At 45.8% G+C, this 56174-nt stretch carries 42 protein-coding genes and 1 tRNA gene; 28 read left to right on the top strand and 15 right to left on the bottom strand.

All coding sequences use genetic code 11. The features are described from left to right. The 7 genes from JHU38_RS06465 to rodA form a co-directional block, all read left to right on the top strand. The coding region (locus JHU38_RS06465) for a sigma-70 family RNA polymerase sigma factor (RefSeq protein ID WP_207859330.1) at nt 1-548 on the top strand (548 nt) is incomplete at its 5' end. A gap of 297 nt (nt 549-845) precedes the next feature. Then, nucleotides 846-1439: an IMP cyclohydrolase gene (locus JHU38_RS06460; protein ID WP_107581190.1), complete on the top strand. Its 594-nt coding sequence runs from the start codon at nt 846-848 to the stop codon at nt 1437-1439. Nucleotides 1440-1486: 47 nt separating this feature from the next. After that, complete coding sequence (locus JHU38_RS06455) at nt 1487-2509, top strand: rod shape-determining protein (RefSeq protein ID WP_107581191.1); 1023 nt, start codon at nt 1487-1489, stop codon at nt 2507-2509. Nucleotides 2510-2518: 9 nt separating this feature from the next. Then, a complete protein-coding gene (gene mreC / locus JHU38_RS06450) occupies nt 2519-3382 on the top strand; it encodes a rod shape-determining protein MreC (protein WP_107581192.1) in 864 nt (287 codons plus the stop codon). A gap of 3 nt (nt 3383-3385) precedes the next feature. After that, on the top strand, nt 3386-3886 hold the full coding sequence (mreD, locus tag JHU38_RS06445) for a rod shape-determining protein MreD (protein WP_107581193.1): 501 nt from the start codon (nt 3386-3388) through the stop codon (nt 3884-3886). Then, nucleotides 3883-5733, top strand: a complete 1851-nt coding sequence (gene mrdA, locus JHU38_RS06440) for a penicillin-binding protein 2 (protein WP_107581194.1) — start codon at nt 3883-3885, stop codon at nt 5731-5733. Before mreD ends, mrdA begins: the two co-directional genes overlap by 4 nt. Continuing rightward, complete coding sequence (rodA, locus tag JHU38_RS06435; protein ID WP_107581195.1) at nt 5714-7183, top strand: rod shape-determining protein RodA; 1470 nt, start codon at nt 5714-5716, stop codon at nt 7181-7183. Before mrdA ends, rodA begins: the two co-directional genes overlap by 20 nt. A gap of 136 nt (nt 7184-7319) precedes the next feature. On the opposite strand, the gene JHU38_RS06430 is transcribed toward rodA, so the two are convergent. From JHU38_RS06430 to JHU38_RS06420, 3 genes are all read right to left on the bottom strand, one after another. Continuing rightward, nucleotides 7320-7787: a gliding motility lipoprotein GldH gene (locus JHU38_RS06430; RefSeq protein WP_107581196.1), complete on the bottom strand. Its 468-nt coding sequence runs from the start codon at nt 7785-7787 to the stop codon at nt 7320-7322. Nucleotides 7788-7790: 3 nt separating this feature from the next. Then, nucleotides 7791-8993, bottom strand: a complete 1203-nt coding sequence (locus JHU38_RS06425) for a PSP1 domain-containing protein (protein ID WP_107581197.1) — start codon at nt 8991-8993, stop codon at nt 7791-7793. 120 nt (nt 8994-9113) lie between these two features. Continuing rightward, complete coding sequence (locus JHU38_RS06420; RefSeq protein WP_107581198.1) at nt 9114-10265, bottom strand: DNA polymerase III subunit; 1152 nt, start codon at nt 10263-10265, stop codon at nt 9114-9116. A 1194-nt stretch (nt 10266-11459) separates the two neighbouring features. Here JHU38_RS06420 and JHU38_RS06415 point away from each other — a divergent pair. Both JHU38_RS06415 and JHU38_RS06410 read left to right on the top strand, forming a co-directional pair. Continuing rightward, nucleotides 11460-12080 carry a porin family protein gene (locus JHU38_RS06415; protein ID WP_107581199.1) on the top strand — a complete coding sequence of 207 codons (621 nt, stop codon included), beginning with the start codon at nt 11460-11462 and terminating at the stop codon, nt 12078-12080. A 222-nt stretch (nt 12081-12302) separates the two neighbouring features. After that, on the top strand, nt 12303-12971 hold the full coding sequence (locus tag JHU38_RS06410; RefSeq protein ID WP_107581200.1) for a DUF4476 domain-containing protein: 669 nt from the start codon (nt 12303-12305) through the stop codon (nt 12969-12971). Nucleotides 12972-12990: 19 nt separating this feature from the next. Here the strand turns inward: JHU38_RS06410 and JHU38_RS06405 are convergent, their stop codons facing one another. Then, on the bottom strand, nt 12991-15207 hold the full coding sequence (locus JHU38_RS06405) for a DUF4838 domain-containing protein (RefSeq protein ID WP_107581201.1): 2217 nt from the start codon (nt 15205-15207) through the stop codon (nt 12991-12993). Nucleotides 15208-15369: 162 nt separating this feature from the next. Between JHU38_RS06405 and JHU38_RS06400 the strand changes: the two genes are divergently transcribed. Next, nucleotides 15370-17163, top strand: coding sequence for a hypothetical protein (locus JHU38_RS06400; RefSeq protein ID WP_107581202.1), 1794 nt, complete (start codon nt 15370-15372; stop codon nt 17161-17163). An 80-nt stretch (nt 17164-17243) separates the two neighbouring features. Here the strand turns inward: JHU38_RS06400 and nrdG are convergent, their stop codons facing one another. The 3 genes from nrdG to JHU38_RS06385 all read right to left on the bottom strand — a co-directional run bounded on the left by nrdG (nt 17244) and on the right by JHU38_RS06385 (nt 20827). Then, a complete protein-coding gene (gene nrdG, locus JHU38_RS06395) occupies nt 17244-17750 on the bottom strand; it encodes an anaerobic ribonucleoside-triphosphate reductase activating protein (protein ID WP_107581203.1) in 507 nt (168 codons plus the stop codon). 10 nt (nt 17751-17760) lie between these two features. Further along, nucleotides 17761-19986 (bottom strand): anaerobic ribonucleoside triphosphate reductase, encoded by a 2226-nt coding sequence (locus JHU38_RS06390; protein ID WP_107581204.1) that lies wholly within the window; start codon nt 19984-19986, stop codon nt 17761-17763. Nucleotides 19987-20350: 364 nt separating this feature from the next. After that, nucleotides 20351-20827, bottom strand: coding sequence for an outer membrane beta-barrel protein (locus tag JHU38_RS06385; protein ID WP_232369861.1), 477 nt, complete (start codon nt 20825-20827; stop codon nt 20351-20353). A 674-nt stretch (nt 20828-21501) separates the two neighbouring features. Here JHU38_RS06385 and JHU38_RS06380 point away from each other — a divergent pair. Continuing rightward, on the top strand, nt 21502-22734 hold the full coding sequence (locus JHU38_RS06380; protein ID WP_107581205.1) for an anaerobic sulfatase-maturation protein: 1233 nt from the start codon (nt 21502-21504) through the stop codon (nt 22732-22734). A 142-nt stretch (nt 22735-22876) separates the two neighbouring features. Here the strand turns inward: JHU38_RS06380 and JHU38_RS06375 are convergent, their stop codons facing one another. The 3 genes from JHU38_RS06375 to JHU38_RS06365 all read right to left on the bottom strand — a co-directional run bounded on the left by JHU38_RS06375 (nt 22877) and on the right by JHU38_RS06365 (nt 28276). Beyond that, on the bottom strand, nt 22877-23440 hold the full coding sequence (locus JHU38_RS06375; protein ID WP_107581206.1) for an Ig-like domain-containing protein: 564 nt from the start codon (nt 23438-23440) through the stop codon (nt 22877-22879). A 472-nt stretch (nt 23441-23912) separates the two neighbouring features. Continuing rightward, nucleotides 23913-23986: transfer RNA gene (locus tag JHU38_RS06370), tRNA-Met, on the bottom strand. 240 nt (nt 23987-24226) lie between these two features. Further along, the gene (locus JHU38_RS06365) at nt 24227-28276 is read right to left on the bottom strand and encodes a hybrid sensor histidine kinase/response regulator transcription factor (RefSeq protein ID WP_232369860.1); all 4050 of its coding nucleotides are present in this window, start codon (nt 28274-28276) and stop codon (nt 24227-24229) included. A 656-nt stretch (nt 28277-28932) separates the two neighbouring features. On the opposite strand from JHU38_RS06365, the gene JHU38_RS06360 reads away from it, so the two are divergent. The 15 genes from JHU38_RS06360 to JHU38_RS06290 all read left to right on the top strand — a co-directional run bounded on the left by JHU38_RS06360 (nt 28933) and on the right by JHU38_RS06290 (nt 51009). After that, the gene (locus JHU38_RS06360; protein ID WP_107581207.1) at nt 28933-32100 is read left to right on the top strand and encodes a SusC/RagA family TonB-linked outer membrane protein; all 3168 of its coding nucleotides are present in this window, start codon (nt 28933-28935) and stop codon (nt 32098-32100) included. 15 nt (nt 32101-32115) lie between these two features. After that, on the top strand, nt 32116-33735 hold the full coding sequence (locus JHU38_RS06355; RefSeq protein WP_107582305.1) for a SusD/RagB family nutrient-binding outer membrane lipoprotein: 1620 nt from the start codon (nt 32116-32118) through the stop codon (nt 33733-33735). A gap of 65 nt (nt 33736-33800) precedes the next feature. Continuing rightward, nucleotides 33801-34187, top strand: a complete 387-nt coding sequence (locus JHU38_RS06350) for a hypothetical protein (RefSeq protein WP_107582306.1) — start codon at nt 33801-33803, stop codon at nt 34185-34187. A 25-nt stretch (nt 34188-34212) separates the two neighbouring features. Beyond that, complete coding sequence (locus JHU38_RS06345) at nt 34213-36438, top strand: cellulase family glycosylhydrolase (protein ID WP_107581208.1); 2226 nt, start codon at nt 34213-34215, stop codon at nt 36436-36438. Nucleotides 36439-36452: 14 nt separating this feature from the next. Continuing rightward, nucleotides 36453-38756: a glycoside hydrolase family 3 N-terminal domain-containing protein gene (locus JHU38_RS06340; protein WP_107581209.1), complete on the top strand. Its 2304-nt coding sequence runs from the start codon at nt 36453-36455 to the stop codon at nt 38754-38756. A gap of 766 nt (nt 38757-39522) precedes the next feature. Beyond that, on the top strand, nt 39523-41424 hold the full coding sequence (locus JHU38_RS06335) for an LptF/LptG family permease (RefSeq protein ID WP_107581210.1): 1902 nt from the start codon (nt 39523-39525) through the stop codon (nt 41422-41424). 7 nt (nt 41425-41431) lie between these two features. Then, complete coding sequence (locus JHU38_RS06330; RefSeq protein ID WP_107581211.1) at nt 41432-42640, top strand: bifunctional 3,4-dihydroxy-2-butanone-4-phosphate synthase/GTP cyclohydrolase II; 1209 nt, start codon at nt 41432-41434, stop codon at nt 42638-42640. Between the two features lie 170 nt (nt 42641-42810). Next, the gene (locus tag JHU38_RS06325; RefSeq protein ID WP_107581212.1) at nt 42811-44004 is read left to right on the top strand and encodes a pyridoxal phosphate-dependent aminotransferase; all 1194 of its coding nucleotides are present in this window, start codon (nt 42811-42813) and stop codon (nt 44002-44004) included. Nucleotides 44005-44217: 213 nt separating this feature from the next. Continuing rightward, nucleotides 44218-45039 (top strand): MotA/TolQ/ExbB proton channel family protein, encoded by an 822-nt coding sequence (locus JHU38_RS06320; protein WP_107581213.1) that lies wholly within the window; start codon nt 44218-44220, stop codon nt 45037-45039. Nucleotides 45040-45070: 31 nt separating this feature from the next. Further along, nucleotides 45071-45691: an ExbD/TolR family protein gene (locus tag JHU38_RS06315; RefSeq protein WP_107581214.1), complete on the top strand. Its 621-nt coding sequence runs from the start codon at nt 45071-45073 to the stop codon at nt 45689-45691. Between the two features lie 2 nt (nt 45692-45693). Next, complete coding sequence (locus JHU38_RS06310) at nt 45694-46347, top strand: ExbD/TolR family protein (protein ID WP_107581215.1); 654 nt, start codon at nt 45694-45696, stop codon at nt 46345-46347. A 44-nt stretch (nt 46348-46391) separates the two neighbouring features. Then, nucleotides 46392-47225: an energy transducer TonB gene (locus JHU38_RS06305; protein WP_107581216.1), complete on the top strand. Its 834-nt coding sequence runs from the start codon at nt 46392-46394 to the stop codon at nt 47223-47225. A 10-nt stretch (nt 47226-47235) separates the two neighbouring features. After that, a complete protein-coding gene (locus JHU38_RS06300) occupies nt 47236-48198 on the top strand; it encodes a PstS family phosphate ABC transporter substrate-binding protein (RefSeq protein WP_107581217.1) in 963 nt (320 codons plus the stop codon). 119 nt (nt 48199-48317) lie between these two features. Further along, the gene (locus JHU38_RS06295) at nt 48318-49736 is read left to right on the top strand and encodes a tetratricopeptide repeat protein (RefSeq protein WP_107581218.1); all 1419 of its coding nucleotides are present in this window, start codon (nt 48318-48320) and stop codon (nt 49734-49736) included. Nucleotides 49737-49926: 190 nt separating this feature from the next. Continuing rightward, nucleotides 49927-51009 (top strand): DUF4932 domain-containing protein, encoded by a 1083-nt coding sequence (locus tag JHU38_RS06290; protein ID WP_107581219.1) that lies wholly within the window; start codon nt 49927-49929, stop codon nt 51007-51009. A gap of 95 nt (nt 51010-51104) precedes the next feature. Here the strand turns inward: JHU38_RS06290 and JHU38_RS12385 are convergent, their stop codons facing one another. After that, nucleotides 51105-51851: a response regulator transcription factor gene (locus JHU38_RS12385; RefSeq protein ID WP_232369859.1), complete on the bottom strand. Its 747-nt coding sequence runs from the start codon at nt 51849-51851 to the stop codon at nt 51105-51107. A 127-nt stretch (nt 51852-51978) separates the two neighbouring features. Here JHU38_RS12385 and JHU38_RS06275 point away from each other — a divergent pair, with 127 nt between their 5' ends. Continuing rightward, a complete protein-coding gene (locus tag JHU38_RS06275; protein ID WP_158267268.1) occupies nt 51979-52149 on the top strand; it encodes a hypothetical protein in 171 nt (56 codons plus the stop codon). A gap of 350 nt (nt 52150-52499) precedes the next feature. On the opposite strand, the gene JHU38_RS06270 is transcribed toward JHU38_RS06275, so the two are convergent. Further along, nucleotides 52500-52670: a hypothetical protein gene (locus JHU38_RS06270; protein WP_158267269.1), complete on the bottom strand. Its 171-nt coding sequence runs from the start codon at nt 52668-52670 to the stop codon at nt 52500-52502. 427 nt (nt 52671-53097) lie between these two features. Continuing rightward, complete coding sequence (locus JHU38_RS06265) at nt 53098-53265, bottom strand: DUF362 domain-containing protein (protein ID WP_107582308.1); 168 nt, start codon at nt 53263-53265, stop codon at nt 53098-53100. A 267-nt stretch (nt 53266-53532) separates the two neighbouring features. Between JHU38_RS06265 and porT the strand changes: the two genes are divergently transcribed. Continuing rightward, nucleotides 53533-54273, top strand: coding sequence for a type IX secretion/gliding motility protein PorT/SprT (gene porT / locus JHU38_RS06260; protein WP_107581220.1), 741 nt, complete (start codon nt 53533-53535; stop codon nt 54271-54273). Nucleotides 54274-54286: 13 nt separating this feature from the next. Here porT and JHU38_RS06255 read toward each other — a convergent pair whose 3' ends face one another. Both JHU38_RS06255 and JHU38_RS06250 read right to left on the bottom strand, forming a co-directional pair. Further along, nucleotides 54287-55120, bottom strand: coding sequence for a bifunctional metallophosphatase/5'-nucleotidase (locus JHU38_RS06255; RefSeq protein WP_107581221.1), 834 nt, complete (start codon nt 55118-55120; stop codon nt 54287-54289). 31 nt (nt 55121-55151) lie between these two features. Then, complete coding sequence (locus tag JHU38_RS06250; protein WP_107581222.1) at nt 55152-55919, bottom strand: 5'-nucleotidase C-terminal domain-containing protein; 768 nt, start codon at nt 55917-55919, stop codon at nt 55152-55154. Nucleotides 55920-56174: the final 255 nt, after the last annotated feature.

Here is a 56174-nt window from a genome sequence, read left to right as displayed (position 1 = left end):
CCGTTTGGTGGATTCGCCAAAGCATTCTGCAAGCAATCGCCGAACAAAGCCGCATCGTCAGGCTGCCTCTGAATCAGGTTGGTTCGCTCAATAAAATCAATCGAGAAATCAATAAGTTCGAACAAGAGTTTCAACGCAAGCCCTCATTGACCGAACTTTCCAACGCGACGAACATTGAAGAAGAGAAAATAGATCAGAGTCTGATGGCCGACAGCCACCATGTCAGCATTGACGCGCCGTTTCAGGACGGTGAGGATAATAGCATGGTAGACATCATGGCTTCGGGGGATGACACGCGAACTGATAAACAGGTTGACCACGAATCAATGGCTTTGGAACTTGAAAGCGTATTAAAGAAAGTGCTGAAGGACCGTGAGATAACCATCATCCGTGAGTGCTTCGGTATTGGTTGTCACGAAAAAGGTCTCGAGGAAATAGGCGACCAATTAGGACTCACCCGCGAACGCGTGCGCCAGATTCGTGAGAAGAGCATTGCCAAGCTCCGCGACAGTGGCTACGCCCGTATCCTTATGAAATATTTAGGCTAAATAACCGCTTTTCAAAAGCAATCTTTTTGGCTCGTAAAGGCAGTCCTTTCGGCTGCTTGAAGGATTGCTTTTGAAAACACGTTGCTCCCTTACTAAAATCTCATCACCGAAACAACGCATACGAACAGTTGTTCGCATGTAGCGCAACCGCATCTTAACGGCTGATTAACAGGAACAAACATGCCCATGACAACTGCCTATCCAAGCGGCCGTCTTTAATCTTAAAAAACGTAAATAGACTGACATATTACGCTATTTTTCGTATTTTTGCAATCTCAACATATAACGGTACAGAATATGGCTGGAACAAAACAAATAAAGACCGCGCTTATCTCGGTCTTTCATAAAGACGGTTTGGACAAATTGCTCGCCAAACTTGATCAGGAAGGTGTCAAATTCTTAAGTACTGGAGGCACCCGGCAATTCATCGAATCTCTCGGCTATAAATGTCAGAAAGTGGAAGACGTAACGACTTACCCCTCTATTCTCGGCGGCCGTGTGAAGACCTTGCACCCCAAGATTTTCGGTGGAATTCTGGCCCGTCGCGACAATGAAGGCGACCAAGAACAGATGAAGCAATACGAGATTCCGGTCATCGACCTTGTTATCGTAGACCTCTACCCGTTTGAACAGACTGTGGCCGGTGGCGCTTCGGACGCCGACATCATCGAAAAAATCGACATCGGTGGTATTTCTCTCATCCGTGCCGGTGCCAAGAACTTCAAGGATGTGGTTATTATTCCCAGCAAGGCTGAATATGACGTGTTGCTCGACATCTTGAATAAGAAGGGTGCCAACACCGAGCTGGAGGAACGCAAGTTGTTTGCCGAGCGTGCTTTCGGCGTCAGCAGCCACTACGACACAGCCATCCACAACTGGTTTGCCAAATAAAAGCAAACCTTTTTAAAATTTAAATCGTATAAAACAAACTATAATAAATGGGATTTTTTTCGTTTATACAAGAAATAGCAATGGATCTTGGTACGGCCAACACCATCATTATAAGCAATGACAAGATCGTAGTGGACGAACCGTCTGTTGTTGCCCTCGACCGCCGCACTGACAAGATGATCGCGGTGGGACAGAAGGCTAAAATGATGTATGAGAAAACGCACGACAACATTCGTACGATCCGCCCGTTGCGTGACGGCGTGATTGCCGATTTCACTGCCTGTGAGCAGATGATGCGTGGCCTCATCAAAATGGTTCATACCGGAAGTCGTATCTATTCACCGTCATTGAGAATGGTGATCGGCGTACCGTCAGGCAGTACCGAAGTTGAGCTGCGTGCCGTTCGTGACAGCGCTGAGCATGCAGACGGACGCGATGTCTATCTGATTTTCGAGCCTATGGCAGCAGCCATCGGTATCGGTATTGACGTGGAGGCTCCCGAAGGCAACATGATTGTTGACATCGGTGGCGGCAGCACCGAAATTGCGGTTATCTCGCTGGGTGGCATTGTCAGCAATAATTCCATCCGCATAGCCGGCGATGACCTCACGGCCGACATTCAGGAATACATGAGTCGCCAGCACAACGTGAAAGTCAGTGAGCGTATGGCAGAGCGAATCAAGATTCACGTAGGTTCGGCACTGACCGACTTAGGCGAAGAAGGCCCCGAAGACTACATCGTTCACGGTCCTAACCGTATCACGGCACTGCCGATGGAGGTTCCGGTCTGCTATCAGGAGATAGCCCATTGTCTTGACAAGACCGTTGCGAAGATTGAGAACGCCGTTCTGAGCGCGCTGGAGAATACGCCCCCTGAACTTTATGCCGACATCGTAAAGAATGGCATTTATCTTTCGGGTGGCGGCGCATTGCTCCGCGGTCTCGACAAGCGTCTCACCGATAAGATCAATATTCCGTTCCACATTGCCGAAGACCCATTGCACAGCGTGGCTAAAGGTGCCGGCATCGCATTGAAGAACGTAGACCGTTTCTCTTTCTTGATGAGATAAACAGAATTCATGAAGAATCTTTTAGATTTCTTAGCAAGATACAACCACTGGTTGCTTTTTATTATACTGGAAGTTGCAAGCTTTGTCTTGCTCTTCCAGTTTAATAATTATCAGGGTAGTGTATGGTTTACATCGGCCAACGCTGTCTCGGGAAAGGTATTCGAGATAAGCTCACACATAGAGCAGTTCTTCGCGCTGACCAAAGTTAACCAAGAGCTGACGCAAAGAAATCTACAATTGGAACAACAGGTTCAGACACTTACTAATACGCTGCAACAACGCGCCAGCGACTCTATACTACTGAAAAGCCGACAGTTTCAACCGCTGGCCAATTACCGTTTGATTCCGGCCAAGGTCGTCAGCAACACCGTGAATCGACGTGATAATTTCATAACGATTGACAAGGGCGCCCAGGATGGTATTAAGAAAGATATGGGAGTTGTGAGCGGCAACGGTGTCGTGGGCATTGTCTATCTGGTCTCCGACCACTATTCCATCATTCTACCGGTACTGAATTCGCAGTCGAACATCAGTTGTACCATCAGGGGACGCGGCTATTTCGGCTACCTTCACTGGACAGGTGGCGCCATCCATCTGGCCTATGTCGACGACATTCCACGCCACGCGCATTTCAAACTTTACGACCAAGTAGTTACGAGCGGCTACTCATCGGTCTTTCCACCGGGTGTCATCGTCGGAAAGATTCTACACGTCTACAATTCAAGCGACGGTCTCTCCTACCGTCTTAATGTGAAACTCTCTACTGATTTTGCCAACTTGCGGGACGTCTGCGTTATCGACAACACGGCCATGGCCGAACGAATCCGAATCATGCAGGCCGCAACCGACTCCATCAAGGAAAGGGAAGAATAACAAATGAATAATACTGTTACAAGACGAATCTTACTGTTTGTACTTCTGATTCTCGTACAAGTACTGATCTTGAATCATATCCATCTCTTTGGCTATGCCACTCCCCTGCTGTATGTAGCGTTTGTTCTGAAAACCAGAAGAAACTTTCCGCGCTGGGCCATTTTGCTCATCAGTTTCACTTTGGGCGCTATCATCGACCTATTTTCCAACACAACGGGCGTTGCCATGGGTTCCCTCACGCTGATCGGTCTCATCCAACCGCCTCTGCTGGAGATATTTGTGCCCCGCGACAGCGCCGAAGACCTGGAGCCAAGCATGAAGACACTGGGTGTCAACAAGTTCATATTCTTCACTATACTGATTGTATTCATCTTTTGCCTGTGCTTCTTCACGCTCGAAACGTTCAACTTCTTCAATTGGATTAAGTGGCTCGAATGTGTCGGCGGCTCTACCGTGTTTACTGTAGTTCTTATTCTGGTGCTTGAGAATATGCGCAAAAGATGAAAGACTACAATCTCGAAAACAGGCGATTCATCATCGGTGGCATAGCGTTTACAATTGTAACTGTTTATATCATCCGCCTTTTCATGCTTCAGCTTCTGAGCGACGACTATAAGAAGAATGCCGACAGTAATGCTTTCCTGAAGAAAATAGAATACCCTTCAAGAGGTATCATCAATGATCGGAATGGAGAACTGCTGGTCTATAACCAGCCGGCCTACGACATTATGGTCGTGATGAACGAGGCGAAAGACAAAATCGACACAACAGAATTTTGCCAGGCACTGGGAATCACGAAAGAATTCTTCATCAAAAGAATAGAAACCATCAAGGACAGGAGTCTTAACCCGGGCTATTCCCGGTTTACGCAGCAACTGTTCATGAGCCAACTATCGGACAAAGAGTCCAGTGTGTTTCAGGAAAAGATATTCCGTTTTCCGGGATTCTATGTGCAGAAGCGCAGCATACGCCAGTATATGTACCCATACGCGGCACATGTTTTAGGCGACGTAGGTGAGGTCTCGCCCGGTGATATCGAGGAAGATACCTATTATCAACCTGGCGACTACATCGGAAAATTGGGTGTAGAGCGCTATTACGAAAAAGTATTACGCGGCGAGAAGGGTGTGCAGGTACTCTTGCGCGACGCCCACGGACGCATTCAGGGCAAATACCTGAACGGCCGTTACGACAAGCGCCCCAGCGCGGGAAAAGACCTTACGCTAAGTATCGATATCAAGCTGCAGGCCCTCGGTGAGCGACTGCTCGAAGGAAAGATTGGAAGCATCGTAGCAATAGAACCTTCCACGGGCGAAGTACTGTGCATGGTGTCGTCTCCCACCTATAATCCGCGCAAGTTGGTGGGCCGTAAACGTGGCAAAATGCACAAATATCTGGCCCGGAACGTATGGAAGCCACTACTGAACCGCAGCATTATGGGACAATATCCGCCGGGGTCCACCTTCAAGACTACGCAAGCGCTGACCTATATGACCGAAGGAATCATCACGCCACACACCATGTTTCAATGCCATCACGGCTTTTATTACCGTGGACTTCACGTGGGATGCCACGGCCACGTGTCACCTCTCAACTTGGTCGAAGCCATCAGCACGTCGTGCAACGCCTATTTCTGCTGGGGACTTTATTACATGATGGGCAACCGACGGAAATATCCTAACGTGGGGATAGCCATGGATACCTGGCGCGACTACATGGTAAGCATGGGCTTTGGGTACAAACTCGGTATTGATCTCTCTGGTGAAAAGAGGGGCCTTATACCTAACGCACAATTCTATAACAAGACCTACAAAGGTTCATGGAACGGCCTGACAGTCATCAGTATTTCCATCGGACAGGGTGAAGTCAACCTCACGCCGCTGCAAATCGCCAACCTCGGCGCGACCATAGCCAACCGCGGTTACTACTACGTGCCCCATGTGGTGAGGAAAGTACAGGCCGAACCGCTCGACACGACCTTCACCCGCCGGCACTATACCAAAGCCAATCGCCGTGCCTACGATTATGTGGTAGCCGGAATGCGGTCGTCTGTGCTGAAAGGCACCTGCAAACATCTCGGTCATCTGGACTTTCCCGTATGCGGAAAAACGGGAACCGCGCAGAACCGGGGGCAGGACCATTCCGTATTTATGGGCTTCGCGCCGATGGACAATCCCAAAATCGCCATCGCTGTCTACGTGGAAAACGGCGGATTCGGTGCCGATTTCGCCGTACCGATAGCCGGCGTACTCTTTGAACAGTATATAAAAGGTAAATTATCGCCTGCGGCCGCGAAGGAAGCCGAGGCCTTACAACACAGGAGAATAGCCTATGGCTCACACAACAGATAAACAACCCAGCGTTCTTCGCTCACTCGACTGGTGGACGATAGGGCTCTATTTGGCGCTGTTAGCCTTCGGATGGATCAGTGTCTGCGGTGCCAGCTACACCTATGGCGATACCGATATCTTCAGCTTCTCTACCCGATCGGGCATGCAGATCATCTGGATGGGAACGTCTATATGCCTTGGTTTCATTCTTCTGATGATGGACGACCGCTTCTATGACACGTTTGCCTATCTCATCTATGCGGCCTTGCTCCTACTGCTTTTCCTCACCATATTCAATCCCCACGAGATTAAAGGCTCACGATCGTGGCTGGTTTTAGGGCCGCTGCGCCTGCAACCGGCCGAGTTTGCCAAGTTTGCCACAGCGCTGGCCGTGGCTAAATTCATGAGCAGCTATGGTTTCAACATTCATTACTGGAAGCATTTTGCGGCCGCTACGGCCATCGTTGTTCTGCCCATGCTGTTCATCGTGGCGCAAAAAGAAACCGGATCGGCTTTGGTTTATCTGTCGTTCTTCCTCATGTTCTACCGCGAGGGAATGCCCGGCAGCGTCTTATTCACCGGCGTCGCAATGGTTTTCTATTTCGTTGTGGGCATACGGTTTGAAGATGTCATGCTGCTCGAAACACCAACATCTATCGGCAAGTTTGTCGTACTGCTGCTCGTACAGATCTTTTCGGGCATAATGGTCCATGTATATTGTGGCAGCAAGAAACAAACCCGTCTCATCCTTAGCGCCTGCTTGGGCGTGACAACCGTCTTCTTGCTGTTTTCCATCTATGTCATTCCATTTGACATCGTATGGATTCAGCTTATTCTCTGTGTACTGCTGATAGGCTATCTGCTCTATCATTGGCTGCGATCAAGCCTCACTCCCTACCTTTATATTCTGCTGTTCACGTTGGGTTCCATCGCGTTTTTCTACTCGGCCGACTACGTTCTCAACAATGTGATGGAACCGCATCAGCGCGTTCGCATCAACGTATTGCTGGGATTGGATGAAGACTTGTCAGGCGCGGGCTATAATGTGCACCAGAGTGAAATTGCCATCGGGTCGGGAGGATTGCGGGGCAAAGGCTTTCTGAATGGCACACAGACCAAATTGAAATTCGTACCCGAACAGGATACAGACTTCATTTTCTGTACAGTTGGCGAAGAAGAAGGCTTCTTAGGGTCGGCCGGCGTGTTGATTTTATTTTTGCTATTAATACTTCGGCTCATTCATTTGGCTGAGCGACAACCATTCAAGTTTGGTCGGATTTATGGCTACTGTGTGCTGAGTATCTTCCTCTTTCATGTGTTTATCAACGTGGGGATGGTATTAGGATTAACGCCTGTCATCGGCATTCCGCTGCCATTTTTCAGCTATGGCGGCTCATCGCTGTGGGGTTTTACTTTCCTTTTGTTCATTTTCCTGCGCATAGACGCCGGCAGAAATCTTATCCGTAACTGATAAAGCACGGCAAAAGACGATAACCACATGCCCGTAAGAAGGCAAAAAGCCGACAAGTTCCCAATGAGAACCTATCGGCTTTTTACTTTATCTCCGAAGCGTATATTCAAAACGCACGAGCTTCTGTACAACAACGCTAATGCCTCCGCAACTGATATCCGATGTCACTGATACCCGGCAGAATCTCGCGTTTCATATCATGACGCACTTTTACGACAATACTGTCGGCTGCATGCAGTGAAAGCGTAGCTATCGGAAAGGCATACTGGTGATAGCTAAGCCCCACCCCTATACTGTTTCCCTTAACATCCATGAGCTTGCAATTAAGCGTATCGACATACTGTCGGTGAGAAGGATAGACCGTTTGTTCAACGATAAGGGTCAATCCCATAAACGGATAGTCGTTGGTGATACGCAATCCCAATTCAGAAGCGTATTCACCGGCAACTGCCATACGCTGAAGATTGAAGACGAGCGTATCATTCTTCTCCCATCCGTTTACCGGAGTGTGCGCATATCGGTCATATACCCTGTTATCAGTACATGCTATGGCAAAAGCCATCATCAAGATGGCAACCGAAGTGATGGCCAAACTTGACTTCATAGACTATCCCTCTACCTGCTGATTGCTACCTTCAGGCCTTTGACGGCGGCCGCCATTCCCCCCACGCGGATTGCCGTTGCGAGGCTTTCGATCCTTTCCTGCAGGCCGATTGGCAGCTTGTTTCCTTTTCTTTTTACTCTTATCGAATCTGCTGATATCCCCCTCCAGCAAGTCATTTGACTTATTTTCCTTACGCCGCGCACCATCTTCTTGCAAGCTGAGCGGCTTTTCTCCCTTCCGATTCATTTCAATAATCTCACGAGCACGCTTGGCAGAGACCGTCTCAAGATTGGCCGCCAGATTCTTATCAGTAGAATAAGTCACTTGTCCGGCTAAGATATCACCTTTGAAGAAGTAGTAATCATTGTCGAGAGTATGCAGTTGTATTTCCTTGCTTGGCATCTTACGACCTGCCTCCACATAAGAGTCAACCTCGTAATTCATACAGCATTTCAGCTTGGCACACATGCCGGCCAACTTCTGCGGATTAAGAGAGATGTCCTGAATACGAGCCGCATTCGTGCTGACACTCACAAAATTCTTCATCCAAGTGGCGCAACACAGTTCTCGCCCACACGGACCAGTGCCGCCGATGCGCCCCGCTTCCTGTCGCGCGCCTATCTGTTTCATCTCGATACGCACGTGGAAAGCGTCGGCCAGCACCTTAATAAGCTGACGAAAATCTACACGTTCGTCGGCAATATAATAGAAAATAGCTTTATTGCAGTCACCTTGGTACTCTACGTCACCGATTTTCATCTGCAGCCCCAGGTCTTTAGCAATTTGCCTACTCTTGATCATCGTGGCATGTTCTCTGCTTTTAGCTTCCTGATATTTCTCCATATCTACCGGTTTTGCGATCCGATAGATACGCCGGATATCATCGGGCGACTTGATATTAGCCTTCTTTACTTGCAGTTTTACCAACTGTCCTGTCAGCGTAACGAAACCTATATCATGCCCGGGACTTGCCTCAACGGCCACAATATCACCCTTATGCAGATCCAAATGATTCACATTGTGATAATACCCCTTGCGTGTATTCTTGAACTGCACTTCCACTAAATCAGTAGAAAGCGTATTTCCAGGCACATCGGCCAGCCAATCATAAGTATTCAACTGTCGATCCTGTCGCCCGCAACCTTTATAACTCAAGCCGCGGTCACAACCGGTGAATACCTGGAATTTCATGTCTTTATAATCCATGCTTATTTTGGTGATGGGCTAAAAGGACAGTCATATCGCCCTGACACGCCTTACGTGTCATACACTTCGACCGTCCGCTCACCCTGTTACATATCTAATATTATTCTATATTCATTTTTATTACTTTCGAATCAGTAAAACGATCATCTGCAATGCCAAATCAAAAAAAACGATTTTAGCATTCGCGTTCTGCCCAATATCCGCACGTGCCATATCCATCAGTTCAGCTATCTCTACGACATTGGCCTCATTGATAAAACGCGCGAAGTTCTTTGAGAAATCCTCTTCTTCGGCAGTCATGTAATTCAACTCAGGATTATGGAAATTATAGATGAAGTTTTCACGTACCATTACCATGAAGTATGTCAACATTCTACGTTGCTTCTCACGCCCATAGCCCGCAATCACCTCACTCCATTTCTTTAAATCCTTGATATTGCGCGTATAAGCCAAGCGCATCAACATGATAAACATATCCAGAAACGCTCTGTTTTCATTTGCGGCATCCAAAGTTTCCAATGCTTTCAGCCAGTTACCATCCGCTAACCGGGCCGTACGTTTCGCGTCGGCGTCTCCCAGTCCGCGCTGTTCGATAAGCGCCCGTCGGATTTCGTCTGTTGAGAGTCGGCCTACATCTATACGCTGCACCCTGCTTCGGATTGTTTCAAGAATATGTTCAGGCTCTTCGCAAACCATGATAAACATCGTTTGCCGCGAAGGTTCTTCCAAAAGTTTAAGCAGTTTATTGGCACATTCCTGATTCATACGCTCAGGAAGCCAGATGACACACACCTTGTAGCCTCCCTGATAGGATTTCAGCGACAACTTGCGAATCAGCTCGTCGCTCTCACCCGCGCCGATAATAGCCTGCTGATTGGCCGCAACCATTCGTCGCAACCATTCGTCCATCGAGAAGTATGGCCCGTCCTGAAGCAGCCCATGCCATTCTTTCATATAGTCATCGCTCACCATCTTGTGCTCACTCGAAGTGCCGGCAGGACGTATAACGGGAAAAGAAAAATGCAAATCGGGATGCTCCCAACGACGCAACATGGCTTCTGAGTTGCGCACTTTGGCCTCATCCGACAGAATAGAGTTCCCTTGTTCGTCGCGCTCGCCCAGCAAATAGGACGCGAAAGCCAGCGCCAACGCCATCTTGCCACAGCCCATGGGGCCACACAACATGATGGCATGAGGTAACCGATCTTCGGCTACCATCCGACACAAACGGTGTTTTGTTGGCTCCTGACCTATGACTGCACTGAACTTCATTCAAACAAATGTTAAACAATTTAACAAACGCTGTCTGCTACAGACACCGTATAGAAATAAATCGTGTCGCCTCCACGGCGATAGAATTTCCTCACACTGATACAGCACCCATTCCACACCCGGATATCAGACTTTCGTGGCCGGTTCTTCGGGCACAAACATCTTGTCATCCCTTACCTTCTCGCCACGTAACATCAATGGTGCTATATGGTTGCAAATTTACTAAAAAAACACGAACAGGCAAATATCAGTATCCAGAATATTCGAGAACTTTGCCCATTTCTCGTACCGACCAATACTCCATACCCTTTTCATCGACATGCTTGATTTGTGCAGAAACAGACTTTCGTGGATTTATCTGATGTTCATTTTGTTTATATTTTGCCGGCTGTAATCAATCTATAGGTACTCGAATTAACGGTAACACGAATGTATTCCACCTTATTTGGTAATATAATTCTTGCCTCTACGCACGATTTTTGTAGCCTGCGGATAAGCTGTTGTCAAAAAACATTACTAAAAAAACGTCTGAAAAAATTCTTCAAATAGCACGATTACCGACTTCTTTCTTACCGTTTTGGGCTGAAAATTCACCCATGAGGGCATGATTTTTATGTTTTGACGGGTCATTGCTATGCTTTTACTATCTCAAAGCAATGCTTTTAGCTCGCCAAAGCAGTGCTTTGACAAGGTAAAAGGGCCGCAATCAGCGGGTAAAAGCTATGCTTTGACAAGCCCGTATAGGGGCCGAAAAAGGGCGTTTTCATGTAATCGGCTGATTATAAGACAAATACAAAAGTCGTCGTAGAATCGCTTTTTTCCGACAATGTATAATTATTTTGAAATAACGCGGGATTTTTCAGCCTTTTGTAAAGTTATTTCCGTACTTACAAAAAGGTAGCAGAGTCAAGTACCAAGCGCGAAATTACCCTAAAATCGCTAAAAAACTTTGCTTAAAGGATATTTTCACAATTTCTTCTTATCGCCCGGATCATCAACCGTTCACGGTCGGTGTTCGGGCAGACTATCGGTGTCAACGTCGTCTCTGCTACGTACCACGCATCCCCCGGAATACAGGTATAACAGAGAAAAAACGGCCAAAACGTAAAAAATTCGTACTTTTTATGACATAACAAAAACATTTTATTACCTTTGCCCCATCATTATCATCTTTATTTTTAAAATCAATCAATTATGAAAAAACTTTGTTTCATGGCATGCTTGCTGATGGCAGCGGTCAGTTCTTTCGCGCAACACAAGGTAGGAGCGGTCACCATTCAGCCAAAGTTGGGTATCAACATGGCTAGCATGAGCAACTTTGAAGAATCCGATCCCAGATTTGGTCTGGTTGCCGGTGCCGAGTTTGAGTATCAAGCCTCCTCGATGGTGTCATTGACAGCCGCCGCGCTCTACTCACAGCAGGGTCTTAAAGCGTCGGACAATGGTCTTAATGGAACCATCAAGATGGATTACCTCAACATTCCCATCCTTGCCAACGTCTATGTAGTCAAGGGGTTGGCCGTTAAGCTCGGTTTGCAGCCGGGTATATTGGTTAACGACAAGGTCAAGGTATCAGCTAATGGAGTTTCTGCCGAAGTAGGTATCAAGAAAGCGCTCCAAAACGCAGGTGTAACCGACGCAAAGGTAAATAGTTTCGACCTGTCGCTACCGGTAGGCGTTTCGTACGAAACTAATAACATCGTTTTCGACGCACGCTACAACCTGGGACTCATCAACGCTATCAGCGGCGGCGGTGATTCCACCAAACATCAGGTATTCCAACTGACGGTGGGCTACAAGTTCGACTTGAAATAACAAGCGTTCAAACCTAAAACCGACAATAAGCGGAGGCCCCACGATGAAGTGTGAGGCCTCCGCTTTTTGTTTTCCATCCTATCGAAATGAGCTTCTCGCCTTTTCGCGAAGCTTTTCCATACAATTTGTTTTAGGGAATTTACCCACCGATATAGGGGTTTTCCTTTTCGCTTGTCGAAAAATCGTGCTAACTTAGCGGCATAAACTCAAAATAAAGACATTATGAAAAGAACACAATGGCAATTTATCCTGATTCTGACGGTCATGCTGACGGCTTTCAACATGAATATGATGGCAGACAAGCGGATCGTGGAACGGGGAATGAGCAAGCAGGAAGTGATCGCCATTTTAGGCAAACCTCAAAGCACGAGTTTCAATCAATATGGCGAACAATGGGAGTATATGAAAGTGGGAATCATCAACTACGATCATCGCATTATCATCCATTTCGACCGCAATAATAAAGTTATCAGCTATCGTGATATTGAATTGCGCCCCGGCAAAGCACCCGACCAGCAGGTCATACCGGTACCCGTGCCGCCCTACGACGGCTATCCGGACATGGGACGACCTTATCCGGGCTATCCCGACAGGGGCTACTACCTGTCGGAACATGACTTTTCAATTATCTATAAACGGGTGAAGGAAGCCAGCTTCGATGATAACAAGATGGCGCTGATAGAGGTGGCGTCGCTGGGTTGCTACTTCACGTGCGCTCAATGTGCCCAACTGATCAACATGTTTTCGTTTTCCGACAAGCAGCTGAAAGCGCTCCGAATGATGGCTCCCCGCATTGTCGACCCGCACAACGGCTATACAATCTATCAGGTTTTCAGGTTCAGCAGCGATAAAGACGAAGCCGCACGCATTCTGCAACGCAGCTACTATTAAGCCAACCGGCTCATCTGCCCTATTGATGGGGCAGATGGGCGTAGGCCTTTACTTCGTCGAGAAAGAACCACGCGGGATATCCCACACCGTAATGCCACGACGGACACATGCCTAAAGTAGTTACACGCACCTTAATATAACGGGCTTTCACCGGCTCATCCTCGGTCGCCGTGGCGTCGACGAACTTGATTTTAGGGTCTCGGTCTTCGCCGAAGACGATTGGTTTGCCGAACGCCTTGAAGATTTTACCATCCACAGAAACTTCGTATTTTACACTCTTGGGCAGCAAAACCCAAGCACCCAACTGGTGCAGATAGTCGCTGGTGATGGTCTGCAGGGGCGTCTCGCGCCCCAAGTCTAAGGTAAACTCGGCGTCCTTTCCTTCCCAACCGACCCAGCCTTCCACGTAACTGGTGCCGCCATAGAGACCGTCCGTCAGCGCCTTGGCTGCGATGGGCCGATAGCGTTCGGCCGGTGGCAACTTGTAGACAACGGTCGCGTTCTTGGCCAGATTGCCGTCGTCGTCCTTCGGAAGGAAACGTTGTTCATACAGGGCGCAGTATTCCGAAGGGCGGTTATTGCGCTCGTTGAGTGTCGGAATCTCATATTCGGCGCAGCGCCGACGGAACGTTTCCAACAATTTTCTTACTTTCTCCACATCGATCATGGGCTCCGTGCGGGCTATTTCCAAGGTCGCGTACTGCAAGGGTAGCCTGCTGATACGCACACGGTCGAGCTTCGGTCGGTCATTCCGCACAGATCGTTCGGCCTTGTCGAAGAGCTCGTCGTAGGCTTTGCGCAGATTGGCATTGAGCATACCGTTCTTATGCGTGATCGGAGAGTCATAAATCCACAGCGGTGTGTCCGAAGCCAGAAGCGCGCCCTGCATCAACTTCTGGTAATCATAGAGATATTTGCCTGCGGCTCCGTAGTAGTCGGTCATGAAACGCCGCATCAGACTGTCGGCGTCCTGGTCCGGATTCCACATCAGATTGGCTATCATATAAGCGCGGAGCTCGGAAAAGTCGGTGCCTTTCGTACCGTTCACCTGCTCGAAAAGCATGTTGGCGTGGTGCTTCTTGAAGAGTTGGATGTTCTTTTGCAGGATGTGCAGGTTCGGGAAAGGGGCCACCACATTGTCGAAATTGATTCCATAGTCCCAGATAAAGAGGTTATCGGAAATGCGACTCCAACCCTCCAGTGCCCGCATAAACTGTCGGCCGCTCTCGTTATCGGTCAGCGGCACCTCGCGCTTGCAGTCGATGTCGCACAGCATGATGTTGACATTGGGTAGCGGTTTCACGTGTTTGGGGGGCATCATGGTGAACAGATAGGCCAACGTAGAAAACTCCTTGTCGGGATAACGCTTGGCCAGCTTGTTCAGAAAACGAATGTAATTGCCCGACACGGCCCCCTCTTCGGCGTCCACGGCGGCGCATTTGTCGCAATGGCAGTTGGTGTTGTTGCCGTCGTTCTGGCTTATCGAAATCATTTTCAGCCCCGGATTGGCGGCAAAGATGGAATCGAGCCGGTGGCAAACCTGCTCAAACAAAGCCTCATTGGTCAGACACCACTGGCTGTGTTCGCCCGGTCTGCGCTTGCCGTTGATAAGCGAATACCACTCGGGATGACGCTTGCCATAGACCGACGCGGGCAATATCCGGTTGAACGTGTGTACCCACAAACCGCCGATAAACATCTGGCGCGGCTCTTCCAGCCCAAACCAGAGCCGGTACAACTCATCATCGTTGCCGTAGCTCTGCGTCTGCCGGTAGCGAAAGGCCGGTGTTTCCGTCCATCCGGCTATCCTCGGCACGATCATCGTGGCCTTTTGGGGGGCGCGCCAGACGTTTTGCGTGAAATAGTAGCAGCCGAAATAGCGACGCAACAGATGGGCGACGCCCAGCACGGCGCCCTTATCGCCACCACTCCTGATACGCAACGCGGTGGCGTCGCAGCTGATAGCGAAGCCGTCTTCACCCGCCTTGTCGGTCAGTCCGCCCAGAATCACGTCGCCACGACGGCGACGCGTGCCGGTCACCACGGGCAGGCGGTCGTTGCCCATGCGATGGATGAAGGTGTTGAGCAGACGAGCGGCCTGCCGGGTGGCCTGTGTGGTGTCGGCCAAAACGATTCGGGCTTTGGCCTTGTGTCGCACCGTGAGCGTCACCTGAGCCTGTCCGACGGTAACGAAGAAGCCTGATAAAAGTAGAATAGAAAACTTTTTGAATTTCATGATGGCGAAGTTCTAAAGGAAAAACGAATAAGTCAGTTCATTTGTTGATGAAACAAATATATATATTTTCTTAAATAACACACCGGCTTTAACCACCTTTAACGCCACAAACGAGACATAATCATCTGACTCTCTTACCTTTGCAGCACTAAAACCGATTACATGAAACATTTATTTAACTTACTCTTATCAGCTTTTATCCCTGCCGCGGCATGGGCACAAAGCGGCTCGCCGGCCGAACCCGTGACCTATATAGGTGGCGAAATCTGCAATCCCAGGCTGCACGAAGGTGGTTTTCGCTATGCCATCGGCACGGAAAATATTCAGGTGACGCGTGCCAACAGAACGCGTCCGCAGACCTCCGACGGCTTCGGGTGGACCTACAACCACGCGCCCAACATGACTTATTGGAACGGCAGGTTCTATCTGGAATATCTGTCAAACCCCAAAGACGAGCAACAACCGCCCGGACATACGCTCATCGTGACCTCGACGGACGGCCGCCACTGGGAAAAACCCGTGGTGGCGTTTCCCGAATACAAGGCGCCACAAGGTGTCGACATTCCCAAACCTTATTACGGATACATCATGCACCAGCGCATGGGCTTCTACCATGCCCCCAATGGCAAGCTGCTCGTCGTAGCTTTCTATAGCCACAGCTACAATCCGTTCAGGGAAGGAGGTATCGGACGTGTGGTCAGAGAGATGAGAAAAGACGGTACGATGGGGCCCATCTACTTCATTCGCTACTCCTCACACGCGCAGTGGAACGCTTCCAATACGGCTTTTCCTTTCTATACATCGTCCAAGGACGAGGCTTTCAAGGCCGCCTGCCGGGCTTTACTCGACGACAAACTCAAGACGCTACAGTGGATTGACGAAGACCGGGGCCTCGACGGCTTCTATACGCTGAAGGATTCGACCAACCGGCTGGAAGCCACCTCCTACTATCACCGTCGTGACGGCAAGGTAGTAGCGCTGTGGAAGTGGTCGTATGCCGCCCTGTCAGAGGACGAAGGACGGAGCTGGACGACGCCAGTCAGGGTGCCGTCGCTCATCATGGCGGGCGGGAAACAATGGGGGCAACGCACCCGAGACGGTCGTTTCGCCCTCTGTTTCAACCCGATAGAGACGCAACCCTACCGTTATCCGCTCATCACGATGACCGGTGACGACGGCATCGTATATGATTCCATCGGCGTGGTGCACGGCGAAGTGCCGCCACGGCGGTTCATGGGTGAGAACAAAGACTTCGGACCGTGCTACGTCCGTGGCATTACGGAGGGCGAGGAGCAGCCTTCCGACAGCAATATGTGGCTCTGCTACAGCGTCAACAAGGAGGATATATGGGTCAGCCGCGTGCCGCTGCCCGTCCGGACGACCTGGAACGGACCGGTGAAGGATGACTTCGACGACATTCGACCCGGTGCTCCTATTCCCAACTGGAACGTCTACAGGCCGGCTTGGTGTCCGGTTTCGGTCAACGAAAACCACCAACTGTGTCTCGCCGACGCCGACCGTTACGACTATGCCAGGGCCATCCGGGTATTCGAAAACACACGGAAAGCAACTATCAGCTTTGATTTGATGGTGGAAAAGGAGAACGACGACCCGTTTGAAATAGACGTTACCGACCGCCACGGAGAGCGGGTTGCCTGCCTGCGGCTCCACGGCGGCGCTCTCAAACTGAACGGACAAGCCTGCGGCGGCTACCAAACGGGACAATGGCTACAAGTGAAACTCACCATCAACGGCAACCAAATATCTTACGGAAGCGCTTCCACAGCCGCGCTGCACGCGGTCGAAAGCGTCGAGCGACTGAGTTTCCGGACGGGCGAATACCGTAACCTACCCGACCGCCACACGCCCAACCAAGACCCGTGCCCTCCGCTTCCGGGCTGTGACGAGCCTGTTCGGGAGGCTCGCTATCTGATAGACAACGTGGTCATCAAGTGAGAAGCAAGTATCAAGAACTAAATGATAAAGGCGCAACCAATCGGCTGCGCCTTTATCGTATGCAATTTTTTATAAACCAATTACATGGATAAGATGTCCTCATCGTCTAACTCCACTACGGAACCTTGACGCAACGACTCGCCCACAAGGATGGCCCGCTGATTGGACGAGCCGCGAAAAAGCAGGTCGGGATCGCGCAGGGCCATGACGAAAGGCCCGTCGATCAGCACATCGATGTATTCCAACAACGCCCGCATGTCGGCATTCTGCACGAGTTGTTCGAACCGATAGCCCGTGAAACACCAGATATTCTTCTCCGTTTCACGCCGAATGGCCCTCGCCAGCTCCAGAAATCCTTTGGCCTGAAACATCGGATCGCCGCCCGTAAAAGTGACATTGGCGAACGGGTCGCTCAGGATTTCCCGCATGATGTCGTCCGTTGACATTCGGTGTCCGGCTCCAATATCCCACGACTGTGGGTTGTGACAGCCCGGACAGGCATTGGGACAGCCCGCGCAATAGACCGAAGTGCGGAATCCCGGACCATCGACCATCGTGTCGTGAACGATATCGAGAATGCTGATCATGGCACTGTCGCTATTGTGCCGCAGGCGTGTCGACGTGTGTCACACGGTCGTTGAGCTCGGCCAGCTTCGCGTTGTTCCAGCGATCGGTAGTACCCACGAGATAGCCGGTAATGCGTTGCAACTTGTCGATGTGCCGACCGCCGCACTTTGGGCAAGTCTCCAGCTCGGTATCGGCATTTTCATAACCGCAGTCCATGCAGCGATTGCGGTTGTGATTGACCGAACCGTAACCCAGATCGTATTTATCCATCATGTCGACCACACTCATAATGACCTGCGGATTGTGCGTGGCGTCGCCGTCAATCTCCACGTAGAAGATATGACCGCCCAACGTCAGCCGGTGATAAGGAGCTTCCACCTGCGCCTTGTGCAACGCAGAGCACTTATAATAGACAGGCACATGGTTGGAATTGGTATAGTAGTCACGATCTGTTACACCCGGAATGACGCCAAACTGCTTGCGGTCTTTCTTGGTAAACTTACCCGAAAGTCCCTCGGCCGGCGTTGCCAATACGGAATAGTTATGCTGATAACGCTCCGAGAAATCTTTCACCCGGTCGCGCATATAGGTCACGATCTTTACGCCCAACTGTTGCGCTTCCTCGCTCTCGCCGTGATGTTTACCCGTCAGCGCCTTTAGACACTCGGCCAATCCGATGAAACCGATACCCAACGTACCCTGATTGATAACGCTTTCGACGGCGTCTTCACCTCTCAGTTTTTCACTTCCGATCCACAATTTCGACATCAACAGTGGGAATTGCTTCGCAAATGCCGTTTTCTGAAACTGGAAACGCTCGTCCAACTGCTGTGCCGTCACCTCCAGCAGGTGATCAAGTTTGGCGAAAAACTTATCGATACGCTGCTGCCGGTCTTCCACATCCATGCACTCAATGGCCAACTTCACGATATTGATGGTAGAAAAGCTGAGGTTTCCACGGCCGACAGACGTCTTCTCGCCGAAGCGGTTTTCAAACACACGGGTGCGGCATCCCATCGTCGCCACCTCATTCAAATAGCGTTTCGGATCATCTGCCCGCCAGGCATCGCTTTGGTTGAACGTCGCGTCCAGATTGATAAAGTTCGGGAAAAAGCGGCGGGCCGTCACCTTACAGGCCAGTTGATAAAGGTCGTAGTTGCGGTCTTGCGGCTGATAGTTCACGCCCCGCTTCTTCTTCCATATCTGAATGGGGAAGATAGCCGTCTCTCCGTTGCCCACGCCTTCGTAGGTTGACTTCAGGATTTCGCGCATCACGCAGCGTCCTTCTGCCGAAGTATCGGTGCCGTAGTTGATACTTGAGAACACGACCTGATTGCCACCGCGTGAGTGGATGGTATTCATGTTGTGGATGAAGGCCTCCATCGACTGGTGAACGCGGGCTACCGTGCGGTTGATGGCAAACTGAACGACACGCTCTTCGCCCTGCAGTCCGTCGAGGTCGCGTGAGAGGTAGTCGTCAATCTTACACTGATACAGATGAGAAAAGTCTTGTCCGTAGAGTTTCTCCAGACTTTTCATTTCCTCTACAAAGCTGGAACGCACGAACGGGGCCAGGTAAAAGTCAAAGGCAGGGATAGCCTGTCCGCCGTGCATCTCGTTCTGAGCGCACTCCAACGAGATACAGGCCAGCACCGAAGCTGTCTCTATGCGCTTGGCCGGGCGTGAGGATCCGTGACCTGCCGTGAAACCTTCATTCAGAATACGGTCCAACGGATGCTGGCAGCAAGTAAGCGATTTGGTAGGATAATAGTCCTTATCGTGAATATGAAGATAATTGTGCTCTACGGCATCGCGCACCTCTTCAGACAGCAGATAGTCGTCGACAAACGGCTTGGTTGTCTCCGAAGCGAACTTCATCATCATGCCAGCGGGCGTATCAGCGTTCATATTGGCATTCTCACGGGTCACATCGTTCGACTTGATGTTGACAATATCCAGAAAGACATCGCGTGTCTTGGCCTTACGGGCGATGGAACGCTGGTTGCGATACTGGATGTAGGCCTTAGCCACGTCCTTGCGCTTACTGCGCATGAGTTCCAATTCCACGGCGTCCTGGATGGCCTCTACCGTCATCTGTGGCTTCCCTTTATAAATAATGTGACTGGAAATCCTTTCTATCAAATTCTCGTCCTCACCCTTTTCGGTGTGCAACATGGCCTTACGGATAGCGGCCATGATTTTCTGTTCGTTGAAACCAACGATGCGCCCGTCACGCTTTACGACTGTCTGTATCATTTCAATGCCAAAAATGTTTAATAAAAAAATAGGTTATTATTCGTGCACAAAGATAACAAATAAAAAGACACGATTATCATTTTGGAAAACTTTTGTCGTGTTAATTTATGTCAATCCTATGATTATAAGCGATTTACAAAACCGTTTTGGACAACTTTTCGTAAAATTACGGTCAACAAGTTTCCCGATAAAGATAACTACAATATTAATAAAAAGAAACGGAATTACCAAAAAAGCAGATAGAAAATAATCATAAAATATGTTGCTTCAAACGAGTCAAAGCAACATATTCTACAGTGAATCATCGCATTGAGCAGAAGTCTCTAACCCAATGCTGTAAGCCGTAAATAAAAAGATGGAACGTTTAGAAAACGTAAACCAAGCTGACATTCATCACCGCACGGTCATAATCAGACACTATCTGATAATAGGTCTCGGCATTCAGATGCAGTTCGCGGGTGATATTGAACTGCAGCCCGCCACCTAAATTCGCCCCGATATGGGTCTTATCGAAGTCGGCACCATACCACTGAGCATCGTAGCCCATGATTCCCAAGCCTCCTAAAGGATAAAGCTTAAACCGATTGGTAATATCAAAGATGTAATGCAAATTGGCATTGACGTCCCAAGCCGACACTTTATTTTCTTCTGGGTAGTAATTCAAGGTCAATTCCGGACGGAAATGACGGTCTAACTGATAGCGACCAACCAGACCGACGCCGAAATTCGGATCATCCGTTCCGTAGTTCAACTTCAATCCCAACTCAATGTTGCCTTTCTGCGCAAAGACTCCAAAGCTAATCAGAGTCATGCCAAGTACTAAAAAAAACTTTTTCATCATGTTCTAAAATATAAGATAAATTAATCGTAAATCCTGACATATAAACGAAAGCATAACCGAATTATTGTACGCGAAAGCGACCAAAGTGACATGGACATAAAGATATCAAAGAACTTTTTTTGTGAGATGGCAAATGTTTTTGTCAATAATTAATCACATTTTTCCTACACAGAAAACACCACCATATAGAAATGGAAAGACCTTCAAAATACTATTGCATCATCCAAAATCAGAGATGAAAAAGACAATATGCGAGGAAAATGAACCAAAAACAGGCAAAATTTGATACCAAAGCAGGTTGATTACCTCGCAAAAGCAGTGCTCTTGAAACCCGAAAGCTATCCTTTTGGCTCCTAAAAGCATAGCTATTGGAATTTGACAAACGCCCCAATACCTCTAATTTTGCCGTAAACCGCTAATTGTCAGCGAATTAACCAACTATCAAAATCCTTGCGATATTTCCAAAGAAAAATGTTTTGGTTCGGAAAAACGCACTCCTGAACGAATATTTGTCAATAAAAATGACAACACAAACAAATTCAAACCGGATTTTTTCACCGCCCGACGCGGACATGCCGAATAGAAGAAATATGCCCCCGTAACCTTCTGATTTACCTGCAGAATGTGTAATTTTGCAGGAAAACTAACATTGATCGTTATAATTTCACATTGATATGACCACCATCGCGCCTTTCAGCCGCCCCATGTACATCATGCTCAAGCCGGCAGGTTCACTTTGTAATCTCCGCTGCAAGTACTGCTACTACTTGGAAAAGAACGAACTCTATAAAGACTCGCGCAACCATGTGATCACCGACGAACTGCTCGAAAAGTTCATTAAGGAATATATTGAGGCCCAGACCATGCCGCAGGTGCTGTTTACCTGGCACGGTGGCGAGACGCTGATGCGTCCCATTTCTTTCTATAAACGGGCGCTCGAACTGCAGCGTGTCTACGGCCGTGGACGTCAGGTCGATAATTGTATACAGACCAACGGCACGCTGATAACCGACGAATGGTGCGAATTTTTCAAGGAAAACAACTTCCTCGTGGGCGTTTCGATTGATGGGCCACAGGAATTTCACGACGAATATCGCAAGACGGCAACGGGCAAACCCACGTTCCGCCAAGTGATGAAAGGTATCAATTTGCTCAATAAGCACGGGGTTGAATGGAACGCGCTGGCCGTCGTCAACGATTTCAATGCCAACTATCCGCTCGATTTCTACCATTTCTTCAAGGAAATAGGCTGTCATTACATTCAGTTTACGCCTATTGTGGAGCGTATTGTCGACCGCACTGACGGACTTAAATTGGCTCCCGGCATGCAGGAAGGTGGCCGGATGGCCGATTTCTCCATCACGGCCGAGCAGTGGGGCGACTTCCTATGTGCCATCTTCGATGAGTGGGTACACCACGATGTGGGCGATTATTACGTGCAACTCTTCGACGCCACACTGGCCAACTGGGTGGGACAGGCTCCGGGAATCTGCACGATGGCCCGTGAGTGCGGTCATGCCGGCGTGATGGAATTCAACGGCGATGTCTATTCGTGCGACCACTTCGTCTATCCCGAGCATAAACTGGGTAACCTTCACAACCAAACCATCTACGAAATGATGAACTCGCCCAAGCAAAAGGAGTTTTCAAAGATGAAACACCTCATGCTTCCACAGCAGTGCAAGGAATGCAAATTCCAATTTGCCTGTCATGGTGAATGCCCGAAAAACCGGTTCGTCAAGGATCAATACGGCAACCCGGGGCTCAACTATCTATGCTCGGGTTACTATAAATTCTTTGAGCATGTGGCCCCTTACATGGAGTTTATGAAGAACGAACTCGACCATCATCGCGCGCCCGCTAATGTGATGAATCACATCTTCTCCGATTCACGCTTCACAAAGTAGGCTTTCATCTTCGTGTCATGATAAATATCAGACTCGTATTTGCTTGTAGTCATATAACGGAGAATCCGGTTCTTCGTATTGATTACACGAAAGAACCGGATTCTTTATTGTGAAACACGCATGCAAGCGATGGATGCCTCTGTTATTTTACCGTTACAGAGATAACACCCTGCTTTTTATTTTTATCGCGAACAGTAACCGTTGTAGTTCCTTTCTTGGCACCCTTGATGGTTACTTTGTCCTCTTTTACACTGGCTGTGGCGGTGCCTGCGTCCTTCACCATGGCGGTATATGGCTTAGCGCCAGACTTAACAGTTACCATTACTTCTTGTCCTACAGTTACTTCAACATTTTGTTTGTCGAAAGACAAGGGGGCAACGACCATGAACGGAAGCGTTCCCATAACTTTATCCTTGTCGGTAACCATAATCGTTCCTTTACCCTCTTTGACACCTGTCACCGTGAGAATATTCTTCGCGACCGTAACCGTTGCCAATTTTTCGTCACTCGACTTCACTGTAAAAGGCTGAGTTCCATTGCCAATCGTTACTTCTGCCGTGCCCATAGGAGTGACTTCTACTTTCGCTACATTGAATTTCAAAGTCTTTTTCTTGATGTCATCATCCTTACTGCAAGACGTGAACATGACGGTACTCAGGCTGCAAACCATTAATACTATTAAATTAAAAACAGTTTTCTTTTTCATTGTTTTTGAGTTTATAATACGTTACTTATAAATAAATGAGTTAATCGCGATTCGTATATTAAATACCGATTCGAGAAAAACCTTGCCTGCAAAAACAATAAAAATATGTCAAAATAGCGCCATTTTAGTTAATTTCATGCCAAAATGAATGGTTATAGGGAGCATAGGCTGCCCTGCAATCGTTTTGTCCAACAAGCAATATTGCGACCGTGGCGAACCACGCTCGCAAAGTTCATTCCTACCAATGGCAACCGTAACCGGGACTTCGTGTTAGATCTCCGAAGGACCTCTGGCAAAAATTCGCAGGATTTGCGGCTCGGTAGAGAATGTGCAACGTCCAAAATATGTAAATGATATGGATAGATGAGGCTTTTAAGCCTCCAAAATGGCGTGTGTGTTGTAAGTTGTCCCTTAATTGTCCCTTACAAAAATAAAAATGACCGATAATCAATCGATTAACAGTCATTATTTGTAGCGGGGGTGGGACCCGAACCCACGACCTCCGGATTATGAATCCGACGCTCTAACCAGCTGAGCTATCCCGCCATCATTTTCAGCAATGCTATTTTGCATTTGCGAGCGCAAAGGTAATACTTTTAAATGAAACGTACAAAGAAAATAGAAGTTTTTTATTCAATTACATTCAAAATAATCGCGTGAAAAAGGATTATTGAGATATAAACTTCCATATAGCGGGATATAGATTTCCATATAGAAGGATATAGACTTCTATATAGCGGGATATAGATTTCCATATAGAAGGATAAGAGAAACGTAAAATCAAAGTCATAAAAGGGGCTGTTTTACACCATCCGGAGTATTTGATGACGGCTTCTTTTTAAATCTACTCGGCGAAATTCCATAATGCTTTTTGAAAACCGTACTGAAGTAACTTGCGTCAGCCATTCCTATTTTTACGGCCACATCCTGCACTTGTTCACCATTCTGCAATAGTTCGGCAGCCCTCCGCATGCGTATAATCATGATGAATTCTCCGGGCGATTGTCCTGTCAGAGCTTTCAATTTCTCATATAAGACGGTACGACTCATCGCTATTTCCCTACACAGAGCATTGATATTAAAGTCCGGTTTGTTCATATTTTCTTTAACATATAAGATGCAATGGTCAAGAAACTGCTGATCAACAGCATTGAATAACAGACGGCTTTCCTCATCTGTCGCTTCCCGAATATTGTCATCCGCATCGTGCCTAAGGCTGTATTGCCGCACAATATTCTCACGCAACCGATTCTGACTGGTTATCATATTGCGCACCTTCGCTTTGAGCATTTCCGAGTCAAACGGCTTTGGAATATAATCGTCAGCCCCACTATCAAGGCCTTTTATCGCATCCTCACGCCCCACTTTGCCCGTAAGCAGAATAACGGGGATATGCGATGTCTCAACCGCGCTTTTGATTCTACGGCATAAGACATCCCCTTGTATTCCCGGCATCATCACATCACTGATGATAAAATCTACCATATTCTGTTGCAAATAGTCGAGCGCACGTTCTCCGTCGGGCATATCGACTACCTGATAGTCAGCCTCAAAGACATGATGCAGATAGAAACGCAGTTCGTCATTGTCTTCTATAATCATCAGGCGCTTCAGAGGCGAGGCGCTCGGCGTTACACTTTCATGCTCAAGTTCCACCTTATTATATATCTGAGGCAAAGGTTCCGTGGCATTATATGTGTCTTCCGGCCTCAACTCTGCAACCGCGTCGGCATTCAATTTCGGCAACAACTGAGACCATTTCCTATGGAAGTTCCGTTTTGGAAAGACAATAAAGAAGGTGGTTCCCTTACCTTCCACGCTGTTGAAAGTGATGTCTCCTTTGTGCATCCTCATAATCTCACGCGCAAAAGCCAGCCCTAACCCATTGCCACTCTGGTTACTATCGACAACATTCGCCGCACGATAAAACAACGTGAAGAGCTTTTTCTGTGATTGCCGCGGAATACCGATGCCGGTATCACGAACCGCAACGATGACATTACGCTTATTCTGCCACAGCTTCATGATAACTTTCCCACCATGGCGGTTGTATTTTACGGCATTCGATATCACATTATACAATACGTGATCTATCTTTTCACGGTTCATCCAGACCATGACTTCTTCCTTCGGAACTATCAAACGGGAAAGGATTTCCTTTTCTTTAAACAGCGAAGAACAATTCCCCACGACTTCTGCCATATAGGCTTTTAAATCATAGTTTGCCACTTTCATCTTCTTACCGCTCTGCGCATGAACGCCCATCTTTTGAAAATCCAACAGTTCGGTCGTAAAATGATAGAGGTTTCGTGCGCTGTTCAAGGCTAAGGAAAGCAACCGGCGGTCTTCACGCGACAAACCATTACGGCTGTCCAAATCTCTTAACGGATTGATAATCAGCGTTACCGGCGTCCGTATATCATGGGCGGTATTCACGAAAAACTGCATTTTCTTCTTGAAATCCGCCCTTTCAAGCTTGCCTGTATAATTACGCCAAATGCTGTAAAGCGCCAGCGACGCCAGCAACAAATAGGCCATCCAAGCCCACAACGTGTTCCACCAAGGCTGCGAAATATGGATAGCCAACCGAGCCTCGCCTATCTTTTTACCGGTATTTCTGCTCGTGCTACGCACATGGAACACATAATCGCCCGGCGGAAGGTTGGTGTAGCGTGCCTCGGTAGTTCCGGAGGGAGCAGACCAGTTGCGGTCGAAGTTCTCCATACGATACGTATACAGAATATCGTTTTGATATTGAAACGAGATTGAAGAAAAAGAAATGGTAAAGATATTTTCATCATGCGCCAGCCTGATATGCCTGTCCTGAAGCAGCATTTTATTTACTTCCGTATCACGCTGACTGTCATTCTTCCCTGACGGATGCGTCACCCTGAAAGCATATACTCGCAAGGGCGCCCGATAATGGTAATTGCCGAACGCCATCGGATCAAACGCAATGGCGCCGTTGTTACTACCATAAACAAAGCGACCGTCGCCCAATCGTGAAAACGCGGCAGAATTATAGTTTGACACTTGCTCATTGAGCGTACTCAAAGAGGCGAACTTTGCGTTTGTATCTGTGCCGTGTTCCATATAAGCAAGTCCGTGATCGGTGCTCACCCAAACCCTGTTTTTCTTGTCAATCGCTACACTGTAGACATAGTTAGAGGGCAGTCCGTCACGCGTCGTATAGACCTTAGCCTGCTTCATCAGGATATTATACAGCACAAGACCGCCGCCATCCGTGGCCAGCCACAGCCTCGTTTTGTCCATCGGACAAATAAAGTTGATGTAGCTATTGGTTCGCACGCCGTATCGTTTAGGATAGTCGAAATGCTTCCGAAGCTCATCGCCTTGCATGCCTATCGTGTAAAACCCGTTGGCCGTAGCAAAGGCAAGGGTATTCGCGTCGATAGCCGTTATATGGCGAATTAAGTCGACCGGATAACTGCTAAACACGCTTTCAGGCGACAATCGGATGAGCGAGCCTTTGATTCCGCCCATCCAGAGGTTGGCACAACGATCCTTATAAATATAGTATATCTGATTGGTGGTAAGCGGAGAGTTCGAGGTTGTGAACCGCTGCAGCAAGCGTCCGCTACTATCCAGCCGCCATGCGCCGAAACCATAGCTGCCGGCCCACACGTCATCTTGCGCTCCGCGACAGAGCGTCAGAAACACTTTTCCCTGATAAAGATGCTTCCAGCGGCCTGCCGCCGACCTGATACTGAGTCCGTCGTCGGTAGCGTACCAAAGATTCCCGTGACGGTCTTCGAGCGTGGCATTGACATGGTCGTTCACGATGCTTTGCTGATTTCCCGATTCGTGTCGCTCTATCCGATAGCGCGATCGTAACAGATTGCAGATGGTTATGCCCTCGGTGTATTTCCCTATCCAGATATTGCCGCTGCCATCGCTCATCACATCGTAAATATCATTAGATTTCAACCGCGTCTCGGCAGTACCGTTTGTACAGAACAGTTTCCATGCGGCCGAACCATCGCGCCGTGCGGCATAGACGCCTTCGCCATCGACGCCAAGCAACAAGGTTGTTTTGTCATAAACCGAAATGCTCCGAAAGGTCTTATCCGGTAAGGGAGCAAGTCGGGAAACGGAAACATTTTGTTCATGCCGACAGTCATAAATCAATACGCCTTGGTGCTTCGTGCCGGCCCAGAGCAGCCCGGTCTGCCAGTCGGGAAATAGAGTTTGCACGCTGACTCCGCTGAAAATCCACTTTCCGCCCTGCCGTCCTGTCTTCGGCAAGCGACACACTCCCTTATCCGTAGCCATATAAATATAAGCGGAATCGACGGCTACATCAGAGACTTTGACGCGAAGAACAGGACGGACATCTTTCCAATCGGCCCCGATTTTATAAACGCCTTCCGACATGCAGGCATAAATCAGCGAGCCATCGATGGTCAGTCCATTGAGATAAACAGAACGTTTCAGTATTCTTCGCAGGTCAATGCGCAAACAAAACCGGTCGGCATACGGATCGAAAACGAAAATCTTCCCGGCATTGGTATAGGCTATTACGCCTCTATCAGTCGCTTTGCAAAGCCTGATTTTGCGTCCCATGTCGTCTTCTACCACCCCACTGCCGAACAAACGGTAGTTGCGTAGCCGCGTGCCATCATAGCAGTCCACCCCTGATTTGGTGGCAATCCACATGCGCCCCCAGCCATCGCGACACAGCGAAAACACTCTGTCGCTGCTCAGACCATGGTCGGTGAAAATCTGATAGCAGCGAAACATATCGCTTTGAATGGCAGAACGGACACCACAGAGCGACGTCCACAGAAGAAAAACTGCTATCAATAATCTTTTCATCGTATTATCAACTGGTAATTGCAAAAATACTGTTTTTTTTGAAGAGGCGCAAAACGAAGGGTATGATTTATCACGTTCTGTCCACCTTCTTTGCGCATGATCCACTCCGTCGGGCTTCGCTCAGTCGTCTTCACACACTCAAGAAAGAGTGATTTGTCAAATTCTATTCACCAAAAACGACCTTCCAAAATTGGAGCATCTAACAATTTCCGGGAACAAAAATAAGGATTGAGCGATGAATATTTAGCTTAAAATTCGCGTTAGCTATGCTTTTAGACGGTCAAAGCAGTGCTTTTACAAGCTCAAAGCTATGCTTTTGCATCGCCAAAGGGCTGCTTTTATCACGCAAAAGCATATACAATGAGCGACAAAACATGAACAAGAATTTGCCAATAATGCAGAAGTAACTGATTTTCAGCAAGATATAAACACACCTAAAATTCGCGTATTTGCGAACAAAAGATTTGTTTTGCAGAATAACGCAAGCATTTTGAGCCACTTGTCAAGTTATTTCAAAGCCATTTTCCGATAGATTTTAAAGACTTTCCGATAGATTTCTAACATTCCTGCTCCTAACTTTTCATAACTTTGCAATTAAACCTAATGACCGGAAACGCTTACTTTCAAGAATCATACTTTAAATATAATAGCCGCTCATGAAGAAACATTTTTTTCTCTTTTTAATGCTTTTATCCTTCTTCCCGATACTCGGGAACGATGCGCAAGCACAGTCGCAGCTCCAGCAAATCAAAGGTCGGGTGACAGACGCGGGCAACGAACCCATTGTCGGAGCCAGCATTATGATGAAAGGTTCCAACGATGGAACGATATCAAACATGGAGGGCAGATTCAGCCTTAATGCGCCTTTGGGCACCACACTGGTTGTGAGCTACATCGGATATGTCACTCAAGAGGTGAAAACCGATGGACGCAACAAGCCTCTGACCATTGTACTGAAAGAAGATACCAAGCGTTTGGGCGAAGTGGTTGTGACGGCCTTGGGTATCAAGCGCGACCGTAAAGCCTTGGGATATTCGCTGGGCGAAATCAAAGGACAGGATCTTCAAAAGGCCAAAGAGCCTAATGTCATCAACTCATTGGCCGGAAAAGTGGCCGGTCTTACGGTCAGTCAAACCGCTACCGGGCCATCGGGCTCTACGCGAGTAATCCTGCGTGGCAGCACCGAACTGACGGGCAACAACCAGCCTCTCTACGTTATCGACGGCGTGCCGATGGACAACACCAACTTCGACAGTTCCGATCAGTGGGGCGGTTTCGACCTTGGCGACGGAATATCGAGCATCAATCCCGACGACATTGAAAACATATCCGTACTCAAAGGGCCTGCCGCGTCGGCGTTATATGGTAGCCGGGCGTCGCATGGCGTGATTCTTATAACAACGAAGAAAGCCGACGCGCGGAAAGATTTTTCGGTAGAATTGAACAGCACCACTACGCTTGAAACACAACTTACGAAATGGAATGACGTGCAATATGAGTTCGGACAAGGCTCAGAAGGACGCATTTCGCTCTCTGACGACCGCTTCTCCTCCAACCGAAACTGGGGCCCGAGAATCGATCCGGGGCTGTTTTTGTCATACTTTGATGGAAAGGCGCGCCCGTATGTGGTTGTCAAAGACAATATCGATGGCTTCTTCCGAACAGGCGTTAACACGTCAAACTCACTTATTTTTAATAAGAAAGCGGGCAAGACCGGTATCCGTGTAACCTATACCGACATGCGAGATAAAGACCTGATACCGAAGACTCACATGTCGCGCAACACGTTGAACCTGCGTGCCAACACAACGATTACGAAAGCCATTGACATGGATTTCAAGATAACTTACACGCGTGAGGATGTTAAAAACCGACCGGCCGTAGCCGATCATCGTGCCAATATCGCCAAAAACCTGATGACGCTCTCAACAACGTTCGATCAGGAATGGCTCCGCGACAACTATGAAGACATCAATGGAGAATATTATAACTGGAACAATGGCGATGTTTACAATATCAATCCGTATTGGGTGCTTCATAAGATGTCGAACGAATCGAAGAAAGACAACTACAAAGGTTCGGCCGTTGTCCGCTATCGGCCTTTCAAACAGTTGACATTACAGGCTACCGGTGGTACGGATATGAACTATTTCACCTTTGAGGATTTTGCTTATCCCACATCGCCCGGACGCGAACGTGGAATGCTCGTGACGAAAGATTATAAAAACAGAATGTACACGGCAGAGCTTTTAGCCATCTATAAAGATAAATATAAGAAATGGGACTATGGCGCCACGCTCGGCGGGAATATATATAAGGTAGACAACAAGACGCAAATCGTGACCGCGCAAAACATGATTATGCGCGACGCGAAAACACTCCAGAGCTTTACGGAGAAGACTATCAAGGAGGAGATTTATCGCAAACAGATCAACTCTGTCTATGGTAGCGTCAATCTGGCCTATGATAATTTCGCCTTCATAGATATGACCCTGCGTGGCGACTATTCGTCCACTCTCCCCGTCAAAAATAATCTATATTGGTATCCTTCTGTATCTGGAAGCCTTTTGTTTTCAGAACTTATGCACGTCAACAAGGCCATATTGCCTTATGGCAAGCTACGTGCCTCGTGGGCAAAAGTGGGCAACGACACCAGCCCTTACATGCTAAAGCCGACTTACGAGATGGCTTCCAATAGCTTTGACTCTTATCCGATGGCTTCGATTTCGGGCGACGTGATTCCTAATAAGAATCTTAAACCAACGATGACTAACTCCATGGAGTTGGGATTTGAGCTGAAGTTTCTGAACAACAGAATAGGTATTGACTTTACTTATTATAATCAGCACAGTAAAGATCAAATCCTCCGGATGAACACGTCCTATGGTTCGGGCTACAGATACCAGTTGATTAATGCCGGTGATATAGAGAACCGAGGCATCGAAATCGTATTAAACACACGCCCGATAGAGCTAAAGGACTTCAGTTGGGATTTGAATTTGAACTTTGCCAAGAACTCTAATAAGGTGAAAGAACTGGCCAATGGTGTAGACGAATTTGAATTAGCTTCTGCCCGATGGCTTGGTGTGAAAGTCGTGGCGAAGGTTGGCGAGAACTACGGTTGTATCATGGGAAAGGACTTCTTGCGCAATAGCAACGGAGATATACTCATCGATGGCACGACGGGACTGCCCAAGATGACCGACGATCTGAAGGTTTTAGGCAACGCGACTTGGGATTGGACCGGCGGATTGACCACCAACCTCAGATATAAGAACATCTCGATGGGCGCCATCTTTGATGTTAAGGTGGGCGCAGACCTTTATTCGATGTCGGCCCGCTCGGCTTATAGCACCGGTAAACACAAAGGAACGCTCGAAGGACGAGATGGCTGGTATGAGTCGGAAGAGAAGCGTTTGTCGGCCGGTGTGGCCGCTAAAGACTGGAAACCGACCGGAGGATATGTAGCAAAGGGCGTGATTGAGCAAGAAGACGGAACTTATAAACCGAACGATATCTACATCAATCCGCAGGAATATTGGTCATACGTGACAACGCAAACGGCGCGCCCGTTTATTTACGACAACTCTTATGTAAAGCTACGAGAGCTGACTCTGTCGTATGCTTTCCCAAAACAAATGCTGGGAAAGGTAATCAACGCGCTCTCAGTGTCGCTCGTCGCACGCAATCTTTTCAACCTTTACAAGAATGTTCCTAATATAGACCCCGACTCTAATTATAATAACGGAACGGGTATGGGACTCGAATTCGGGTCGCTTCCATCGAGAAGAAGTTTCGGTTTGAACGTAAACCTCAAATTTTAATACACCGACATGATTATGAAACCAATATACAAACTTTCCGTTTATGTTCTTTGCATGCTGACCATAACGCTCTGTTCATGCAACGATAGTGCCTTTGAGTCGCTGAATGACAACCCCGCGAAGTCGTCAAACGTAGACCCCAACTACCAGCTTTCACAATGCGAAGCCCAGATATGGGGATTTTGGATCTGGCAGGAAACAGCGCTGAAATACGCAATGCCCTTCTGTCAATATCTGATGGGCGATTGGGGCGTGACCAACTATGGCGGTCATTATCTTAAAGACAGCCAGTATATGGGTTATGTATATGAACACATGTATCCCATGACGGTGAAAAATCTGGTCGATATCATAGATCGTACACGCGACAAGAGCCATCATAACTTACATTATATGGCACGCGTATTCAAGGTTTACGTCTTCGGTATCATCACGGATCTTTACGGTGACGTGCCTTATTTTGAAGCCGGACGTGGCTATATCGACGGTAATGTGCAGCCCAAATTCGACCGGCAAGAAGACATCTATAAAGACTTTATGAATGAGTTGCAGATTGCCTGTGATTCCTTAGACGCCAACCATCCGGTGAAAGTGACGGGAGACCTTATTTATAACGGTGATGTCAGCAAATGGAAGAAACTGGCCAACGCACTGCACTTGCGCTATGCCATGAGAATGGTGAAGGTTGAGCCCGAGTTAGCTAAACAAGAAGCAAAAAAGGCACTGCAAAACAACGGTGGCATCATAACATCCGCGCAAGAAGAAGCGCTCGTCAAATATGTTTATGAAAGCTTTGACTGGACAAATGAAGAGTATCGCCGCAATGGTCTTTCACAGTTGATGAGAGGACGGGGTGAATATCCTACCATGTATATTTGCTCAACGTTCTTCAATCATTTGAAAGATACCAAAGACCCACGTCAATTTGTCTATTGCCGCAACTATGATGAAAGTTCTCCTAACGCGCCTTTTGGCCGGCATGATATTACCGAAGAGATGATTAAAACACCCAAAGCAAAATTCCAACCTGTCGACCCCGGATATTTCTTTTACGAGAAATGGCCAAGCGGATATTGGAGTAAGCAGGTCAATAAATATCTAATGAAAGAGTGTCGGCCGCAGGTCAACAATATCTTCTTGAAGCTCACATCGCCCGGTGTCATTATGTCCTATGCCGAAACAAAGCTATTGGAGGCGGAAGCGGTTGCACGTTGGGGAAGCGAAATGAGTAGAGAAACGGTAGAAAAGCTTTATAATAAAGGTGTGAAAGCTGCTTTTCATTTCTTAGAAAACTATGGAGCCGACGCGTTTAAAGATAAAGAAATAGATAAGTATATCGCAGCGAACAACATATCGGATGAACAAGAAGACCAACTGGAAAAAATCAACACACAGCTATGGATCTTGCATTTCAACAATCCATGGGAAGGATACGCGAACTGGCGCAGGAGCGGTTATCCTGTTCTAAAGCCATCTCCTGAATACGGAGCCAAGTGCATTGACTCGCAAACAACGCCTTTACGCCTTTGCTATCCAATCTTTGAAAGTTCATACAACAAGGCTAATTATGACGAAGTCATACAGAGACTTGGCGGAACGGACGATTGGAATAAAGCCGTATGGTGGAACCAATAGGCATATAATCCAACAAAATACATTATATAAACGTATCGTCAATCATGAATCATCGTAAAAACATTATGAAACATCTTTTTTTCATATTATTAAGCCTGATTATATTAGGCAATATATTCACCAGTTGCAGCAGCGACGAGATTAATTCTCCTGTTCTTACAGAGAATGAATACCCACGTATATTTGGCCAATGGCCGGAAAAGAAAGCCGATGGCAGCCTTGGCGAATTTAGCACTCCACTTGATAAACCACTGGTAATCAAAGTCCAGTATACCCCTTCGCAATATTGTGAAGGAATCTGGTATATCGATGGTGTAGAAGTGCATCGAGGCATAGGATATACTTATGTGCCCACGACCGAGGGCAAATTTCAGGTAAAACTGGTTGTAAAAACACCCAAATACGAAACTTCACGCGAGGCTGTTATTCATGTTGTGGAACCAACCTCCTAACCTTTCTCACTTAAAATTTAATGATATGAATAAGGTATATTTGCCATATCGCCGATTTAAATACGTACTGGGAGCATTATGTATAGGGTTGATGTTCGGTTATTCCTTAAAAGGCATGACCCAAAATGTTGACGACTTTAAGCTCAGACAAGGCGTGAATATCGGTGACTGGTTGTCACAGAAGGCGAACATCTCTTTCAAAGAGAAGGACGTAAAGATGTTGGCCGCATTGAAATTTGACCATGTACGGTTTCCCGTTGATGAAAGTCAACTGTTCAATACGGATGGCAGTAAGAACACAGACAACTTTGCCCGGCTTCATACAGCTATCAAATGGATTGAAAAATATGATATGAAAGCCATTGTAGACCTGCATATTATAAAGGAACATGGGGATAACGGAGAGACAGAAAGCTTTGTCGACAATTTCGAAGACGGCCTTATGGGCAAATGGCGGGTAAATAGCAGTAGCGGAATCAAGGTAGAAGTCGTTAACAATCCCGAAGCTACAGGCTGCAACACAAGCCAAAAGGTTCTCCATATCAGCCAGACAGAGAATAGCGACTGGAAAGGAGCCGAACGGAAAGATGTATATATCAATATCGGTTCGGACATGTTTAAATACCTCCGCTTTAAAGTACGTAAGAACAAGACGGGGAAAATTGTTTTCAAATTTGAGGCTGAAGACGGAAGCAAAGCTTATCTGGGGTATGACGTAAAAACAAAAAATCAATGGATAGAGGCCGACGTTTCGCCCTATCATAAGCTGGAAGGAAAGAAAATCACACGCATAACGATACGCCCGGGCAATGATATGTCCGAACTATGGATTGACGATGTGGCTTTCAGTACCAGTCATAGCGGCTATAAAACGGTTGTCAAACATAATTTATGGAACAACGCTGAAGCCCGGAAACATTTTATCACGATATGGAAACAAATACAAAATGAGCTAAAGAAATATCCGAACGACCTGCTTGCTTATGAGCTTCTCAATGAACCAACGGCCCCAACCGCGGCCGTTTGGAACAACTTGGCCGCCCAAACACTGGCCGAAATCCACAAACAAGAGCCTAATCGGAAAGTCGTCATCGGAAGTAATCTTTGGAACAACGTCAGTCAATTCCCTTATTTAGAAGTTCCTTCGGGTGATCGTAACATCATTCTTACATTCCATTTCTACAACCCGCACCTGCTCACACACTATCAGGCTTCATGGCACAGCTTGTTTGCGAATATCACAGTCCCTGTCAAATATCCGGGACAAATGGTCAGTGACGATGATTTCAACACGTTAAGTCCCGCGGATCAGGCTGCGGTAAGCAGCGAAGGCCGCACGTTTGATAAAGCCACGTTAAAGACCTTGATGAAACAAGCCATAGACAAAGCTAAGGCTTTGGGGCTTCAAGTATGGTGTGGAGAATATGGATGCTATAACAAAACACCACAGCAGAGCAGACTGAAATGGATAGAAGACGTATCGCAAATATGCAGGGAATACGATATTGGCCATTGCCTATGGAATTTTCAGGGCGGTTTCGGCTTTGTAACTCCCGGTGTATCAAAAATCAATGACGCGTATACCCTAAATACGCAAATAGATTGGGAACGTCTGAACATCGCTTCTCGTAAAAACAACCCTATGGTCAAGGCTTATGCCACGGATAATAACAGCGGGAGTTATGGGGCAGAGAAAGCCATAGACGGAGCTTACGACACGCGTTGGGGAGCAGGAAACAATGTAGGAGAAACCGATTGGTGGATAGATTTAGGACGTGTATATACAATCAGTATGATTTGCCCGTTATGGGAAAATTACGCAAGGAAGTATGAGATATATACCGCAATAGATGCGGGGAGCGATGGTACGCCGCAATGGAATACGACACCAATCATTACGCAAAACAAGAAACTGGACGACTATCGCCGCACTTATATCTCCACGGACATCGCCGCAGGCAGTTATTTCTCTGACCCGCATGTCCCGGACAGTCCCATTAAAGCACGCTACATCAAGTTAAAGCAACTGAAAAGCGCCTCTTCGACCTGGGGAGCAAGCCTCTGGGAAATGCACATCATCGGTACACCCGAAGGCCCTACCTCACACATTGACAGAAAAGGCTGTGCCTCTGCTGCGACCCATTTGACAAACAAAGATGACATATACACGCTTCGGGGAATCAAAGTACCGAATAAACAACTTGCCGGAAAAATCTACATACAAGCCGGTAAAAAATATGTTGCTCAATAAATCACACACACTTTATGTATAAACTTATATTAATCATCATCTCCTTGGGATTCGCCATCAATACTACGGCTGAGAAGAAACCGGATTATACCAATGCGAAACTCCCGACAGAAGTACGCGTCAAGGACCTGATGAGCCGCATGACGCTTGAAGAAAAAGTTGCGCAAATGTGCCAATACGTAGGTATCAGCCACATGATAGGAGTACAGCAAACACTGACCACTAAGGAACTGGAAACAAGCGACGCAGCCGGATACTACCCCGGTTATACTATCGAGGATATACGCGAGATGACAAGAAAGGGACTTATCGGCTCTTTCCTTCATGTCGTTACGCCCGATGAGGCTAATTATCTGCAAAAATTAGCTCAACAAAGCCGGCTGAAAATCCCACTGTTTATCGCCATTGACGCGCTACATGGCAACGGGCTTTACCGAGGAGCTACGATATACCCGACTGCTATCGGACAAGCTGCTACCTTTTGTCCCTATCTGATAGAACAAATGTCGCGTCAAACGGCCCTTGAAATGCGAGCATGTGGAATGCAGTGGGCCTTTGCGCCGAACGTAGAGGTGGCCCGTGACCCTCGTTGGGGGCGTGTAGGCGAAACCTTTGGAGAAGATCCGTATCTGGCAGGGCTCATGGGGAGCGCTACCGTTCGTGGACTACAAACAGCAGAACTGAAAGGACAAGACAAGGTGTTGGCCTGTATCAAACATTTGGTAGGTGGCAGTCTGACAAGTAACGGCATCAACGGATCGCCTGCCGACATGTCAGAACGCATGTTAAGAGAAGTGTTTCTGCCCCCATTTATTAAATGTATTGAGGCCGGAGGGATGTCACTCATGCCTTCACACAATGATTTGAATGGCATTCCTTGCCATGGCAATCGGTGGTTATTGGATGATTTACTTCGAAAAGAGCTGGGATTCAAAGGAATTATTGTCAGTGACTGGCTGGATGTGGAACGCCTGAACACCATCCATACGACAGCTTCCACCAAGGAAGAAGCTTATCTAACCGGTTTACAGGCAGGAATTGACGTCCACATGCATGGCCCCGGATTTGCCGAAAGTGTCATAAAGGGTGTTCAAGAGGGAAAGATTTCTCCTCAAACAATAGATGACAGAGTGGCTAAAATTTTGGAATTAAAGTTCAATCTCGGACTTTTTGAACGTCCATACGTGGATCTTAAAGCCATTCCACGATCTGTATTGACCGACGATCATCGACAGACGGCCCTCGACATTGCTCGCAGGAGCATCGTCTTGCTTAAAAACAAAAATCAGCTATTACCACTCCGAAAAGGTCATTTCAATAAGATTTTTATAACAGGACATAATGCCGACAATCAGTCGACATTGGGTGACTGGAGTTTTGAGCAACCCGATGAAAATATAACTACTATCCTTGAAGGCATCAAAGAGCAGGATCCGGATGCCCAGATCGATTTTCAGGATATCGGACGCAACGTAAGAGACCTGAAGCCTGCACAAATCGAAGAAGCTGTCAAACGTGCGAAACAATCAGAATTAGCTATACTTGTGGTAGGCGAAAACTCAATGCGCTATCACTGGAAAGAAAAAACCTGTGGCGAAAACAGCGATCGATACGAACTATCATTACCCGGAATGCAGCAACAACTTGTTGAAGCCGTTGTGGCAACAGGCGTGCCGACCATTGTGATATTAGTCAATGGCCGACCACTTTCTACCGAGTGGATTGCCAATCACGTTCCTGCCATTATCGAAGCCTGGGAACCCGGAATGCTTGGAGGGCAGGCTGTTGCCGAAATACTTTATGGAAAGATATCGCCATCGGCAAAACTTCCGATTACGATACCACGAAGCGTAGGACAAATCGGTTGCTATTATAATCATAAGAAATGGGCCTATCGTTTCCCGTATGTAACAGGAACAACTGCTCCGCTGTATAATTTCGGATACGGATTAAGCTACACTACGTTTAAGTATTCGCGTCCACGTCTGTCAGCCTCAACGATTGCCGTAGGCGACAGCGTCCGTGTCAGCGTAGACATAACCAATTCGGGAACGGTTGACGGAGAAGAAGTCGTGCAACTCTATATACGTGATGACTACAGTTCGGCTACGCGCCCGGTGAAAGAATTGAAAGGGTTTGAGAGAATCGCTTTGAAAGCCGGCGAAACCAAGACGGTTTCATTCCTCATCACACCCGAATCTTTGGCTTACTACGATGCCCAAATGAGATACGGCGTAGAGCCGGGCACATTCACCGTCATGGTAGGAAGTTCGTCGAGAAAAGAAGATTTGCAGACCTTGCGTTTAACCGTAAAATAAAGGACTTAGTCTATATACACAAATCAAGAAAACAACTCCCGGCTTTGCCCCTCTTTGTGGCATGACACGGCTTCTCCGTCGTGTGATGTCACCAAGAGGGGCAAGCGCCTGATGAAACTCTTGGCTCCAAGACACCATTTTTAGGTATATACAGATCACCCGATCATTTGTGGGGAAAAGTCCGCAAATGATGTAATCGCTTCATTACTTTCCGTGATTTTGTCAGAAAAAACTACCTGATTTTAACACTTCCGCAACATGTCATCTAAGTGACGGCATGCCGAAAAAGGCCTTTGATTTTCCGATTTTGATGCTCTTTTATGCCCAAAGTTATCCTTTTATCGGCTCAAAGCACAGCGATTACACGGCCAAAGCATAACTTTTAGCCGATGAAAGGGCCGCGATTACGGCCTAAAAGCATAGCTATTAAGGGCGAAAAAGCGAAGAGAAAACACCCTTAAAAGTACAATGTATTGATAACCAGCGCTTTATAAACTCGCTCTACAATCGCTTATTTTCGTCCGGCGCTTTTCTTTTTCAAAATAATGCCACTTTTTTGATGGTATATGTAAAGATAATTCAGAGCCCGGTAGATATCATCGACACTCGTAAATCTGTCCCCACAACTTTTCTACTGACCCGTATATACAGCAAGCCTGCAATGTCTTTAAAAAACTAAAAAATGGCGAGTTTCTGATTTTTTATACTAATTTTGTAATTTGATATTAGTGCTACCGCTTGACAGCACGATCAACGTTAGGCTTTCATGTTTAGAATTAAGAAATTAGATATATTCATTGCCAAGCAGTTTGGGCTGCTCTTTTTAGGGACTTTCTTCATCTGTCAGTTTGTGCTGATGATGCAATTTCTGTGGCGATTTGTCGACGAACTGATTGGCAAAGGCCTGACCATAGACATCATGGCACAGTTTTTCTGGTATATGGGACTCATGCTGGTGCCGCAAGCCCTACCTTTGGCCATTCTCCTCTCTTCGCTCATCACTTTCGGAAACCTGGGGGAAAGCAGCGAACTGACCGCCATCAAGGCCGCCGGAATCTCATTGATGCAAACCTTCAGGTCGCTCATCATCATCAGCTCCGTCATCTGTCTCGGGTCATTTTACTTTCAAAACCATATCGGACCGGAATCGAATATAAAGCTGGCACAGCTATTACTGTCAATGAAACAAAAGAGTCCGGAACTCGAAATACCCGAAGGAATCTTCTATGACGGCATTCCCAACAGCAATATCTACGTACAAAAAAAGAATATCAATACGGGGAAGCTCTACGGTATCATGATCTATCGCATGACAGGCAGCTATGAAGACCAAGCCATTATCTTGGCCGATTCGGGCATGCTGCAGTCAACGGCCGACAAGAAACACCTGTTACTGCGACTATGGAATGGCGAATGGTTTGAAAACATGCAGTCGGGAGAATTTGGTAATTCTGCCGCCGTGCCCTATAGGCGTGAAACTTTTGTGACCAAACATATTCTGCTGGACTACGACGGTGACTTCAATATGACAGACGCTAATTCCTTGTCGAACAACGCACGTGGAAAAAGCTTAGGACAGATCAACCATGACATTGACTCGCTGAATCAAAATTACGACAGCATTGGCAGGGCCTACTACGCAGACGCCTCGAATTACTTGTTTGCCCGACGCCATTTGTCACGCAAAGACTCAATAAGGGCCATCCACATTGCCGAAACAAAGAAATATGATATAGATACCATCTACAACAAACTGCCTTTGGGACTGCGCCAACAGACTTTGTCGTCGACCCAATCGCGGGTGGCCCAAGCTATACAGGATTTAGACTTCAAAAGCATGATCACCTCTGATGGAGACCAGCTCATCAGACAACACAAAATAGAAGCCATTAATAAGTTTGTCGTAGCATTGTCATGCCTGATCTTTTTCTTCATCGGCGCGCCATTGGGCGCTATCATCCGAAAAGGCGGTTTGGGCATACCGGTCATCATTTCGGTATTTGTCTTTATCATTTTCTACATTCTCGACAACACCGGCTCCAGAATGGCAAAAGGAGGCATGTGGGATATCTGGTTCGGCAAAGGGCTGGCCACAGCCGTTTTGACGCCGACAGCCGTGTTCGTGACCTACAAAGCCTCTAACAATTCCATGGTTTTCAATTTTGACCTGTACAAAGAATTTTTCAGAAAGCTCTTAGGATTACGACTAAAACGACATGTATTCGGCAAAGAAGTGATTATCCAGGATCCGGACTATCTACATGACAAAGAGCAATTACAGACCATCAGCGACGATGTGACGGCCTACTCGCAAAGCCACAGACTCGTGAGAATGCCTAATATTATAAAGGTGTTCTTCAGATATCATCCTGATCATGAAATAGAAAGAATTTCGGACGTTTTGGAAAATATCATTGAGGACTTGAACAACACGAAAGACAAGGCCATACTGACCTATCTGAACCAGTACCCTGTCGTTTCGGTCAAAGCACATACCAGGCCATTCGAAAGAAGATGGATGAATATCCTCTCATTTCTTATCATTCCGGTAGGCCTGACTCTTTACTTCCGCATGTGGATGTTCAGAATAAGATTGCTGCGCGACTTACGCGCCATCAAACAGACAAATAATTATATTATCAATAGAATAGAAGAAATCAATAAATAAAATCAATATGGGAGACTTCAGACTTAGTAGCATTGAAGACGCGCTAAAAGACTTCAAAGAAGGAAAATTCGTTATCGTTGTTGACGATGAAGACCGTGAAAACGAAGGCGACCTGATTATTGCCGCAGAAAAAATAACCGCAGAAAAAGTCAACTTCATGTTGAAGAACGCACGTGGCGTTCTCTGCGCTCCCATCACCTTATCAAGATGTGAGGAGCTGGATTTGCCCCGTCAAGTATCGGACAACACTTCCGTACTGGGCACACCCTTTACCATAACCATTGACAAACTTGAAGGTTGCTCTACCGGCGTTTCGGCACACGACAGGGCTGAAACCATAAAAGCGCTGGCTGACCCAAGCTCTACGCCAAAGACTTTCGGACGCCCGGGGCATATCAACCCGCTATACGCGCAAGATAACGGCGTGCTGCGTCGCAGTGGCCATACAGAAGCGGCCATTGACCTGTGCAAAATGGCTGGTCTATACCCCGCCGGCGCCTTAATGGAAATCATGAACGAAGACGGAACAATGGCGCGTATGCCCGAGCTGCAGGTGATGGCAAAAGAATGGGATTTGAAAATCATCACCATCAAAGATATGATTGCCTATCGACTGAAGAAGGAATCAATTATCGAAGTCGGAGAAAAAGTGGACATGCCAACAGCCTATGGTCATTTTAAACTGATACCGTTCCGACAGCAGAGCAACGGCGCAGAGCACATGGCTCTCGTCAAAGGTGAATGGAAAGAGGACGAACCGATTCTTGTACGTGTACATTCATCGTGCGCAACGGGTGATATTCTGGGCAGCATGCGATGTGACTGTGGCGAACAGCTTCACAAGGCAATGCAAATGATTGAAAAAGAAGGTAAGGGAGTGGTAGTCTACATGCAACAGGAAGGCAGAGGTATCGGACTCATGAACAAGATGGCTGCCTACAAATTGCAAGAAGAGGGGTATGACACGATTGATGCCAATATCCATTTAGGATTCAAGCCCGACGAAAGAGATTACGGATGTGGGGCGCAAATGCTGAGAAAACTGGGCGTTCACAAAATGAGACTCATGACCAATAATCCGGTCAAACGGGTTGGTCTTGAAGCTTATGGACTCGAAATCGTAGAGAATGTGCCGATTGAGATTACCCCTAACAGATACAATGAAAGGTATCTCAAAACAAAAAGGGACCGTATGGGACACACGTTGCATTTATAAGAGATAAAAACGCCACCAGTAGAACTTACTACTTGACTGGCGTTTTTTTATCCATCAGCCCGTTTTTCAAAATATTTGCAATAAAAACAAGAAAATAACTGATAAATCTTTCGGTTTAGAATAGATTTTATATTACTTTTGCAAGTATATACAAGACAACAGTATCGATTATGGCAAAATTATCCAATCGTTTAAACAGACTTACTCCCTCAGCTACACTTGCTATGTCTCAAAAGAGCAGTGAAATGAAAGCGCAAGGGATTGATGTTATTAATTTAAGCGTAGGAGAACCCGATTTCAACACACCCGAACATATCAAGACCGCCGCAAAAGAAGCCATAGACAATAATTTTTCGAAATACTCGCCTGTTCCCGGCTACGCAGATCTAAGAGAAGCGATTGTGGCAAAATTGAAAAAGGAGAATGGCTTGACCTATACCAAAAATGAGATTCTCGTCAGCAACGGCGCCAAGCAAAGTGTTTGCAACACGGTAATGGCGTTGGTGGATGAGGGCGATGAGGTAATGATTCCTACTCCCTATTGGGTGAGCTATCCGCAGATGGTGAAATTGGCCGGCGCTACACCTATTTATATACGGGGCGGATATGAGCAGAACTTCAAAATAACACCCGAGCAACTCGAAGCTGCCATCAGTCCGAAGACACGAATGCTCATCTTGTGCTCGCCAAGTAATCCTACCGGTAGTGTCTATTCGCAGGAAGAACTGACTCGATTGGCAGAAGTTATCAAAAAACATGACGATCTGTACGTTCTGACAGATGAAATCTACGAGCATATCAACTATATTGGAAAGCACCATAGCATGGCAACCGTGGAAGGAATGAAAGACAGGTGCATTGTTGTTAACGGCGTATCGAAGGCTTATGCCATGACAGGATGGCGAATAGGTTATATCGCCGCGCCGGAATGGATCGTGAAAGGATGTAATAAACTTCAAGGCCAATATACAAGCGGACCATGCTCCATCAGTCAAAAGGCTGCGCTGGCTGCCTACATACAAGACCAACAATGCGTTGAAAGTATGCGCCAAGCCTTCGAACGCAGGCGAAATCTGATTTATGAATTAGCCAAAGATATTCCGGGACTGGAGGTGAACAAACCAGAAGGCGCGTTCTACTTATTTCCCAAATGCAGCAGCTTCTTTGGAAAGAGCTATCGTGGACATATCATCAATACGTCGACAGACTTGGCACTTTATTTACTGGAAGAAGCCCACGTAGCAACCGTTAGCGGCGATGCTTTCGGTGATGCCGAATGTTTCAGAATGAGTTACGCGACAAGCGATGAAAACATCAGGGAAGCTATGCGCCGAATCAAAGAGGCTTTATCTGTACTAAATTAACTTTACACGGTAGCCGTTGTGAATTGACTCAAGTCAAGGATATTTTTAGGATTTTAGCCGTTAAAACTTCTTAATTACTAACGAAGTTATCCATAAATTAATATCTTTGCCAAACAAAAGCATGGCCATTACAAAGGCAATACCGTAAAACTTCAATAATAAGACTTTTATAATAACTTAAATTTATCAATAACTAAAATTAAATTTTAAATTATGGCAACAACAACAGTAGCCCCCAAAAAGAAGTCTCAGGGCTTTCAAGGCGTAAGACATGCATTCATCATCATCGTACTTGCATTTATCGTAGGATGGGCATTCTACAACTTCTTCCTCGGTGATCCCGCTAACTTTGCTAATGGAGACCGTGAAGGACATCCATTAAACATGTTAGGTACCGTTTACAAAGGTGGATGGGTTGTACCTATCATCCTCGGTTTGCTTTGTACTGTAATTGCAATGTCAGTAGAACGCACGCTTGCTATCAGAGCTTGTTCAGGTACAGGCAATGTAACCAAATTCACCGAAAATGTTAAGGCTGCCCTCAAGGCTGGCGATATCGCTAAGGCAGAAGACCTTTGCAACAAGCAGAAAGGTTCCGTAGCTAATGTTGTTCTTGCTGATCTCAAGAGCTACAAGGAAATGGAAAGCACTACTATGGGCTTGAAGGAGAAAGTTTCTACTATCCAAAACGCTCATGAAGAGGCTACCGCTCTTGAAATGCCTACTATGACGATGAACCTTCCTATCATCGCTACTATCGTAACACTTGGTACACTTACCGCTCTCTTCGGTACGGTGCTCGGTATGATCCGTTCATTCGCGGCTTTGGCTGCCGGTGGTGGTGCTGACTCTATGGCCCTCTCTACCGGTATTTCCGAGGCCCTTGTTAACACTGCATCAGGTATTGCTACATCTTGGGTATCTGTAGTTTCTTACAACTACTTCACCAACAAGATCGACAAGCTTACTTTCGCAATGGACGAAATTGGTTACACCATCGCACATACATACGAAGACAAGCACCCGGAAGCTTAATTTTAGCTAACCCTTTAAAAGTTATTCAGATATGGGTAAGTTAAAAATTAAGAAAAGTGACGTTTGGATCGACATGACTCCTATGTCGGACGTGATGGTACTTTTGCTTACATTCTTTATGTTGACATCAACATTCGTAAAGAATGAACCCGTAAAAGTAAACCAGCCGTCGTCTGTATCGGAGATTAAAGTGCCCGAGAAAGACGTGCTGAACATACTTGTCGACAAACAAGGCAAGGTGTTCATGGGTATGGACAATCAGAACGATTTGCTAGCGTTGATTCAAGGAATGAACGAAACCGGCAATCTCGGACTGAACGCCCTCGAGATGAAGAAGTTCCAGACGGACCCGCTTTGGGGTATTCGTTTGAGCAGCTTGAAAGGCTATCTTGACCTTCCGCAAGAAAAGATGACAGAAGTAATTACCGGTAATGAAGCCGGCGTGCCTCTCGACTCTATCAACGGTGGAAAGAGTGAATTCCAACTTTGGGTTACAGAAGCCCTGAAAGTCAACGATGACATCAAGATTGCCATTAAAGCTGACGCTACAACACCTTACCAACGAATTAAAAAGGTGATGTCTGAACTTCAGGATATGAATCAGAACCGTTACTATCTCATCACTTCATTAAAAACAGGGGAGGATAAATAAGTATGTCAGCAGATGTAGCAAGCAATCCAAAAGGCGGCGGAAAGCAGAAGAAGATCAATGTTCGAGTTGACTTTACGCCGATGGTAGATATGATGATGCTTCTTATCACGTTCTTCATGCTCTGTACCTCTCTGGCTAAGCCACAGACAATGGAGTTGAGTATGCCAAGTAACGATAAGAATCTCCAGAACGAAGACCGATCAGTAACCAAGGCGTCTTATACAATCACTGTTTATGTAGCAGGAAACGATAAGATATTCTATGTATCAGGACTTCCTAAATACGATGATCCCACATGTCTCAAGGAAACAACATGGGGCAAGAATGGTATTCGTAAGGTATTCATGACACATGTGACAGAGGATAATACACAGCCTGTATTGCAAGTAATGAAGGCCAAAGCCGAACTTGACGCGCAGAAAGACCAAATGCCAGACACCGTCTACAGCAAGAAACTTTCCCAAATCAAGGCCGGTGAACTGGACAATGGAAAGATACAGACAATGACCATTATCATCAAGGCTACTGATAAGGCTACTTATAAAAATGTAATTGACGCACTCGATGAGATGCAGATTTGCAGCGTAGGTAAGTATGTTCTTGACAAGATTAACGCAGACGACGCCAAGCTCTTGAAGACTAAAGGTGTCGAATAATCTTCAAAGAACAGAGTATTAACTATTAATAAAGTGAGAAACAAATGTCAAAAATCGATTTGATATCTGGTGAGTGGACCGACATCGTCTTTATGGGCCGCAACCAGTCTTACGGTGCCTACAAGCTTAGAAAAGGTACAGGTAAGAGAAATGTTATCTCTATCATAGCTGTAATCGCATTGGCTGTGCTATGCCAGATCGGTCTTACAATTAAGAAAGCCGCTGACGCAGAAGCAGCAAAGAGAGCAGCAATGACCCAGGCCGTAGAACTGTCTCAGCTGGAACAGCCAAAGAAAAAGGCTGAAGTAAAGCAGAAACAGATCAAGGTTGAGCCTGAGAAAGTGGTAGAGCAGGTTAAGAGTTCTATCAAGTTTACAGCCCCGGTGATCAAAAAAGACTCTGAGGTGAAACCTGAAGATGAGCTCAAGACTCAAGATCAGCTTATGGAAACCAAAACCGCCATTGGTTCTTTCGACGTCAAAGGTAACGATGAAGCCAATGGTGAAGTGCTCAAGGCAAAGGAAGTTATCGCCCAGCCAGAGCCTCCAAAGGTGGAAGAAACCAAAGTGTTCGACGTTGTAGAGCAAATGCCTACATTCCCTGGTGGCAATGCCGCGTTGATGAGCTATTTGAGCCAGAATACAAAGTATCCGGTCGTAGCACAGGAAAACGGAGTACAAGGTCGTGTAGTTGTTTCATTCGTCGTTGAACGTGACGGTTCCATCACCGATGTACGCGTAGTACGCTCGGTTGACCCATCGCTCGACAAGGAAGCTACCCGCGTGGTAAAGAGCATGCCTAACTGGATTCCAGGTAAGCAGAATGGTTCTACTGTACGTGTGAAATACAACGTACCGGTATCATTCAAACTACAGTAAAATAAGCTAAATGAAGAAAGAACTATCTTACACACTTGTAGGATTAACACTATTTGCCGGTCTTTTGGCTTCTTGCGCAAACAAGAAGTCAAAAGACGGCAGAACAGATACTTACTCGTCAGGGGCGATTTCATTCGCTTCTGACGAAAGTTTTAGTCCTGTTATCGAAGAGGAACGCGAACTCTTCGAGTTTACTTATCCCCAAGCCAAGATTACCCCCATCTATACCAACGAATCAGAAGCCATCAACAAGTTGCTGGCAGGGAAAGTATTCATGGCCATCACGTCGCGTGATTTTAAGCCGTCGGAACTACAGAACCTGAAAGATCGTAAGCAGTTCCCCCGCTCCATTAAGTTCGCCTACGACGGACTTGCCCTCATTCAGAACAATCTCAACGCTGATTCATGCATCACCGTTAACGATATAAAGCGTATTCTTCTTGGCAAAGTAACGCGTTGGAACCAGATTTATCCCAAATCTAAACTGGGAGAAATCACGGTTGTATTCGACAATCCCAAATCATCTTCCGTCCACTTTGCGGAAGATTCTATTCTGGGTGGTAAACCTATCACAAGCCCCAATGTCGTTGCTGTCAAGAAAACAGCAGAAGTCATCAATTATGTAGAAAAAAATAAGGGAGCCATTGGTATCATAGGAAGTAATTGGCTAAACGACAAGAGAGACTCGACAAACTTGATGTTCAAGAAGAATATCAGACCCATGGCGGTTACATCTCTCCCTACTGCAAATGTAGCAAACAGTTGGAAGCCTTATCAATATTATTTCTATAATGGAAACTATCCGTTGGTCCGTACCTTATACATCCTCCTCAATGATACACACATGGGGTTGCCCACAGGCTTCTCAAATTTTATTATATCACAGGATAAAGGTCAGAGAATTGTGCTTCGCTCAGGTCTTCTGCCGGCCTATGGCAACTTAACAATACGCAATGTTCACGTCACTGAGTAAGTTGCGCTTAAAAAAACGAAAAAAGTAGCACTTTCAATAAACCCAAACCTCCCTAATGGCGTCAACCAAAAGAACGGAGTCACCAATTACTTAGTATTAACTTAAAACAAATAAAGACTATGAGAGTAATCAAATATTTTATGATTGGTGCTTTCATGATGGGCTTCGCAGTCCCCACGATCGCACAAAATGAAGACAAGGCCACCATTGACCAAGTAAACAAAATTATTAAGTCCAAATCTCCAGACGCAGCAAACCAGATTAAGGATATCTATAAAAAGAATAAAAAGAATCCTGCCGTCTTGACAGCTATTGGCCGAGCATATCTTGATGTAAAAGATACGGCCAATGCCAGCAAATATGTTCAGTTTGCTATGGAAAAGGGCAAACAATATGGCCCGGCATATATCTTAGCCGGTGATCTTGAAGTCATTAAAGATAATGGTGGCGCAGCTTCGGCATGGTATGAGCAAGCAACCTATTTTGACCCCAAGAACCCGGAAGGCTATCGTAAATACGCGCAAATCAACAGCAAAACGTCTCCTTCGGCTTCTGTAGCAAAATTGGAAGAATTGCGCAGACAACGTCCGGACTACCCTGTAGATGTAATCTCCGCACAAATCTACGATAAGGCTGGTAATATCAAGAAGGCTATTGAATATTATGCAAAAATTGATAGAAACAAACTCGAAGACAATGATTTGGTTAGCTATGCGCTTGATCACTTTTTGCTTGGAGAATTTGACAAAAGCCTTGAACTATCACAATATGGTAATCAAAAGTTCCCACGTAATCCTGCATTGAACAGATTGTCCTTCTTCAATCTTACCAACTTGAAGAGATACGCTGACGCACTTTCATACGCGGATAAGTTGTTTAACCAAAGTGATTCCACCAAGATAACAGAGAGCGACTACCTCTATTACGGCTATGCCTACATGGGCAACAAAGAATATCAAAAAGCCATTGATATGTTCAACCAAAGTCTTGCCAATAACGACAGTAATGAGTCGGACAAGAGCGACGCTTTGAAAAACATCGCCTCATGCTATTCTGAGATGGGAAATATTGATAAGGCCGCAGAAACATTTGATCAGTATCTGAAAAGTTTGAAGACAATCAATGCCACAGACTACAATGAGCTTGCCAAAATGTGGATGAACCAAGCTGAAAGAACTACCGGTGCCGCACAGAAAGAAGCGTATGCTAAAGCCGACGCTGTATATGCAGATATGGCAGAAAAGTTTCCAAGCGCAGCCGACTTCGCTACATATTACAGGGCCCATATCGGATTTGCACTTGACCCCGAAACCAAGTTAGGAACAGCTAAGCCACATTATGAGAAACTGATTGAAATCATTAAGAGTCATACAGAAAAAGGCGATTATGACAACAACAGATTGATAGAAGCTTATCAGTATTTAGGTTATTATTATACCTTGCAGAAAGATACGGCTAAAGCTAATTTCTATTGGAACGCAATCCTTGAGATTGATCCGGAAAACGCGACAGCCAAAGCTGCGTTAGGCAAGAAATAACAATATACGAAACATAATAGAAACGAGAGGGTATGTCACAAAACAGGCATGCCCTCTATTTTTATGAAAACTCCGTTTATCTCCCATAGGAGAAAAACATTTTTTGCGCAGTATCGCTCTTCCCCACAGAAGGAAAGCCACTTTATGAAAAAGAAGGGGACGTCAGATCAGAACCACTAATTATAAAAACATGAAAAAGATTTTTTGTACAACATTTCTTTTACTATTGCAACTAAGTTTATTGGCCAAAGAAGCGATAAGCATCTCCGTTGAGGAGAATGTAGAACTGATGAATATTCTTGCCAGAACCTCCGGTTTCCGTGAATATAACATGGACCAAGGCGGACAATATTGCATAGATGTTGACAAATGGTTTGGTCAATACACCAATCATCCTGCCGTTGCCTATATGCAACAGTTGCGCAAAGACTATGGCATTTCCTATGACGCTGTTGCATCGATGTCGATCTCACTTGAATGCGCTCACGGAAAGGTAAGCCTACTCCCTATCGAAAAAAACCTTCTTGACAAACGTTGGGAAAACGTTTCTTTAGATACGTTTCTTGTCAAGCTGAACAGTTTCTATAACGACACTCAGTTCCATGACTTCTATCTCCGGCACATGGATCTCTATAATCGCACGGTGGACAAATTTAAGAAAGATATATTAGCTGACTTCGATAAAGCATGGTATGATCGTTTCTATGGCAAAAAGATTAAGACAACTTTCCACGTCATCATAGGAATGACAAATGGTGGCGGCAATTATGGCCCGACACGTCAGCTGAAAGGAGAACAAGAAGAACCTTTCGCGGTCATTGGATACGCCGTCAATAAAGAAGGAGAATTCAATCCGGCATGGTTCAAGCCAACACTTATTCATGAATTCAACCATTCGTTTATCAACTGCTCTAAATTAGACTCTGTGAAAACACGTCATATCGGTCATGAACTCCTGAATTTAAGCTACAGAGCCATGGCAAACCAAGCCTATACAAACGGAGAGACCATCCTAAACGAATCAATCGTAAGAGCTGCCGTCATCTTATATATGATGCAACACAACGCAGACAAGAAAGCGCTTGCAGACGAAATGCGTGAGCAGATTCAGAGAGACTTCAAATGGATGCCCGAACTGGTGATGGCCTTACGGAGTTACGAGCGACAACGCAAACAATATAAAACCCTTGATGATTTTGTTCCAAAGATGTTTGAGATATTACAAAACTATATTGATAAAGAAAAGTCAAGAATCCAACAAGCATTGGATTAAGGCCCCAAAAAGAGCCGTGCGTCACCCAAACTCACCATAAAATGCTCATAAGTAACTGATAATCAATGGTGATATTTTTGTTAAATGGATAGTTCTCAAATTAGATTATAATCCTCCACATATTGTATGGCCTCAGTAATATTGTTAACTCCAAGTTTTTTGGATATGTTTGTTCTGTGAGTCTTGATTGTAGCTATCGAAACAGAGAGATACTCCGCTATGTTCGCTATGCTTTTACCATTTGCACTTTGCCCAATAATAACTTTTTCCATATTAGTTAAATGTGAATTATTGGTTTGCACCCATTTATCGTTTCTCAATTCAAAATGATAGTCAACCCCAGGTAGCTTAACAAGGGCGTTCCCCATTTGTTTTCTTGTTGAATACGTTAACATACAAATTCCCATTGTAACATGTTTGTCACTGTCAATCAAACAAGGGGTCAACGAGGCGTGTATCATTTGCTTACATAAAGAGATATTTATTGACAAGTCAAAATGCAAAACTGAGGACTCTATCCTTGCGTAGTTCTTTTTAAGTAACGCGAAATACGATTTAAGAATATTGCTCAAATAGCTTAACTGTCTTTCATCAAGTATATTGTCAATTTTTCCTCCGTTATCTCTAATTCCTTTTTGTTGTAGAGTTGAAAAAACAGATGGTGATACATATAGAAAAGTACATCGACAGAAATCAATCAGAACTATTCCTCCATATCCAAGCCTATCAGTAGCTTGGGCACTTCTTATATAAGGAGAATAATCATCTATGGCTTGACTCCGGATACTCTGTGTCTTGTCGTCTGCCTCCTTTAACTCTTTTAAAATATCGAAAACCGTCATTCTATGGAGTGTTTACGTCTTTTTGACCAATAGTGTCCTAAGTATTTTTCAAAAAAGTGAAGGAAGTTGTTTTCACTAAGGCAAAAAAGTCTTATCTTAGTGTTTACCCAAAACCAAAACTTCCTTCATGACAAAGATAACACTTTTCGTTCAAATAATCCAACAATTACCTAAAGATTTAATCAAATCTCTGATTAAAAAGCATGGAACGGACAAACACACCTCACGCCACGACAATGAACCCGACGCAGCGGCTCACGCCACGCCCTCGATAACCCGCAACCCTATATATAAGTAAGTGAACAAAATTATTTTATATAAGATAAATATATGTAATTCCTGTTCTATTCTTAGTTATGGGGAAGCCAAAAGTATTGGAGTTTACCGAGACACAGCGTCTCGAACTCGAGAGAGGTTTTTGCTTTGGCGAAAAGCATTGTTTCCGTATGCGCTGCCGTGCAGTTTTTCTGAAATCCGACGGTCTTTCTGCGGCATAGGCAGCAGTACAGACGGAGATGAGTCTTGTGTCGGTGAATACGTGGGTGAAACGATAGTCTGTCCTGTTTCTTTTATAACAATAGTTACATCGTTTACATCTTGCAAGAATTCTAAATAGATTGTTTTAGAACTGCTATGCATTGGTACACTTCAAGGCTTTGACGTTGATATTAAAGATTTTGGAGCATCAACATGCACAACTACAACATCTCCATCTGCTTTAAAAGTTGTTGCGTTTAAATTTAGTAAACTTGCTATCAACATCAAGCATATCAATATTAGTATATGCTTTAATTCTTTAGATTTTGATGTTCTTTCCATTTGATTTAAGTTTTTATTGTCTCAAAAATAGAAAATTAAGCAATAGGGACAAAATATTTTAAGAAAAATTCTCATATAGTTACATGGGGAAAGTCCATCCTTGAAAACGGCATTTATGTCTGCGACGTCAACGGCGTGCGCACCAACACTTCACCTTACCGTGGCGAACAAGCATGGGGCAGCAATTATAGGTTGGGCATTGACGGTGAGGGCAAACTGTGTATTTCTGACTGGAGTGACGAAATGGCAGCAACACGAAACTTTACGTCTACCTTGAGGACTTTGGCAACGTGTAGATAGGATTCGCAGACGTTATGTTCTATTTTCTGACAACAAACAAATATACATAATATCAGCCCATCCTAAAGATAAGGAAATGAAAAAAGCGGGACTGACAGCCCCGCTTTTTCATTTTAATACTTTTCAATTATGGAAGAGAAATTGCCTCGTTAGGACAAACATCCGCACATGTGCCGCATTCCGTACACATATCAGGATTGATTGAATAGATATCACCTTCAGAAATAGCGCCAACCGGGCACTCGTCAATACATGTACCGCAAGCAATGCAGTCTTCACCAATTACGTAAGCCATAATAAATACTATTAATTTGAATAATGTAAATTCGTTAAGGGATATACCCATTATTTATGATTACAAAGATACGTAAATATTTTTAAATACCTAATATTAGGTATAAGAATTAAGCAAAATTTGTAATAAAAAGATTATAAGACGCGCAATGATATACTTTCCGGGGTATGAAAAAGCTATTCTGAGCTTGCATCTTTCTATAAGAGTCACATGTAAAACTTAAAGCAACTAAGCATAATAAACCGTTAAACCGAACGTTGTCTTAATATGAAAAGAATAATTTGTGCTATTATCATATCACTATTGCCGGCAATTACAGCAAATGGACAAAAACGCATTGTCCAAAACAGACCATATACAGACCTACGCCAGTTTCACTTCGGCATTCTTTTAGGTACACATCTTCAAGATATTGAATTTACAAACATCGGTTTGCAAACAATAAACAATGAGGATGGAACAAGTCGTGAAACACATATTACAACTGATCAAAACAGATGGGATTATGGATTTCAAGTTGGAGTCGCCGGAGAAACCAGACTGACAGAGAATCTTCAACTACGACTGGCCCCCACGATGTATTTCGGCAGTCGGCATTTCATGTTTCAAGAGATTAATAGAGAAAGTCCGGCAAACGAAGAGTATCATCAAGACTTGAAAACAGTCTATATTGCCACAGCCGCAGAACTTATTTTTGATGGACCTCGTTTAAATAATATGCGTCCATACGTTATGGGCGGAATAGAACCGATGCTCAATCTCAACAATAAGAATCAGGATTATCTGAAACTAAAGAAGTATGATATATTCGCAGAAGTAGGCATGGGAATTGATCTCTATCTTCCTTATTTCAAACTGCGTCCGGAATTAAAGTTCATGTTCAGCTTGATCAATAGTCTTGATAAAAAGCATGCACAGAATTTAAAAGACAAGAGCATGCTTCCCTATACAAACAGCGTAAAGGAAGCACGCTCTAAAATCATTGCCTTAACATTCTATTTTGAATAATAAAGAAACGTCGCTAACGTTTGGTCATCTCCAATTTCATCTTACCGACAAAGATGGCATGTTTACCATTCTGATCAACAGGAACATCCTTTCCTGATGGATCTTTCACATAGTTTAAATGCTCAAAATAGCTATGCGAATGACCGCCAAGAACGAGATCTAAACCGGCCGTATTTTGAATAACCTGATTATCGCCAATGCCTCTAACATTCCATCCGAGGTGAGACAGGCAGATGATAAGATCACAATGGCGCTGTTTCAAAGTACGCACCATATCCTTAGCTACGACAATCGGGTCAAGAAACTTCACACCATGACACTTTGCGGTATCAACCAAACCTTCCATAGCCGGTGACAAGCCAAAGACACCAATCTTCAAACCCTTTCTTTTTAAAATTACATAGGGTTTCACAAGGCCTTCCACCGGTGTTCCCGTAAAGTCATAATTAGCACAAAGAATCGGGAACTTGGCCATACGGAATATACGTGCCATGTTATCAAGCCCGAAATCAAACTCATGATTGCCAATAACAACAGCATCATAACGCATCAGATTCATAAGTCCAATCTCAACATCTCCCTTAAACAAGGTATAATAAGGTGAGCCTTGAGAGAAATCGCCACTGTCAAACAACAAAAGTTCCGGCTCTTTCTTGCGCTCCTGATCAAGCATGGCCACACGTCTCATAAATCCCCCCCTCCCGGCTCTCATCGTATCAGCCAAATTGATATTAAGAGGGAAAATAGTACTATGCGTGTCGTTTGTGTGCAATATTACCAATTGCTTCGGCTGAGCCATGCCCACAGAAGCAAGCGCCAACCATATAAAAATAAATAAATGCTTCATTTTCAATATAAGAAATTCATGTAACAACTAATTATTCGCGGACAATTCGCCCCTCTACCCGCGAGGTAACTTGTTCGCCTTTATCCATCTTCTCACGGAAATAATCCATAATCAGAAAACGCACATTATTTTTTTCACCCTTAGGCAACACCAGATTTGTACCGGCCTTAAATGCGGTCATCCCATCATTGCCTTGCCCAAGATAATCCAAAGTAGCCAATCGATAAGAAGCGGAAGGATCTACTTTCTTACCATGAATAGACAGTTGCTTCAGTTTACGATCAGCAGAGATAACCAAAGATACGCCATGGCTAACTCCCTCCCCACCCAATAGAGCGATTTGCTGAAATAATTCTATCACCTTCGCGCCGGAAAGCGTCATAAAACAAATCTTGTTTTCAAAAGGAGCCACATCGAGCACGTCGCCATAAGTCACCTTACCTTTAGAGATTGCCGCCCGAATTCCTCCCATATTATAGACTGAGAAATCCGGAGTTTCATGAAACGCTTTGCTAGCCCAGATCAAGATATCGGCCAAGAGATTCGAAAGATCACTTTCAGGCTGTTTCACCATCATGTCTGTTGCCGCATAGCCCACAACAGGACTCATCATCGAGTCTACAATAGGTTCATACTTGGCTATAAACCGCATGGCGGCCCTGTCCGGCTGACGATCATAGGTACTGTCGATAAGAATTCGTGTGCGCTGAATAGAAGTCATCTCATAGTGAGAATGACAACTACCGAAAAGAGCAACCGTCACGATAGCACCTGAAATAATTTGTTTAATGTTTAACATGTAACCTTATTTAATAATAACAAAAATACTATTCATTCAAGCAATGAGGATTCATGATTTTGCAGAAAAGCCTACAAAACAATAACCTCAATAAGGAATAAGAAATAAACCTACAGGTTGCAAAGTTACTAAAAAACAATGGCTTTCAGTTATTTCAATCACATCAAATCGAGAAAAGGATGCCAAAAACTAAAGTAACTCAATAGTGTCCTAAATAATTTTTGTGAAAACGCATACAAAGTTGCATCAAATATA

This window comes from Prevotella illustrans, from assembly GCF_017426725.1.
GTDB classification, from domain to species: Bacteria; Bacteroidota; Bacteroidia; order Bacteroidales; family Bacteroidaceae; genus Prevotella; species Prevotella illustrans.
The sequence above is the reverse complement of the archived record's forward strand: the minus strand, read 5'-3'. Positions and strand labels throughout refer to the sequence as shown.

Coding starts and splice junctions, on each gene's coding strand:
- JHU38_RS06460 (WP_107581190.1), top strand. CDS start 846: ATGGCTGGAACAAAACAAATAAAGACCGCGCTTATCTCGGTCTTTCAT.
- JHU38_RS06455 (WP_107581191.1), top strand. CDS start 1,487: ATGGGATTTTTTTCGTTTATACAAGAAATAGCAATGGATCTTGGTACG.
- mreC (WP_107581192.1), top strand. CDS start 2,519: ATGAAGAATCTTTTAGATTTCTTAGCAAGATACAACCACTGGTTGCTT.
- mreD (WP_107581193.1), top strand. CDS start 3,386: ATGAATAATACTGTTACAAGACGAATCTTACTGTTTGTACTTCTGATT.
- mrdA (WP_107581194.1), top strand. CDS start 3,883: ATGAAAGACTACAATCTCGAAAACAGGCGATTCATCATCGGTGGCATA.
- rodA (WP_107581195.1), top strand. CDS start 5,714: ATGGCTCACACAACAGATAAACAACCCAGCGTTCTTCGCTCACTCGAC.
- JHU38_RS06430 (WP_107581196.1), bottom strand. CDS start 7,787: ATGAAGTCAAGTTTGGCCATCACTTCGGTTGCCATCTTGATGATGGCT.
- JHU38_RS06425 (WP_107581197.1), bottom strand. CDS start 8,993: ATGGATTATAAAGACATGAAATTCCAGGTATTCACCGGTTGTGACCGC.
- JHU38_RS06420 (WP_107581198.1), bottom strand. CDS start 10,265: ATGAAGTTCAGTGCAGTCATAGGTCAGGAGCCAACAAAACACCGTTTG.
- JHU38_RS06415 (WP_107581199.1), top strand. CDS start 11,460: ATGAAAAAACTTTGTTTCATGGCATGCTTGCTGATGGCAGCGGTCAGT.
- JHU38_RS06410 (WP_107581200.1), top strand. CDS start 12,303: ATGAAAAGAACACAATGGCAATTTATCCTGATTCTGACGGTCATGCTG.
- JHU38_RS06405 (WP_107581201.1), bottom strand. CDS start 15,207: ATGAAATTCAAAAAGTTTTCTATTCTACTTTTATCAGGCTTCTTCGTT.
- JHU38_RS06400 (WP_107581202.1), top strand. CDS start 15,370: ATGAAACATTTATTTAACTTACTCTTATCAGCTTTTATCCCTGCCGCG.
- nrdG (WP_107581203.1), bottom strand. CDS start 17,750: ATGATCAGCATTCTCGATATCGTTCACGACACGATGGTCGATGGTCCG.
- JHU38_RS06390 (WP_107581204.1), bottom strand. CDS start 19,986: ATGATACAGACAGTCGTAAAGCGTGACGGGCGCATCGTTGGTTTCAAC.
- JHU38_RS06385 (WP_232369861.1), bottom strand. CDS start 20,827: ATGATGAAAAAGTTTTTTTTAGTACTTGGCATGACTCTGATTAGCTTT.
- JHU38_RS06380 (WP_107581205.1), top strand. CDS start 21,502: ATGACCACCATCGCGCCTTTCAGCCGCCCCATGTACATCATGCTCAAG.
- JHU38_RS06375 (WP_107581206.1), bottom strand. CDS start 23,440: ATGAAAAAGAAAACTGTTTTTAATTTAATAGTATTAATGGTTTGCAGC.
- JHU38_RS06365 (WP_232369860.1), bottom strand. CDS start 28,276: ATGAAAAGATTATTGATAGCAGTTTTTCTTCTGTGGACGTCGCTCTGT.
- JHU38_RS06360 (WP_107581207.1), top strand. CDS start 28,933: ATGAAGAAACATTTTTTTCTCTTTTTAATGCTTTTATCCTTCTTCCCG.
- JHU38_RS06355 (WP_107582305.1), top strand. CDS start 32,116: ATGAAACCAATATACAAACTTTCCGTTTATGTTCTTTGCATGCTGACC.
- JHU38_RS06350 (WP_107582306.1), top strand. CDS start 33,801: ATGAAACATCTTTTTTTCATATTATTAAGCCTGATTATATTAGGCAAT.
- JHU38_RS06345 (WP_107581208.1), top strand. CDS start 34,213: ATGAATAAGGTATATTTGCCATATCGCCGATTTAAATACGTACTGGGA.
- JHU38_RS06340 (WP_107581209.1), top strand. CDS start 36,453: ATGTATAAACTTATATTAATCATCATCTCCTTGGGATTCGCCATCAAT.
- JHU38_RS06335 (WP_107581210.1), top strand. CDS start 39,523: ATGTTTAGAATTAAGAAATTAGATATATTCATTGCCAAGCAGTTTGGG.
- JHU38_RS06330 (WP_107581211.1), top strand. CDS start 41,432: ATGGGAGACTTCAGACTTAGTAGCATTGAAGACGCGCTAAAAGACTTC.
- JHU38_RS06325 (WP_107581212.1), top strand. CDS start 42,811: ATGGCAAAATTATCCAATCGTTTAAACAGACTTACTCCCTCAGCTACA.
- JHU38_RS06320 (WP_107581213.1), top strand. CDS start 44,218: ATGGCAACAACAACAGTAGCCCCCAAAAAGAAGTCTCAGGGCTTTCAA.
- JHU38_RS06315 (WP_107581214.1), top strand. CDS start 45,071: ATGGGTAAGTTAAAAATTAAGAAAAGTGACGTTTGGATCGACATGACT.
- JHU38_RS06310 (WP_107581215.1), top strand. CDS start 45,694: ATGTCAGCAGATGTAGCAAGCAATCCAAAAGGCGGCGGAAAGCAGAAG.
- JHU38_RS06305 (WP_107581216.1), top strand. CDS start 46,392: ATGTCAAAAATCGATTTGATATCTGGTGAGTGGACCGACATCGTCTTT.
- JHU38_RS06300 (WP_107581217.1), top strand. CDS start 47,236: ATGAAGAAAGAACTATCTTACACACTTGTAGGATTAACACTATTTGCC.
- JHU38_RS06295 (WP_107581218.1), top strand. CDS start 48,318: ATGAGAGTAATCAAATATTTTATGATTGGTGCTTTCATGATGGGCTTC.
- JHU38_RS06290 (WP_107581219.1), top strand. CDS start 49,927: ATGAAAAAGATTTTTTGTACAACATTTCTTTTACTATTGCAACTAAGT.
- JHU38_RS12385 (WP_232369859.1), bottom strand. CDS start 51,851: ATGACGGTTTTCGATATTTTAAAAGAGTTAAAGGAGGCAGACGACAAG.
- JHU38_RS06275 (WP_158267268.1), top strand. CDS start 51,979: ATGACAAAGATAACACTTTTCGTTCAAATAATCCAACAATTACCTAAA.
- JHU38_RS06270 (WP_158267269.1), bottom strand. CDS start 52,670: ATGGAAAGAACATCAAAATCTAAAGAATTAAAGCATATACTAATATTG.
- JHU38_RS06265 (WP_107582308.1), bottom strand. CDS start 53,265: ATGGCTTACGTAATTGGTGAAGACTGCATTGCTTGCGGTACATGTATT.
- porT (WP_107581220.1), top strand. CDS start 53,533: ATGAAAAGAATAATTTGTGCTATTATCATATCACTATTGCCGGCAATT.
- JHU38_RS06255 (WP_107581221.1), bottom strand. CDS start 55,120: ATGAAGCATTTATTTATTTTTATATGGTTGGCGCTTGCTTCTGTGGGC.
- JHU38_RS06250 (WP_107581222.1), bottom strand. CDS start 55,919: ATGTTAAACATTAAACAAATTATTTCAGGTGCTATCGTGACGGTTGCT.